This window comes from Pseudorhodoplanes sp., from assembly GCF_050250235.1.
Taxonomy (GTDB): Bacteria; Pseudomonadota; Alphaproteobacteria; order Rhizobiales; family Xanthobacteraceae; genus Pseudorhodoplanes.
Genome location: NZ_JBFWPA010000011.1, coordinates 1 through 57131 on the forward strand (window position 1 = coordinate 1; position 57131 = coordinate 57131).

A 57131-nucleotide genomic window follows, 5' to 3' on the forward strand; every position below is an offset into this window, starting at 1 on the left:
GCTCATGGTGCCTCCAGGTTGGGTAGGTCAGGAATGAGATCCGCCGCCCAGAGCAGTCCGTGCTCCGCGAGCCAGGCAGGCAAGAAGCCTTCTTCGCCATGTTCTGAGAGAACACGATCGATGATGGCATGATCAGCCTTCGATGAAGCCGCACAGAGGGAGAGTGCGATCGGACCGAGTCCCAGCTCAAACAACCGGTTGCCGCGGCGAGACTGGCAGTAATAGTCGCGCTTGGGCGTTGCGCGGGCGACGATCTCGATCTGCCTGTCATTTAACCCAAACCGCCGGTAGATCGCGTTGATCTGCGGCTCGATCGCGCGTTCGTTCGGAAGAAAGATGCGCGTCGGGCAGCTTTCGACGATCGCAGGCGCGATCGTGCTGCCGTCGATATCGGACAGCGACTGCGTGGCAAACACGACGGAGGCATTCTTTTTGCGCAAGGTTTTGAGCCATTCGCGCAATTGCGCCGCGAAGCCGCCGTCGGCGAGCGCGAGCCAGCCTTCGTCGATGATGAGGAGTGTCGGGCGACCGTCGAGACGGCCTTCGATGCGATGGAACAGATAGGCGAGCACGGCGCCGGCGGCTCCAGTGCCGATAAGTCCTTCAGTCTCGAACGCTTGCACCGAGGACTCGCCCAGCCTCTCCTGCTCGGCATCGAGTAGGCGGCCGTAGGCACCCCCGATGCAGTACGGCCGCAATGCCTGCTTGAGCTTTGCGGACTGCAACAACACCGCAAGGCCCGTCAGCGTCCGCTCGCCGACCGGGGCGCTGGCGAGCGAGGTGAGCGCGGCCCAGAGATGCTCTTTCAGCTCCGGCGTCAGCGCGACCTGCTCGCGCGTCAGGATGTCGACGACCCAGTCCGCGGCCCATGCCCGTTCGGGCATGTGCTGGATACCGGCCAGCGGCTGCAGCGAAACGGACGTTTCGGCGCCGTCCGATAGCCCGCCGCCGAGATCATGCCAGTCGCCGCGCATGGCGAGCGCCGCGGCGCGGATCGATCCGCCGAAGTCGAAGGCGAAGACTTGCGAGCGCTGATAGCGCCGGAATTGCAACGCCATGATCGCGAGCAACACGGACTTGCCAGCGCCGGTCGGGCCCACCACCAGCGTATGCCCGACATCGCCGACGTGAAGCGAGAAGCGGAACGGTGTTGAGCCCTCGGTCCGGCCGAAGAAGAGCGGGGGCCCGGCGAAGTGCTCATCCAGTTCGGGCCCGGCCCAGACGGCCGAGAGTGGGATCATGTGCGCGAGGTTCAGCGTCGAGACCGGCGGCTGGCGCACATTGGCGTAGACGTGGCCGGGCAAGGAGCCGAGCCAGGCCTCGATCGCGTTGAGCCCTTCGGCGATGCAGGTGAAGTCGCGTCCCTGGATGATCTTCTCGACCAGCCGCAGCTTCTCTGTTGCGATGTTCGGATCTTCATCCCACACCGTCACGGCCGCGGTGACATAGGCCTGGCCGACGTCGTCGGCACCGAGCTCCTGCAACGCCATGTCGGCATCGGCGGCCTTGTTCGCGGCGTCGCTATCAACCAGAACGGACGCCTCGTTGGTCATGACCTCCTTGAGGATCGCGGCGATGCTCTTGCGCTTGGCGAACCACTGCCGCCGGATTTTGGTCAGCAGCCGGACGGCTTGCGTCTTGTCGAGCAGGATCGCCCGCGTCGACCAGCGATATCCGAAAGCGAGCCGGTTTAGCTCGTCGAGGATGCCGGGATGTGTCGTCGTCGGGAATCCGATGACTGTGAGGATGCGAAGGTGCGCTTTGCCCAGGCGCGGCTCAAGACCCCCGACAAGTGGCTGATCCGTTAACAAAGCATCGAGGTGCATCGGCGTCTCGGGGACGCGGACGCGCTGATGCTTCGTCGAGACGGTGGAATGGAGATAGGTCAGAGTCTCGATATCGTCGAGCCATTCAACCTCGGGCACGAAGCCCTCGAATAGCTGCAGCACGCGATCGGTGCGGTCCATGAAACCGCGGAGCAACTCATGGGCATCGACGCCCCTCTGCTCGCGGCCCTCATAGAGCCAGCTCTCCGCGCGCGAGGCGTCCTCGGCGGGCGGCATCCAGAGGAACGTGAGGCAGTAACGGCTTTCGAAATGGACGCCGGCGGCTTCGAATTGCTCGCGCCGTTCGAGATCGACCAGGGCGGACGCTGCTTCCGGAAAGATGCTATCCGGATAGGCGGTCGCAGGGCTGCGCTGCGCCTCGACGAACATCGCCCATCCGGATCCGAGCCTGCGCAAAACGCTGTTCAGGCGCGCGGTCGTGCCGATCAATTCAGCCGGCGTTGCGCTGTCGAGGTCGGGGCCGCGGAAGCGTGCTGTCCGCTGGAACGATCCGTCCTTGTTCAGAACAACGCCCGGCGCGACCAGCGCGGCCCATGGCAGATAGTCGGCAAGGCTTGCAGTGCGGTTGCGATATTCGGCGAGGTTCATCATCGGCTGAACCTCACGCCCGGAGATATGTGGGGTAGCGCAGATGCCGGCGCACCACGTCGACGAACTGGGTGTCGCGCCGCGTTGCCCAGACTGCCCCGAAATGGCCTACCGCCCAAAGAAGGATTCCGACGAGCCAGAGTCGCAGGCCGAGGCTAACGGCGGCCGCGAGCGTACCGTTGGCGATAGCGACCGCGCGCGGCACCCCGCCGAGCAGGATCGGGTCGGTCAGCGCGCGATGGACCGGCGCGTGGAAGCCCGCGAAAGAGTCGCCCGTCTGCATCAGAGTAGCGCCCCGCCGCCGAACGAGAAGAAGCTGAGGAAGAACGAGCTAGCGGCGAACGCGATCGACAATCCAAACACGATCTGGACCAGGCGCCGGAAGCCGCCTGCGGTATCGCCGAAAGCCAGCGTCAGACCGGTAACGATGATGATGATCACGGCGATGATTTTGGCGACCGGTCCTTCGATCGATTCCAGGATTCGCTGTAGCGGTGCTTCCCACGGCATCGAAGATCCGGCGGCATGCGCGGCCGATACCGAAAGCAAAGCGACCGCGATGGCGGCGATGAGAGTGGCGGCCCGCATGCGCAGGCACAGTGCAAGCGCGGTCATTGATGCTCTCCAATGATTGTGGAATCATCGCGCGGTTCGGCCGGAAGGACGAGATAGTCTCCTGTCGCGCGATCGAGGCCGGCGACGCACGAAAGTTCGGTGAGGCGGCGCTGCACTCCTCTTCCGCCTAGGACGGCGATGATGCCGATCGTCTCCGCGATCAGGGCGCGCGGCACGGTGATGACGGCTTCCTGGATGAGCTGCTCGAGACGACGCAACGCGCCGAGCGCAGTGCCGGCATGAATGGTGCCGATGCCGCCGGGATGGCCTGTCCCCCAGGCCTTCAGGAGATCGAGCGCTTCAGCACCGCGGACCTCGCCAATCGGGATGCGGTCAGGACGCAACCGGAGCGACGAGCGCACGAGATCAGAGAGCGTCGCAACGCCGTCTTTCGTGCGCAACGCCACGAGATTGCGGGCTTGGCATTGCAGTTCTCGCGTATCCTCGATCAGCACCACCCGATCGTCTGATTTGGCGACTTCCGCGAGCAGCGCATTGGTGAGCGTGGTCTTTCCGGTCGAGGTGCCGCCGGCGACCAGGATGTTGCGACGCTCGGCGACGGCCGTGCGCAGCACTTTTGCCTGCGCCCCGGTCATGATTCCGTTAGCCGCATAGTCGTCAAGCGTGAAGACGGCCACGGCGGGCTTGCGGATCGAGAACGCCGCCGCGGACACGACGGGCGGCAGAAGCCCTTCAAACCGCTCACCCGTTCCGGGCAATTCGGCAGAGACGCGGGGTGCGCCAGAATGAACTTCGGCGCCCACGTGATGTGCCACCAGCCGGATGATGCGTTCTCCATCCGCGGGCATGAGCGTCGCGCCGGTCTCGGAAAGGCCTTCGAATAGCCTGTCGATCCAAAGTCGCCCGTCGGGATTCAGCATCACCTCGACAACGGCCGGGTCTTCCAGAAATGCGGAGATGTCCGGCCCGAGCGCAGTGCGCAGCATGCGAGCGCCGCGCGAGACCGCTTCTGCCTTCGGAGTTGCGTTCCCCATGTTGGCCCCCGGTGATGCGCCGGCCTGCCGAGTCCGGCCGGACATTGGGGACGAATAGAAGAAGCAGGAATGCGAGCCGTGCAACAAGAGTCAGGCTGTCATCGTAGCGATGCGAAAAAATACAGAAGAAGTGCGATTTTCTTCCGGACGGCTTTTAACTTCAAGGGCAACAGTCAGAGCGAGCGGGGGGCTCACAGCAAGAACGAACTGCTTCAATGTGAGATCGTGGTTGCGCCGCCGGCGGATGGGTAGGCCGATCGTCCCTCGCGATTGGACGGGGTGCAGACTTTACGAGCGCCATTCCGTGCATATCTGGACACCTCGGCGCGCCCGCATGATCCGTTCCCATTTACGCGAGCACAATGTTCCAGATTGAGGTTCAAACCGGCGCGACGGCAAACAGCCTGCAACGATGGCGACGTGATGAAGCCACCACGCAAACAGGTTCGTCAGTATGCTTGTTGTCAATCCGCAGACGGATTTAAGTGACGCTCAGGGCTTCTATCCAGCGCAGCACGAGAGCCTGGATATGTCTTTCTCGAACGCCAGCGCCGCAAGCTTTAGCCCTTCGACGGTCGTCAGGTAAGGAAAGATAGTCTCAGAGAGATCGTCGATCGTAAGCCCCTGGCGGATCGCGAACGTGGCGGTTTGGATGCTGTCGCTGCCTTCCGGCGCAAGAATGTGCGCGCCGAGCAACTTCCGCGTCCTCTGATCGGCGACCAGCTTAATGAGACCCCGCGTATCCCGCGCCGCCAGCGCACGCGGCACGGCGTGGAGCGGCAGCACCGACACCCGCACGTCATGTCCCGCCGAATGTGCCGCGGCCTCGGTCAAACCAACGCTCGCCACCTGTGGATCGGTGAACACGACCGTAGGCATGGCGGCGTTGTCATAGCGCAGGCCATTGCCGTTAAGGGCATTCTTCGCGGCGAGTTTCGCGCCATAAGCCGCCATGTAAACGAACTGGTCGCGGCCGATCACGTCGCCTGCGGCATAGGTGCCGGCGCGCGTGGTCAGCATCCTGTCATCAACCTTGATGCCGCCGTTCGGAGCCTGCGCAATGCCGGTTTCCCAAAGGCCCAGCTCCTCGACATTGGGCGTGCGGCCCGTCGCGACCAAAAGCCGCTCGGCGGCCAGCGCCTGCTCGCGACCGTCCTTTTTCACGATGAGGCAGATCCCGGTATTCGTCCGTTCGACGCGCTGGTAGGCAACGCCGCATGCCAGCCGGATGCCTTCGTCGCGGAAATACCCAGACAGAGCTTCGGCAATTTCAGGCTCGGCGGCGGGCAAGAGCGTGCTACGGTAGACGATGGTGACGCTCACGCCCATGCGGGCGAACATCTGCGCGAGTTCCGCGCCTATATAGCCGCCGCCGATGACGAGCAGTGATTTCGGTAGCGCTTCTAGCGCAAGCGCGGAAGTGCTGGTCAGATGGTCCACATCCTCAATGCCGGGGATCGAGGGCGCGGACGGACGCGCGCCCGTCGTGATGATGAGACGTTCCGCTCTGATGAGATCGCCGTTGACGGCGACACCCCCATCGGCAATGCGCGCCTGTCCTTCGACGTAGGAGATGGTGTTATAGGCGGGCAACAGGTCCGCGTATTTCGACTGGCGCAGGCCTGCCACAAGCTCGTCCTTTTGGCGAATGGTCGCGGCCCAGTCTTCCGCGTTCGCCTTGGCGCGAATGCCTGCGAAACGGTGCGCCACCCCAGCCTGGTGCAAGGTTTCGGCGGCGCGAATCAGCGTCTTAGATGGCACACAGCCGATGTTGACGCAGGTGCCGCCGATGGTGCCGTGGCCGATCAGCGCGACCTGCGCGCCTTGCTCCGCCGCCGTGATCGCGGCCGAGAATCCCGCCGATCCAGCCCCGATGACGGCAAGATCAAAGCTTTTGTTTCCGGATTTCGGAACGCAATAGTCACTCATGTCGTTTGTCCTGCCGAGGATCGCGATAGGGCTGAATCGTCATCCAGCGACGATAGAATCCGGCGCCGAGGAGGCCAAGACAGACCAGCAGTGCCGGAAGCACAACGTAATCAGCCTTCGGAATCCACACGCCGCGAGTCCAAGCGCGCCGAGCGTGTTCGCGAGCAGCGGAGTTGCGCGGAAGACGGTGGCAAGAACCGCTCCTGCGGTGCCTGTCGCAATAAGGGCGCGATTGACTTCCATCAAACGCCTAGCTCTTCGGTGCGGACGGATATCCCGCGTTGGTGGTAGCGGTGGTCAGCGCTCCTATGCCGGTCTTTCCGTCGTCATAGGTCACGGTGGCCGTCTTGTCCTTGTAGGACACGGCGACCACGGCGACACCCGGCACCGCTTCGAGGCTGGCCTTCACCGTGTGAGGACAGGCTGCGCAATACATGTTCTTGACCGCGAGTGTGACTGTTCTCTCGGCGGCGAAGCCCGGGGATGACGCGAGCAGGCAGAAAGCAGCTAGAAGGAGTTTCTTCATGGCGGGGCTCCATTCACGAGGTGAGAAACAGCGGGGCGAAGACGTTGAAGCCGAGCGCCAAGACGACGAGCACGGTCGCCAAGACGAGCGAGGCTTTGGTCAAGGTATGCGGCAAAGGGCGGGCACACGCCGTGCCCTCGGCACAGGCACGCTTGGATGCGCGATGCACGAACCAGTAGCCCGTGCCCAACAGTGCCAGCGTTGCCGCGATAAAATACGGTTGATAGGGCGCGAGCTGCGTCAGGTTGCCGATCCATGCGCCGCTGACGCCGAGGCTGAACAGGACCAGCGGTAGAATGCAGCACGATGACGCCGCAAGCGCCCCAAGAACGCCGCCCACCGCCAACAGCGCCGGGCTGCGATCTGAATCCACTGGGACATTTTTTTCCTTGATCATCATGGGAGGAGGCTACATCCTGTAGTTACTACAGGTTCAAGGATATTTTCATGACTTCGATCACGGCTGCGCGAGCGGAGGTATTGACAATCGGTAGGCTGTCGGAACTGACCGGCGTCAATATTGAGACCATCCGATACTATGAAAAGATTGGGGTGCTGCCCGTGCCGGCGCGAGCCGACAACGGCCGGCGCGTCTACGGGCCGACGGAAACTCGCATCCTTGCGTTCGTGAGGCGGTCGCGCCAACTGGGATTTTCGCTCAATGAGGTGCGCGCGCTGCTGAGGCTCGGCGGCCCCGAAAAGGCATCATGCCGGGAAGTACGCGAGATTGCTGCCCTTCATCTCGACGATATCCGCGCTAAGATCAGCGATCTCCGCAAGCTGGAACGCTTGCTGGCGAAAACGGTGGTCCGATGTACCGGCACGACGGCACCTGACTGCCCCGTACTGGATATTCTGGATATTCAGCGCGTCAAATAACCGGGAATGCGCGGCGCTGCCGCTTGACGCGAAGGATCGTATTGCATCAGCGATCGATGCCGGAGGGCCGAGCCCCAGTCAGTTGGCTCGGCGGCCGAGAGCCGGTTTGGAAGACGCGCCTCAGGGGATCGCGAGCACGGATTGCTCTATAATCGGGACCGAATGAACGAGATTGTATGCGTGCCTGACATCGAACGCATCTTCGCGGACTTTCGTTAGCTATATGTGCGAGATTGGGTTTCGGTACCGACAGCTCGGTCTCGCGGCGCGAGCACGTGGACAACGCGCTGCGGAATAGGGCAGATGCGTGGCGCATAAGGTAACTTCGATCGCGCGGTGACGTCAGTTTGCCGGTCCGATGCCGGCTTCCTTGGCGAGCCTGACGGTGGCGGTCATATCTTCGCGGAAGAACTCTCCAAATTGCTCCACGCTCATTGTCAAGGGCTCCACGCCCATCTGAGACAACCGGGAGTTCACCGCCGGAAGAGTCAGTGCGCGCATAGTCGCGGCGTGGAGTTTGTCGATAATGGCGCGCGAGGTCTTGGCCGGTGCAAACAGCCCGGCCCAGAACTGGTAGGCGGCGCCCGGATAGCCGATTTCCACAACGGTCGGGATGTCCGGCAAAGTCGGAGCTCGCTTCGTAGAACTCACTGCCAGCGCAACGATCTTTCCCTCTTTTACCAGACCAATTGCCGGAGCAAGCGGCAGAAAGAAGAAATCGATGCGTCCAGCCATCACCTCGGTAAATGCCTCGCTTGGCCCGCGGAACGGAATATGCTGCACGTCAATTTTTGCAGCGCGGATGAAGCGCAGTCCCGCCAGATGAGATGTCGCTCCTACCCCGGCAGAAGCGAAATTCAGCGAGCCGGGTGCGGCTTTGGCGGCGGCGATAAGGTCGCCAGCTGTTCTGAATCCTTTCGATGTACCGACAACAAGAACAAGCGGCTGGATGCCGAACGGGACGATCGGCGTGAAGTCGTTGAGGGAATCGTACGACAAATTCTTATGCATGACGACTTGTGAGCTGAAGGTCGAAGCATGTAGAAGCATTGTGTAGCCATCGGGTTCGGCTTTTGCTACCGCTGCTACCCCAACCGTACCTCCGCCGCCCGGACGGTTTTCAATGACAAATGGCTGACCGATGTCTTTGGACACTTGATCGAGTACAATGCGTGCGACGGTGTCCGTCGCGTTGCCCGCGCTGAACACGCTGACGACAGAAATCGGTCGAGATGGCCATGACTGCGATAGCGAGGCCGCGGTGCTTGCAAGTAAGACTATAATGGCGGCGCACGACGCGCGGGTCATATGCATGTTTTACTCCCTTCGGCTTCTTTAGCCATCAGTCAGCTATGGATAGCCATCAGCGGAAGCGGCCACGCAGGGAGCGATGGCAGCAGGTTTTCTGCAGCAGGTCGAAATCAACTTGCGCAAGTCCAGCAAATGTCGCGCTTTGGGAAGCGATCTCAGGAGGGGCGCCATGATGTCCCTTTCGACGGCTGCGCCGAACTCATCCGCGAGTAACATTCCAAATTTCTTCGATCTGGGTTCCTGAGTTACGTATGACCTTCGCGACCGGACAAAAGCGATGCAGATCCGTCTTCACCTTCTCGATGCTATCTTCGCCCGCGTTCGTGGTCACATTGATGACCAGGCGGATTTTGGGGAAGGGAACTTCAATCTCCTCCAGCAACTGGGTTCCACGACGGTCAAAAATGGTTTCTGCGTCGATGAACATCTTTTCGAACTCGACACCATGCTTGTGAGCGCATTTGTGGCCGATCACATTCGTGCACGCTACAAGGGCAGCAACCAGCGTTTCGGTTGGCGTTGGCCCCATGTTAGTCCCGTCGCGTTCCTTTGGCTCATCGATGACGGTCCTGACATCGCGGACGATCACCTCGGTCCGCGAATGTGTGGGGCAGTCCGCATGAAGGCGTTGAGTCACAGTGGTCTTTTCCTTTACGGTAGCCATGTGGTTTCATTCCTTGCAGTTAAGAAAATCAGTGATTTTCTACGGGCGCTGGTTGTCGTGCCTCTTAAAAACCGAGCTGGATGTCCGGAAGTCGATTCACCATTCCGCTCTCGCACACCAACTGCCCAAGCGGAATTCGGCAGGGCGCGCCGAATCACAGAAGCTCGAATGTCTTGCCAGCGTACGAAAGCTTGATGGTGATTGCGCCTTCGTTGATCAGCCACGGACGCACGATAAATTTGCGCGCCCCATTGGCATGCATAGGATCGGCGGCAGCGATGGTGCGAGCCTCTGCAAGCGATCCCGCCCGGATAACGACCATGCCATCACCGTCCCACGACGTCTCGTCCTCGCTCCAGTGCGGTCCAGCGGCGAACATGATCCCGCGCTGCTGCAGCGACTCCTGGAACGCGAGATGTGCCTCAATGTTCTGCATGACCGGCCCCATGCCCGCCACGGGAGTCGTAAACACCACGTAGAGCTGCTTCGCGAGGAAGCCCTTGTTTTTGGAGAGCGCGATTATGTTGGCGGCAGGCACGCTTTGGTTACTCATGCAAATTGCTCCGATGAGGACTCATTCCGCGTTTCGTCACGGCTGCGGGAGAGGAAATTGCAGGGTTCCCGATTTGAATTCGGCCGGATAAAGGATGACTTGAGTGCCGGCCTTTTCGAATTGCGGCAGGTCGTTTCCGGTGATGTTTTGGTATTGCGCCTGCATGACTCGTGAGTGGAGCCATTCGCCATCGGAGCCAAAACGAACTTCGCCGACGATTGTTTGGTGAGGGGTTTTTCGAATGTATTCGCCGATTTTTCGCTGATCGAGCCCCCCGGTTGCAGTGATTGCGCTGGTCAGGATTTGCATGCCTGCGTAAGAAAACGGCGGCAAATAGTACCCGAGCGCGTCGACCCCGGCAGCGATGGCTTTCGGTTTGTACCGGGCAAGAAAGTCCTTTACGCCAGGAAACTCAGTGGTTGGCTCGGGCACGAAAGTCTCAAAATTGACAAAGCCGTTGAGAAGCGGGCCGAGCTGCTGCTTCACTGATGCGTATTGAGGGCCCACCATGCCGCCACCGATAAGCATCGGCTTGAAGCCGATTTCACGGACTCCACGTACGATGCCGACCGTGTTTGGTGGGAAACATGAGACGTAAACGATGTCCGGCTTCGTGGCCTGGATGGCGCGCAAGATGGGAGAGAAGTCAACCTGATTGGGAGGGAAGCTCTGATCGTAAACGTTCTTCAGACCGAATTTCTTGGCCCAGTGTCTCGCGCCGTGCGCAGCTGTTTGCGTAAACTCCGAATCCGCAGCCGAAATAGCGACTGAGCGCGGCTTTGGATCCATGCCTGCTGCGACTTCGAAGAACCCTTGCGCAAAGGTCACGCTGGCGTTGGGACCAAAGGGAAATATCTGGAAATAGTTATTGTAGTTGAAAGTCTTGTTCACCTCGATTCCTGCCAACGACATAAAGACCATGTTGCGCCCCATGATCAGCGGCATCGCTGGGCCGATGATGTTGGTGCCGTAGCCGGAGATGACGAGATCGACCTTGTCGATGTCGAAGAGTTTCGTGTAGATGCCGGGAACAAGCGATGGTGTGCTCTGATCGTCGTAGAAGATCAATTGGATTGGGCGACCAAGCAAGCCGCCCTTCGCGTTTTGGTCCTCCGCCCACATCTGGGTTGCCAGCAGCGCCGCCTTGCCGTTGCCTGCATAGGCCCCTGTCAGCCCCATGCTGAATCCGATCTTGATCGGCTCGGCGGCGCCTGCCTTCCGTAGCAGACCGCTTGCGATCGGCGCGGCAAGCGCGAAGGTCATCAACGAACGGCGGCTCCAGCGAACGTCCCTCATGTTTCCTCCCTCGGCACTATCGGCCTGCGTTATTGTGTTTTGATTTGGCCACGCTCGCCTGCAGGCGCGGCCTTGCTATTCGGGCGGCACATCCGAAACATGATTGATGTAATTGCTGAGCGTCTTCATCGAGACGCCGACAATCACATCCAGCAGCTGCGATCGCGAGTAGCCCTTGTTGAAAAAACTCTGAATTTCGTCGTCCGAAGCCCAGCCCCGCCGGTCAACGATCTGAGCGGTAAGCCGGCGTAGCGCATCGAGCTTGTCGTCCTTGAGCGGCGTTCCGTCCTGGAGTGCTTGGATCATCTCATCCGGCACGCCGGCCATCTTCGCGCCTCGGCTATGGGCGGTGACGCAGTAGTCGCACTTGTTTTGCACGCTTGCGGTTAGAATTACGATCTGTTGCTCAACGGGGCTCAAGCCGCTTTCGCCAAAAATCTTGCCTAGCGACAGGTAAGCCAGGATTGCGGCAGGGGACTCGGCTGCAACAGCGAAGAAGTTCGGTACGCGGCCGTAGCGCTGCTTGACCTGCGTTAGAGAGTCCCGCGCCGCATCGGGGGCTGTATCGGGAGTATGAAGCTTGAAGTCATGCTTGGTCACGGCGCTGCCTCCTGCCGCTACCCCATGTCGTTTGGGGGGCAATTGCGGCATTTCAAAAAGTCCCTATCTACTACTCTGACGCATCTTGGTATGGATAGTCAAAGATTAATTTGAGGGGCTATTCCCCGCGGTCCTTCGGGCATCTTTCAAAATTCGCCACTTTGATCGAGCTGACGACCGTTGCAGGTGCTCGGGCCGACCGCGGCTAGTTAGGCTGGATTAGATGTGGCGATGGCAGCACTAGGCCGACGCGGAGCTCGCCGTTGCCATAGAACGCGCTAGGTTCCACGAACCGGCCGGCTGCTTCGCTCGTAAACCTCGTGTCCACCAGCACCGTCAGATGCCGTCGGGCGAGCGGCTGATTGGAGGAAGCATCACGAAACGCTCGTTCGAATTTCGATATAGGTCGAATCGGCATGCGAAAACTGATTCGACGGTCGCGCGACGACCTGCTGATCGGATGACATGCGCCGATGAACTCTGAGTCCTGGAAGAAAAGTGTGCTTGTCGAATCGAATACCGATATATTGGTAGATATAGTCAAAAATGATAATAATAATAGGATTGATTGTACGGGCAATCCGGCCTAACATAATTACATAATCGTGTGATCGGGGAAGTTTAGGCTTTAAGGCTTTTCAAACCAGGACGATTTCTTGGATGGTTGGCATCAAGCAGTTCAACGAGGAATTGATTGTGGAGCGCGCCATGGTCGTGTTCTGGCGCATCGGGTTCGGGGCCACCTCAATCGACGACCTCGAGAAAGCAACGAAACTGAGGCGCGGCAGCCTGTACAACGCCTTCGGTGACAAGGAAGGATTGTTTGTCGCAGCGCTCAAGCGCTATCAGGAAACGGTGGGGCAGGATCGCATCAAGTGCCTAGCGAATGAGGACCCTTATCAGGCAATTGGCGGGTTTCTCAACGTGCTGGTCGATCAAATGAGTGACCCAAAGCGGCCGCGAGGTTGTCTTTACACCAACACGTCGCTGGAATGTCCAAGCGTCCCCGATGCCGTAGAGCGAATTGTTGCAGAGAGTACCAGCGCCATCGAACGCGCGCTGTATGCAGTTCTTGAGCGGGCGAAGGGGCAAAGAATTCTTGACCCGAAAGCGGACACGCGGGCGCTGGCGCGATTTTATCTCAGTGTGGCGAAGGGCATGGGCGTCGTGCACAAAGTATTTGGCGACACTGCGATGCTGCGCGAGACGGTAAAATTCGCAATGGATGCGTGGCCCGCGCCTCGAAAGGGGTTGCCGCATGCTCGCCGCGGTTGAGCCGCTGCCTGGCGGTCCTGATGGTGCGCTTTCGTTTTAATCGAATAGGAGAATGGGATGGCACGCATTGCGCCGATCGACAGCGCTGTTACGCCCGAGCTTCAAGCTGCATTCGAGGGCTATAAAAAAATCCTCGGCTTTGTGCCAAATAGCGTGCTGATAATGCAGCGGCGGCCACAGATGGTTTTTGCACTTGGCCAACTGATCGGTGCCGCGTGGGCGCCGGACAGCACCGTCGATGCCGGCTTCAAGCGGCTGGTCGCCTATATGGCAAGTCACGCGGCGGGCTGCCAGTATTGCGTTGCGCATCAGGTGAGCGGCGCCCTGCATCTCAATGTCAGCGAAGCCAAGCTTGCCGCGATCTGGGAGTATGAGAATAGCCCGCTCTATTCCGAAAAGGAGAGGGTGGCGCTCGAATACGCGCGCGCCGCCGGAACCGTGCCGAACGCGGTGTCGGACGAGTTGTTTGATCGCCTGAAGTCACATTGGAGCGAAGAACAGATCGTGGAATTGACTGGCGTCATCGCCGTATTCGGATTTCTGAACCGGTTCAACGACTCCTTGGCGACACCGCTTGAACCCGAGGCGATCGGAGATGCGAATCGAGTTCTCGGAAGGGCGCATTGGAGTCCGGGTAAGCACGCTACTTGAAGTTAGCTGTTCGCGGAGACGCTTCTTGCGGCAATGCGCTACCAGTGGTCGCCTAACCGAGCGGGCTGCTGCGCCGAGCCAGTTCGGCCTCGAGTTCGGCGATCCGCGAAGTGAGCGGCGCAGTCACTGTGCTCACCTCATCATGCGTGAGGCGCTGCGCGATATGCTGCGGACAATTCCAATCGAAAGCTTCAATTTCGATCAGGAAGCCACGTTCAATGCGGGCTCGATAATCTGGCATTTCCAGCTGGGAGAGGGTCGCGTGACTATCGAGACCAACGACCTTTGCACGGCCAAAGAGCTTCAGCCGCTTCTTTGTTGCGTAGTCCATGAAGAATAGCGACACCCGGTCGTCGGTCATGAGATTCCCGACGCTGACATATTGCCGGTTACCACTGAAGTCTGCGAATCCGATCGTTGTCTCGCTGAGAATGCGGACGAAGCCGGTCGGGCCGCCGCGGTGCTGGACGTAGGGCCAGCCAGTTTCGCTGACTGTTGCGATGTAAAATGAGTCACGGGCTCCGATAAATCCGCTTTCCGTATCGCTCAGCTGGCGGTTCCTGGTCTCCGGACCAACCTCAAAACGAGCATAGGATGCCCGGCTGCCCATTTGTTCCTGAACACTCTTTACTGTCGGTGTGAAGGCGATGTCTGCAAAACCATATATCATGACACTTTCCTGCGTAGACATGCGGACCGCTGGCCCGCAGGACAGGTCCGCACTTGGTTATGAGTGGAGTGGAACCGCGTCGAAACCGATGCCCGTTTGTTCATGGACCGGCGCGCCGGCGTCGCGCCAGTCCATGATTGTCCGATCCGAAGACCGGTCGACAACCGCTCATCGCGGAGCACTGAGTGAACCGCAAGCTCCGACTCAAATTGGGGGGGCGGGTCAGGCAGCCTTGTTAAATTCAATCTTCGGGAAATCGATCTCGACCTGGGTCGCCTTTCCGATCAAGTTGGTGAGAATGTTCATCGCGACATGGGTGATGATCTCGATGATCTCACCGTCCGAGTGACCGGCCGCGCGTACGGCATCGAACTCGGCCTTGCTCACTTGACCGGTATGCTCGACGAGCGCGCGCGCGAAGGTGAGCGCGGCCTCCGCCTTCGCATCCGACGAATGGCCCATGCGGTTCGCCAGCATTTCCTGATTATCGAGACCGACCTTGCGGCCGATGGCCGTATGCGCCGAGACGCAGTACTGGCAGGCATTCTGTTCCGCAACGGACAGCGCGATACGCTCCCGTGTTTTCAAGTCCAGATATCCAGTGCTTGCGATCTCATGAATCCCGAGGAACGCTTTCAGCGCCGCCGGGGAATTGGCGAGCGCGCGGATAAAGTTGGGAACCATGCCGAGGCCAGACTGGACTGCATCCAGCATTTGCTTTGCCTCGCCGGTGGCGGTTTGGGGATCGATAACGGCAACACGAGCCATGGGGGTCTCCTTGTCCGGTTGATGGCGCTACTACGCGCCGCACCGCCGGAACATGCCCGCTTCCGGTCATTGAAAGAATACGCGATATGTGAAATTCATTATTCCGCTTGAGGGAATAGCGATGGATCGCTTTCACGAACTCGAAGTTTTGGTCGCGGTGGCCGATGCAGGCAGCTTCGCTAAAGCAGGAACACGCCTGCGTCTGTCGCCTCCCGCGGTCACGAGGGCAATTTCCGCCTTGGAAGATCGTCTGGGTGCCCGCGTTTTCAACCGCTCCACCAGAAGCCTCACCATCACGGATGTAGGCCAACACTTCCTGGAGAACGCACGGCGAATCTTGACTGATCTGGAAACGGCCGAGCGGGAGGCGATTGGCGAAATTGCAGCGCCGCAAGGGCATCTCACGATCACCGCATCAGTCACATTTGGGCGGACAGCTTTGGCTCCAGTTGTTTGCAGCTTTCTCGATCAGCATCCGCGTGTTACGGCGTCTGTGTTGCTCGTCGACCGGGTCGTAAGCCTGGTTGAGGAAGGCGTCGACGTCGCTGTGCGGATCGGGTCTTTGCCGGATTCGAATCTCATCGCGAAACGGATCGGCTCGGTGCGTCGCGTCCTCGTTGCGAGCCCTGACTATCTCGCCCGGCGAGGAACGCCCGCGGCACCCGCGGATCTGAGATCTCACCAAATCATTGCGTTTACGGGCCTCATGCCCAGCCGCGAATGGCGTTTCAGTAAGGACCATGGCTCGAAGGGGATTGTGGTAAGTCCCACATTCGAAATCAACGACGCGTTTGCCGCAATCGGGGCTGCGGAGATGGGTCATGGAATTACAATGGCTCTTTCTTACATGGTCCACGACAAGGTCCGAGAAAACAAATTGGTCCCGATTCTCAACGAAAGCGCGCCGCCGTCATGGCCGGTTCATCTCGTCTATCCGCAGACCCGGATCGTCGCGCCAAAGGTCCGAGCGTTCATGGACTTTGCGGCGCCGAGACTCAAGGCGGCGCTCGATCAGCTTCTCTTGACGAGCACCGGAGAGCCGACGGCCTAAGCTGGACCTAGAATCGCGTGGTGATGGAGGTGAGCCAGGCTGGCGAAGCGTCCACCAAAATCGTCTCGAGGCGCTTGTCGAGGCCGGCAAGGATTAGCACCCCGGTCGCGACCAGAATCGCGCCCATGATCACCTTGCCGCTATTGCCGGCTGCCAGCATCCGGCCGCGACAGCGTGCCAGCGCCTCGCGCGACATCATCCCGATCAGGAGCAGCGGAAGCGCCGCGCCGATCCCGAACGCGAACATTGTGAGCGCGACGAGACCGAGATTCTCCGCGCGGGCGGCGAGGAGCGACGCGGCCCCCAGCGTCGGGCCGACGCAAGGGCTCCATACGGCGCCGAGCAGCAATCCCACCGTGAATTGCTTGCCGAGGCCGCGGCCGGGAATTTCGCCTGCCTGTGTCTGCATCCAGCTGCCAACCGGCCCGGCCGCCGCTGCCAGCTGCATCTGCAGACGCGGGATCAGCAGCGCGCCGCCGACCGCGATCAGCAGCAATGCGGCCACCATCCGGAACAGATCCAGGTCGAGGCCGATCGAAAAGCCGATGGTCGCGACGAACAGGCCGATTGTCACAAATGACACTGCCAACCCTGCCGCCAGCGCCGCCGGCCCGAACCGGTGTTCGCCGGTTGCCGCTCCGATCACGATCGGGATCAGCGGCAACACGCAGGGCGAGAGGACCGACAGCAATCCCGCCAGCAATGCGAGGCCGATGCCGGTCATCCGCGCTAGATTCCCTTCGCCAGCAGAGCCTCGATCGAGGCCGGGTTGGTATCACCGGTCGAGCGGCCGGCTTCCTGCTTGCCCTTGAACACGACCAAGGTGCTCTGGCGCTGCACGTTGAAGCGCTTCAGCACGTCCTTCTGCGAGTCGTAATCGACGTTGAACGCGACCACGCCCTTGAAGCGCGGATCACCCATCAGCTTGGACAGGATCGGCGCCTGCGCCTTGCAGGTTGGGCACCATGAGGCCGATACGTCGATCAGGATCGGCTTGCCACCGGCCTGCGCGGCCTCGAATGCGGCAGCGGTAAACGGCTTCTTGTCGGCCGCGTAAGCGAAGGAGGCGAGTGACAGGGTCAGGCAGAGACCCAGGGCAGCCAGAAGATGACGTTTGCTCAGCATGATATTGTCCCACTGATGAAAGATGCCGTCCCATGACGGGTGCGATGCCGGATGTTCATGCCGGGTGCACGCCGCCTGTGAGGACTTCGTTCAAAACCGGCGACACGTTACAGCCGGCAGCGACGGGGGCGATGGAAATGCCGGTCCCGTACCGGACGATAAGTCATTGATCGAATTGACGAAGCATGTCCGTTCTGGGCGCATCGCGATCCGGCCTCGATCACGAACATGTCAGGTCACGGCTCATCGTGGACCAGAACGACCTGTCCATTGTCCAGTCCGGCCAGCACGGCGGGGCGGCCCTGCAGCCGGACCATCGCCAGATCGGTCACGACGCGGGCCGGCAGAGCCACACGGGCGATGTCACGGACCGACGGCGCAAAGGCGATCAGCCGCAGCGAGCGGCGGTCAAAGCTCGGGATCGCCAGATCGGGCCTGCCATCGCCGTCGAAATCGGCGGTGGCGCTGAGCGCCAGCGCACGCGAGCCAATGACGTGATTGCAGACATCGGACACCTCGGCGGTTTTCTTGAGCCCGCCGTCGACGAACGACCAGAGTTCGAGGCGCCCCACCACATGCGGCTGACGCACCGCCGCGATATCGGTCGTGCCGTCGCCGTCAAAATCGGCGATCCCGGCAGGGTTGCGCCACGCATTCGCGCGCCCGATCGGCGTGCTTTCCGCAATGATCGAAGCCGACACCGGATCGATAACAGCAATGGCCGCGCCGCGGTCGAGATAGGCCTTGACCAGTACGATACGCTCTCGGCCGCCAATCTGGGCAACGCGTGGCGCAATGTCCTCGAACACGGCGTCCGCGCCGAGCCGCAGCACCGCATTCGAACCGTCCCGCCGCAGGATGCTGAGGCTTCCCGCCTCGATCGCATCGCCCAGCACGCCATGTCCGTAACGTGTTGTCGGTTCGCTCAACCAGGTCTCGCGGATGACGTCGCGGCCGCTCGCGACGCGGGCGTCCGGCAGCGCGCCCGCGGGAGCTGCGCGTGGCGCAGGTGGAGTGCCCGGCACCAGACGGCGTGCGCCTGGGTCGAACCGAGACCATGTTTTCCCCGTGGCGACGAATGCATCGTCGCCAATCTGCTGGACTGCGCTAACGCCAGTTGCGGGGATAATGGTGGCGCGCCAGCTTGCATGCACGGGTCCCGCCGCCGCGAGCCAGACGCCGCAGAGCGTCGCTACCAGAACTCGATGGTACAAAGTGGCACGCATGTCAGCGCAGGTGCTTGCCGGCGTCCCAGCCCTGTGCGGTGAGATGGGTCTCGCCGAAATGCAGTGGCGCGTCTTCGAGCGGCGTTGCGAACGTGTCGTTCCAGCGATTGAGAAACCCGAACATCGCGATCACGGCGACGATTTCCACCACCTGCTCGTCGCTCCAGTGTTTGCGCAATTCCAGGAACATCTCGTCAGTGACGGCATTCGGCACGCAGCCTGCGGCAACGGCGACATCGAGCGCCGCGCGTTCGGCCGGCGTGAAGAGCGGGCTGGTCTGATAACTCCAGACCTGGTCGAGCTTGTCCTGCTCGACGCCGAGCTTGGCGGCACCCTCCGCCGTATGCGCCATACAATACCGGCAGCCGGCCGAGCGGCTCGCGACATGCGAAATCAGCCGCTTCAGCTTCAGGTCGACCTTGCTGTCCGGGGTCCAGATTGCCGCGGACATCTGGGTGAAGGCGCGCGTCAGATATGGATCGCGCTGCATGATCAGCATGGAATTCGGCACGAAGCCCATGCGCTTTTGGGTAGCGTCGAACTGGGCTTTCAGTTCCGGCGTGGTTTCGGGCGGCAGCGGTGCCAGGCGCGGCGGCGGCAATGTTCTCTGGTCCATGGTGTCATCCTTTCCAGGCAATACATTTCGAAGCGGACCGAATTCATCCGCGGTTCGCACCAATTTCGCGGTCTGACATTAATACTCGACCCGATCGGGATCGGTCGAGCGGGGATGCTTCCTGCGCTGCTCGTGCGCCGCGCCGCCATGCTTGCCCAATTCCCACCCGATTGTCTTGAGGTTTGACTCTGCCCAATCGACCGATTCCTGGTCGGTCACGGTCGCAATGGAGTTGTTCCAGCGATTATACCAGCCGGCAAGGCTGATGGCCGCGAGCATCTCGACAATCTGGCGGTCGGAATAATGTTTGCGCAAGTCCGCAAAATGCAGAGGCCCGACCGCGTTCGGCACCAGGGATGCGTCTCGCGCCAACCGCAATGCCGCCTTTTCCGCTGCACTGAATTCCGTCGACTGTTCGAAGGCCCAGATGTCGCGGATGCGATCCTCGTCGACGCCCATCATATGAAGCGTGTAAGCGCCATGCGCCTGGCAATGCTGACAACCGCCGGCGATGCTCGCCATCGTGAAAAGTTCGCTGCGGATCTGTCTGTCCAGATTGTTCTTGGAGACCATCACCCGTTCGACCAGACTCTGGAAGGTCTCCATCAATTCGGGCCAGCAGAAAATCTCCAGATTCTGTCTGTTCTGGTACGTCTCATCTGACATGTCGATATTCTCCGTCCGCATCATGGTTGCGAATTCGCAGTCCGCCCCGTTTAAAGGTCGACTTCGATCTCGCTGCCGGGCTGCGCGCCCCGCGAGCAGCACAGGATCATCTTCTGTTCACGTTCCTTCTTGCTCAGGACGTGATCGCGATGCTCGATTTCACCGGACAGCACCTTTACGGCGCAAACGCCGCAGATCCCATCGGAGCATTTTGTGTCCACGACAATGCCGATCTCGGCGAGTACGTCGGTCGCCCGTTTGTCAGCGGGGATTTCGATCCGCTTGCCGCTGCGCGCCAGTTTCAGCGTGAACGGCTCGTTCACATAATCCGGCGGTTCGGGAACGGTAAAATATTCGCGATGCAGCGCATCTTCCGGCCATCCCTTGGCAGCCGCGATCGCGAATAGTCCGTCCATGTAGCGCGGCGATCCGCATGTATAGAGATGAAATCCGTCCTGATAGCGCGGCAGCAAGGTATCGAAATCGGCGCGCGCCCCTTCGTCCTTCATGTGCAGCCGCACGCGATTGTGCCACGGCACCTGCGACAGGTCCGACATGAACGCGGCCGACGGACGGCTGCGGGCGCTGTAATGCAGTTCGAAATCACGGCCCAGCTCATGCAGCCGGTGCGCCATGGTGAGCATCGGCGTGATGCCGATGCCGCCTGCAAACAGAAACGACTTCGTCGCGCCTTCTTCCAGAGGGAAGTGGTTGCGCGGCGCGGAGATGAAAACGCGGCGCCCCTCGCGGAACGCGCGCAGCATCAGCATCGAGCCGCCGCGGCCTTGCGGCTCGCGCTGAACGCCGAGCACATATTTGGAATTGTCGGCGGGATTGCCGGCCAGGCTGTATTGCCGCAAATATTCCGGCGCGATCACAACGTCCACATGCGCGCCGGCGTTGAATTTCGGCAATTCGCCGCCATTGGCTGAAACGAATTCGAAGCGCGCGATATCCTCGGCCATGTCCTCGCGGCGCTTCAGGATCACCGGGAAGACCGGCGGCGGTCCGTCAGGCATCTTGAATTGCGGCACGAGGCCTGCGGTTTCACCGCGCGCGAGCCGGGCCTTGTGCTCGTCTGGTGACAACATCGCACGATAGCGCTCGATGCCCGCCTCGCGATTGACCGGGAACGGTACTGGGAACGGCGGCGGCATCACGTCGGCGGGGTAGACCGCGAGTGTCTGATCCTCGTATTTGAGATCGAGTTCGCGGTTGAGGCCGCGCGCATGTGTCGCCTTCGCGCGCTTGTGCTGCCCGGTGGCGCGATCGAGATCGATATCCCACCACCATTTCTTGACCGGATTGATGCCGCCGCGACCCAGGCGATCGTCAAGCCATGCAATCCAGCGTGCCGCGCCCGGAAAGCGCATCGCCACCCAGCGAAACGCCGCTTCGGAAAACAACCCTTCCAGATTCCACGGGCAGGTTTTCATGCAGCGGCCGCACATCGCGCCGCCCTGGTTTGTGATCCGGTAGCGCGCGCATTTTTCCGCATCCGATTTCCAGATCTCATAGCCATTATACATCAGCTTCGGCCCGGCGGTGATCGCACCCGACGGGCATTCGCGCGCACATTTGTTGCAGTTGTTGCAGAAGGTCTGAAGCCCGAAATCGAGCGGCTTGTCGTAGCTGAACGGCATGTCGGTGGTGACGATGCCCGATTTGAGCCGCGGTCCGAGATAGGGATTGAGGATCACCTCGCCGATGCGCGAGACCTCGCCCAGTCCGGACAGCAGCAGCAGCGGCGGCTGCAGCACGTCGCCATCCAGCACGGTATGCACGCGCGCCGAATAGCCGAGCCTGCGAATCTGCTCGGCGATCACGCCACCCAGAAGCGAGAAGCGCAGATAGGCGCGCATGCTTTGGGCAACGGAAATCCAGTCGTCGCCGCTAGCGCCCTCGAAGGTCTCATGCCCCTGGTCGTAGAGCATCGACACCGCATTCTTGTGATAGGGCTTCATCACGTTGCCGGCAGCGTCGTGGCTGTAATACGCCCATTCTGGACAGCGCGAGAGCCCAACCGCGTCCGTTGCCATGTAATAGGAGGCCGCCTTCACATTCGCGGCGTTGCGCCGAGGATCGGCGACCGAAGCTGACACCGGCCCGCGCGCCTCACCGAATTGCAGCAGCAGCAGCGCGCCGAGCGCACGCCGCGCGCAGGCGCCGATGGCGGATTTCTGCACATAGAAGCCGCCCTTGGCGTTGTTCTGCATCTCCTTGCCCATGTCGCCGAATACGGCACGGGCAAAGAAATCGGCGCGCTTGGGGAAGCGCGGCACGCGCGGTTCGTCGATGAAGGTCGTGGTCTTGTCGCGCCGCTTCAGCTTTTCGAACGGATAGGCGCCGAGATGGAACGGGCGCCGGCTATAGGGCACGTTGTTGAAGGCGTTCTTGGTGGTCCCCTTGCCGAGCCACCAGGCGGGTCCGTGGCTGCGAAGCCGGTCAAGGACACGCGGCGCGGCGAGCGGCAGGTCCGGTGCGAGGGCGAGCGTCGTGGTCACGGCGGCGAGGCCGAAGCGGCGCCCGACATAGGGATTTTCGATTGCGCGACCATCTGAGGTGACATGCGCAAGCCCCGCCGCGACCGCGAGCTTGTTCAGATCGACATCGCTGCTGGTTACCGTATGCGCACGCGCCTCATAGCCGAGCAGGCGGATATAGCTCGACAGGAGGATCGCTGTATTGGCCGCGAGCAGGCCGGCGCGCTGGGCCTGGCTGTCCATGAACCAGTCGCTGCCGGGCTCGGAAGGCGTCGGATCGCGAGTATATTCGACCAGGAAGACCAGCGCGTGGGTATGATGCGGGACCGGCCCAAGCGTCTTGCGCGCGGCGTCCAGCACGTCCGCATAGATCACATCGATGCCCGCTGCGAAGCTTTTGGGCTGACCTTTCTCTAGCTCGGCCACCAGGATCGGCAGGCTCGGATTGCGGATCGGCGTATCGAGTAGGGCTGTGGCCGGCAAAGCGGCGACGCCGACCATGGTGGCGTCGTAGTAATAGCCGGCCGCCTTCAGATGATCGGAGCGCTCCTGCGGGTCGTCCGGAATTTCCGCAGGTAGCGGCGTGACCGCGCCGTCCCGCACCACGTCGAACATGCCGACATAGCGTGTCATCGCGTTGACGAGCGATTCCGGATTGTGCGGGTCGTCGAACGAGACGGGCGCCATCTTCGGAACCGCGGCAAGGTCGGGCGGCGCAGGCGTCCGGCGCAGCCGTTCCAACGGATAGTGACCGAGATGAACCGGGCGGTTCTTGTACGAGAACAGCTTCATTGTTGCGGTTTGAATCCTGATGCTTTGACCGCCGGCGCCCAGCGGGCGCTGTCCGCATCGCGGAAGGCGGCGAGGTCTTCGGGGCTCGACGTTCTCGGGACCATATTCAAACCCAGGACCTTCGCCTTGGTTGCTGGGTCCGCAAGGCCATCGACAATGATCTTATTGAGCCGCTTGACGGTCTCGGCCGGCGTCTTGGCTGGTGCATAGACCGCATACCACCCCTGGCCTTCGGCGTTGATGCCGGCCTCCTTCATGGTCGGAACGTCAGGCAGGAGCGGCGACCGCTCGTTGCCCGATGTCGCGATCACGCGCGCCTTGCCGCCGCGATGCAGTTCAAGCGCATCGCCGAGGGGAACCACGGCGATCGGAATCTGCCCGCCGAGCAGGTCGGTCATGACCGCTCCCGATCCGCGATAGCTGACATGCTTGAGGTCCAGCCCGGTGCCGGTTGCGACCATGACCGCGAAGAAATGGCCAAGGCCTCCAGCACCTGGCGAACCGTAATTGGCCTGCGAAGGATTGGCCTTCGCCCAGGCGATCAGTTCCTTGACCGTCTTGATGTCGTTCTTCGACGAAACCGCGAGCGCGACGTCGAAGGTGGCGATCAAGGATACCGGCGTGAGATCGCGGACTGGATCGTATTCGAGGGTTGGGTAGGAGTGTGGATAGATCGACACCGGCGGGTTTGGCACAAAAAGCAGTGTCGTGCCGTCCGGCTCGGCCGTCACGACCGACTTGACGCCGATTTTCCCGGCCGCACCTGTGCGGTTTTCGACGATCACCGGCGCTGACAAACCGGCATTCAGCTTCTCGGCCACGATCCGGGCCATGGTGTCGCCGCCGCTTCCGGCGGCGAACGGATAAATCAGGCGAACCGCGTTTTGGTTCTGCGCGCGTGCGCCGGGTACGGCTGTCGCTCCCAGCAACACCGCCGCGCCCTTTAAAATCGATCGACGGTTCCAACGTCCGACCTGCATGGCATCCTCCCAGATATGTCGCTCCGCCTTTACGGCGGTTGGCAAGATAGTGACTTCACAAAGCGAACGAGGGGAAGCAGAATAGACCATCGGTCCGCACAGTGGACCAAAAAGCGGAACCGTTCTCATCTTCCGGAGCCGCCCATGGCTGGCAATCAACCGCAGACCGTGCATGCGCTGGAACGCGGACTTTCCGTGCTGTCGGCGGTCAATGAATTTTCGCCGGCCAGCCTTTCAATCCTGGTTGACGCCACGGGCTTGCCGAAGGCGACGATCGTGCGGCTGCTGCACACGCTCAGAGCGGCGGGTTATGTCGAGCGGGCGGAGAACAAGGGCTACCGGCTTTTGCCGAGGGTCCGCGATCTGTTCAGTTCACTCGACCGCGAGAGCGCGCCCACGCAAATTATCCGCCGTATGCTCAACGATTTTGCGACTATTGTGAAATGGCCGGCGGAGTTCATGGTCCGGGAGGGGGCGACCATGGTCATCGAGGTGTCCAACCGCGACAGCGCGCCGATCAATTTGCGGCGGTTCGAGCATGTGCGGTTTCCGCTATTGCACTCCGCTTCAGGCATCGCGCTGCTTGCCTGGTCGAAGCCGCGGCAGCGCGAGGACATCATCCGCTCCGCCCTGTTGCAGGAGAAGTCCTCGGAGCGAGCCGATGTTGCGAAGACGACGCGGCGCAAGATTTCCGAAGCGCTCGCGCGCGGTTATGGCATGCAAGATTACAACACGCCGATCGAGGGCACCCGTGCGATTTCCGTTCCGGTCTTTGCCGGCGACATGGCGGTTGCTGCCATGGCGCTGATATTCCTGCGCGATGCGCTTCCCCAAAGCCAGGTCGACACGGTCCTGGTTCCGAAACTGAAGGAGATCGCCAATAGTATCGGCCTGCAATATACCGCGCTCTTGCGCGGCCGATAGGGTAAGTGCGGATCAACAAGTAACGCGGCGGCCGTTCGGCAATGTCCAAGCCCAAAGAAGTCGCGCTGATTGGTGCCGGTTATGCCCATGTCATCGCCCTGCGCCGCTTTGGCTATCAGCTCATCCCGGCGGAAGTCAGATGCAACTCGTAGCAGCGCGCTATCCGTAGCCCGCCTCGCTTCCGCGGCTCCGAATTCGCAAACGTCAGCGATCGAGCGAAACACGAGCCGGCTCATCGTTGCGAAAGTCGCGTTTACAACGCTACCACAACTCACAACTTGTCTATATTGCCCTGCTCCATTTACTGAGCTAGCTTATAAGGCAACATCTCTCATCTCAGGAGAAGAAGGTCCATGATTATTAACGCTCCGAACAGTCCCGTCACTCTCGAAGAGTACGGCGCCATGAATATGGAACAGAGGCGCAAAGTTTGGCTCGATATCTCCGATATTACCGAGGCAGAGTTCGAAGCTCACATGGCCCATGAGAAGGCGCGAGAGGCGATCGTGCCGAAGGTTGGCAGCGAAGCGCCGGACTTCGTCGCCGATGTGCTGGATCGCGACCGCAAGCGAACGGGCGAGCAAGTGCGGTTATCGGACCTCCAGGGTGCGCCCGTTGGCATCATTTTTGGATCCTATACCTGACCGCCATTTCGTAAAAAGGCCGTGCGCCTTAACGAACTGTATGCGAAGTATAAAGATCAGGTCCGGTTCTATCTTGTGTATATTCGGGAAGCGCATCCGCATGACGGCTGGCGCGTACCAAATAACCTGATCGAAAACATCAATTATTACGAACCGACCACCGACGAAGAACGCACCGAGGTTGCCTCGGCTTGCCAAATCGGCCTCGACATTAAAATGCCGATGCTGATCGACCGCATCGATAACGATGTGGACAATAAGTATGTCGGGCTGCCAATGCGAATGTTCCTTGTCGATGCCAATGGCAAGATTGCATTCGCTGGCAAAAAGGGCCCATTCGGTTGGGACGATGAAGCCTTTGAGCAGGCACTTATAAAATTGATCTCCTGAAATACCGAGTGGGTAGAGGAGCCGTCATGTGGCGGCTCCTTTTTCTGTGCGGCCGCGTCCTTTGTTCTTTGGTTCAAGCATCAATAGCGGCGCTTTTCAGATCAAGCGAAACATGTTCCACTGAGGCGCCGGGGCTGCTGATAAAGCCGATCACAGCAGCATGAGCGTATCCGGCGCTACGAAGGGCGGCGACGCAAGCTCTGGCATCGGCGGCAGGCACTGACGCCAGCAATCCTCCGGCGGTTTGCGGATCGAAAAGCAGCGGATAAAGCGCATGGCCGCGTGCCCCATCGGGGTCGCGGATTGCGGAGCTCGATAGGGCATTCTGCGCGTGCACCGACGACAGAATGCCGCCCGCGCTCGTCTCGCGAGCGCCCTCCAGAACCGGGATGCTGTTGAGCGCGAGCGTGGCGTCGACATCCGAGGCGCGCACCATCTCGACAAGATGTCCCAGGAGGCCAAAGCCAGTGACGTCGGTTGCAGCGTGGACATCATGGCGGCGCAGAATCTCGGCCGCAGTTCGGTTTGACTCGATCATGTGGGATATCGTCGCCATGACCCAGCGCGCCTTGGCCCTGCCGCGCATGCCGGCGGCCAGAAGCGTGCCGGTTCCGAGGGGCTTGGTTAGGATCAGGGCGTCGCCGGGCCGCATGCCGCTCTTCCGTAGTATGCCGTCGCGCGCGACAAGTCCGTTGATCGCAAAGCCAAGCGCGAGTTCGACGCCTTCGCTGGTGTGGCCACCCACCAGCGCACAGCCGGCAGCGCGCAATGTCTCGTTCGCACCGATCATCATCGCGGCAAGGTCGGCTTCGACCTTCGCCTCGCGTCCGAACGGAATGGTCGCGATCGCCATCGCCGATTGCGCCTCGCCGCCCATCGCATAGATGTCACCGAGCGCGTGATTGGCGGCGATCCTTCCAAGCGTGTACGGATCGTCGATGAAAGCGCGGAAATAGTCGACGGTCTGTACCGAAAGCTTGTCGCCGCCGGTATCGACAATCGCGGCGTCGTCCGCCGTATCCAGTCCGACCATCACATCCGGCCGCGGCTCCGGCACGATGCCGCGGAGTGCACGTGATAATACCGCGGCACCGACTTTCGCGCCGCAACCACCGCAGCGTATCAGATCCAAGGAGTTAGATTGCTGGCCGGGCAGGGGCGAGTCCGCTACCTCAGGCAATTTCATTTCAGGCAGTTCGTTGAATTTGCGGATGAACCGGCGGTCGATCCAATCCTTCCAGCGCCACACCCATTTGCCCTGAAATGAGAAGCCGTTGCGGGTGCCGATGGCGTAGGCATCACCGGTCGAGACCAGATAGAGCGCGTTGCCCTGCGGCTGGTAGTCATGCAGCTTCTGGCCCAACAGCGTGCGGCGGATATTGTCGGCGAGCACCGGGCCGGCACGCACCGCGTAGACCCCTGACTTCGGCAAGGTACGTGGTGCGAAAGCGATCATATCTCCGGCGGCGAACACAGTATCGTGTCCGCGGGCGCGCAACGATGCGTCGACCACCAGGAAGCCGCGCTCGTCGAGCGGCAGTCCGGTCTGCTGCAGCCAGCGCGGCGCGGCCGCCTGTGTCGTCCACAGAATCTCATCGGCCTCGATCGGGGGAAGATCAGCAAGGAGCAGACGGCCCGCTTCGACGGCTGTGACCGGCGCGTCGACGATCGCAATGTCACGTTCCGAAAAAACCGCCCGAAAGCGGGCGCGAAAACCCGCAGGAAAAGTCGTCAGGATTCCGTCGGCGCCCGCGATCAACGTAAATGATAGCCCATCGGTCGAGTATCCGGCACGCATCGTCTCCTGCCGCAGCCGGCGCTCGAGCGAAAGGATCAACTCGACGCCGCCGGCCCCGGCGCCGACGACGGCAACGCGCGTGTGGCCCTTGCGATCGAGCATGCGTGCCAGCAAGCCCTCGAACCGGTCAAGAAAGCCATCGATCGGCTTGACCGGGATTGCATACTCGGCCGCGCCGGGGATCGCCTGTGTATTCGGGGTCGAGCCGACATCGAGCGAGAGCAGGTCGTATGCGACCGGCGGGCGATGCCTGCAGATCACATGGCGTGCGGCAGGATCGAGTCCGACGACCTCGTCCTGATAGAGGCGCGCCGCGGCGAACTGCGTCAACGGCGCGGTGTCGATGTGGGCTTCGTCGAAGTCGTAGTCGCCGGCGATCAGGCCCGGCAGCATTCCTGAATAGGGTGTGTGCACCTCGCGGGTGATCAGCGTCAGCCGCACGCCTGGGATTGGGCGCATGCCGAAGGCGCGAAGCACTGTTACATGAGCGTGGCCAGCGCCTACCAGCACGATATCTTTGACAACAGGCGTTATGCCGTGCATGCCCGCAGCATCTCTTGGTTATTGCTCGTCACTTCCTGTCGGCGGAACCGCGATCGTTCAACGTCCAATTGTAATCGTGAAATCGAGTCGCAAAGTTGGTCGGTAGCTTATTCGTCCGATAGCGGTTGACAAACGCGACAAGGCTCGAGTCGTGCGCGAGAAAATCTTCCGTGTAAAACTTGAAGATCGCGGAGAGCCATACTTCCTGCTTTTCAGGCTCGGCGCGGACATTCCGGCTCTCGTTGACGAATGTCCGCGTTGCCGCGTCGAGCTGCCTCTCGAGCTTGTCAGCGGTGAAGGCCATCCGCGGCAGGCGCGGACAGTCGACCACCATGCAATTAAGCGCAAAGTGAATGCGGGGATCGCCGATCGGCCTGATGACGTCGTTCTCGAACTTGTAAAGCGAGAGCGACTTTCCGCCAATCTTGAAGGTTCGTAACCAGAAAAATGTAATTTTGTTTAACCCTCCAAGACTTGTTGGAATCCCCGCGTCCACCACGCCGTACATCGCCAATGCGTTATACGCATTGATATAGTAGGCCAGCTTCGCCTGTCGACTTCGAAACTTGGCCGGCTGGCTGGTCGGATCGTTCGCAGCTATGAAGGCGACGACCTGATCGAGTTCGGCACGGTTGCGGGCAAGAGCGGCGAAATGGATTCGGCCTGCGTCGTCAACGTACTCGTTCAGCACCCTGGTCCAGAGTTCCTCCCATTCGCTCACATCGGCAGGCTGTATCTCGACAGCGGGAGCAACAGTCATGGAAAGGATCAGCGACAGCAGGCCAAAGGCCATTGCTTCGAAGCGTTGTACGAGTGACATCATGTTCCTCAAGCCGCTTCACAGAGAGTCCCAACACCTTTCAGTGGCGATTATGTCTGCGGATAGATCGTCACTTGGCAGGAGTGGCGGAGACCGGCGACGTGTCGCCATTGTGGGAGACGGTGCCTGTTAGGGGATTCCATAATGGACCATCTAGTCCACGGCCTATGCGAAGTGGTGCTAGGATAAATTCATCGCGCTTTGCGTTGTGAAGGCACATCGAGATCGGACCAGTCTGCGTTGCGGCCATGAAGCAACAGGCGTCGATACGTTGTTTTTCCAACGAACAGGCGTTCATAAAATTGTGCATGAAGAAGGACAGCTTATGCACACGCCCCCGCCCGGCAATGAGATCAACTTTTGCGCGCCACAGCTTCCGGCCAGTCCATGCGACACAAGCTGGCCATAGGCGTGGGCGCTTCAAGAGCCCAATCAAGAAGCTGAGCACCGAATTGACCTTGCTTCGGCGATCAAAACTGCGAAGCGCCGTTCCTTCAAGCACTGCCTGAAACAGCCGGACGTCATCCAGCGCATCGTAAGCGCGGCCATTGCTGACAAACGCCATTGCGTATCGATTGCACCTGGCGTGCCCTATATGGGCTGTATCGAACGAGAGCGGGGTTTGAGCACCCTGTTCAATCCGCTTCTGGACCGATTTCAACGTGATTGCTTCATGGCGGAGGCCGAGAGTCCCGCGTCCGGTGTCGGCTTGAAGCTGAAATGATGCCAGGCGGACCGCGTCGCTGTTTTTTACGAAAAAGGCGACTACGTCCGGGATTTGCTCGAAATTGTCGTCGGTCACCGTGGTGTTGAACATTACTGCGATCGGCAAGCCGCGCGCTCGCTCGATATAATCCTGCCGGATCGCATTGAGCGCCGCTTCGCTATCGAAACCTCGTCGCTGTTGCGTCATGTCGACGTGGAATGCCACATCTACCAAACCGGCAGCGGCAAGTTGTATTAGCAATTCGCGTTTGGCGCGAATGCCGTTGGTGAAGAGCGCAGGGTGCATGCCTTTGGCGGCGATACGCCGGACGACTTCAATCAACTCGTCTTTCTTACGGAGGGTAGGGTCACCTCCGGTGACCTGTACCCCGGTGCCGGGTCCATAGTAATCGAAAATCATGTCGATCCGGCGGAATAACTCCGCGAGCGGGATGTCCTTGACCGCCTCGGAGTGTTCCGACAAGTAGCAAGCGGTGCAGTCGAGATTGCAGCGCTGGGTGATTTCCAGCGCAACACAACCGATCGGCCAGCGGCGTCCCATGAACTGGCTGGCGTCCCATTGACCGGTCGCGTGCATCACACCGCGCGCTGAGACGATCGCGTCACGCGCCGACACTGCCGTCGGCTGCGCGAGGCGTAGCTCATCGCGCGTCAACAACTCGTTGTCATCGCCGGACGCGACACGGGAAGAGGACAGTTCAAATGAAGTGTTCAGGCCAATGTACCTCGTATCGGATATTGCTGAAGGTTTTTCGGCAGTTACTGGCTCTTTGCTTGAAGTTCGTTCGCCGCTTCAGGCCGCTGCGCTCCGTAGATGCCGCCGAGCACGGCACCGAAGATGATATGCAGCACGAATGTCATGACGGGCGCCATTATCCCGAGTGCCATCCCGAACAAACCCATTCCGGCCATTGGCATCACAGCGATCATCATCAGGAGCCATGCACCGACTCCAAATACAATCCCTTTGAGCCAATGACTGCTGCCCGGAAGATTCGGATCGAGCAGACCGAACAGGCCACCCCAGAATCCGGTGCCGATCACGAAATGGGCGATCCAGCCTGCGAGAGGTGAAGATGCCCCCATCATCTTTGTCAGCATGGCAATGACATCAAGTTCAGGCATCACTCCTATCAAGGCCTTCATGACCATTATGACCGACAGAACCGCTGTGGCGAGAAATCCGGCAATCTTGCCTTTCAAGATGTTCGAGTCAGTCATTTCAGCCTCCGTTCGCGCCGCCTTTGGGTTCAGAAAGAAAGCGCTTCGGCCGACATCGTCCAAGCAATTGAAATATTTGATCATTTTCAAAAAAACGGCAAGCAATCACGACCGCTTGACGTGCCTCCGGCAAACGGATCAGGAGTATTTCACCCGAATTCGCTTCAGTTGCCGAAAAAGTTACGACGTCGAAAAGATAGCGCTGCTCCGGCTTCTATCGCTGCTCTAGATGTCTTGGTCGTCAAGTGGTTGGTTCACGCGCCGCTATCGCTATCGCCGAGGGTCGAGTTCCGTTGGGTGCTTTGCCGGCCCCCGCGACGAGGATGTCGTGCAGGACATCGAAGACACGAACGCCGACTTCTCTTCGCTTTTGCGCAAGCCATGGAGCGGCGCGCAATGTCGTGGCGGCATCCAGAAATCCCTGCTTCCAGCGGGCTTTCATCGTAGACCGACTGAATTCGTAGTCTTTTGATTGTCCTTGAGCATCGAGCGGACGATAAATCAGCTGTACGATATCCATTTCTGTGACACAGCCGAACGCGAACAGGCGCTTGGCTTGTTCCGTTCCCGCGATTTCATCTGGCAGTAACTTGTACAGTTCGTTGATTGCATGACGCACGTCGTGCTTCTGCTGAAACGCATCCGTGCTGACGCGTGTTCGGCTTGAATAGCGGATGTCCTTTTCGCGCTCGCTGACGTCTTCAAGATTGTTCGGAAGGTGGCCGTGGCTGTGAAATACGTCAACTTGAAAGCACAACCTGCTGCGGCGCGGATAATAGTCCAGCGCATATTGAAGCGGCGTATTCGAGACCAGGCCGCCGTCCCAGTAATGCTCGCCATCGATTTCGATCGACGGAAATCCGGGTGGGAGTGCCGCACTCGCCATCACATGCTCTGGCCGGATCTTGATTTTCTCGCTGTCGAAGTAGGCAAGTGTGCCAGTCCGGACATTGACCGCACCAACGCTGAAGCGAATGTCTTTGGCATGGTTGATGCGGTCAAAATCGATCTGCCGTTCCAACGTACCCCTGAGCGCATGGGTTGAGTAATAGCTGGTGGGTTTCTGCAAGGAAAGCCAATCCGGAAACGCTCGGGGAGCAAAGAAGCCGGGTTGGCCGAAGGTCAGGGCAGCGAGCGCTCCCGCCCTTTGTTGCCACATGGCGAGCGGTCCGCTCAATTCAGAGGGCCAGAATGCCGTGGGCGCGGTGATGTCCTCCCAGAAGCGGCGCAGACGCTCGACGCGCATTTCCGGCGCATTTCCGGCGATGATTGCTGCATTGATTGCACCGATTGAAATTCCAGCCACCCAATCAGGCATGTATTCTGAGGACGCCAGCGCCTCGTATACGCCGGCCTGGTAGCTTCCGAGCGCGCCACCACCCTGCAGAACAAGAGCCACCTGCTTGTCGTAAGAGGACGGCCGAGCCGGCGAATGAGTGTTGGCCATATGATCGTCTCCGAGTATGTCATGAAGCTTTGCAAGGCGTTCTGATCTCAGGTCGGTGTGCTCGTGTGGTTTCGCAGAGGTCGATAGCGATGCCGCCGACGTCCGCTTGTAGGGAGCGGAAGAAGTGGGTCCGCTCGGGCGGTCGAGTGCATGGCTTGCTCAGCTATTTGGATTGCAGTGCTGTGATGCCGTCCCAGGCCGACGGGGGCGGAGCCCTTTCGAATATTTCGCAACGTGCCGACAAGACCTCCGAAGGCCAGTCCTCCCCTCGTTCGCTTACGACGCGCCGGAACAGAGTGTGTGCGTAAGCCCACTCGCGCCTCCGATAGTGACACAAGGCGGTTTCATATATTTCGATCCAGGCAGGCTTGTTGCCTTGGCCGAGCGCAATCAGTTCGAAGATGGCAGTTGCCTGATCGCGACCGAAGACGACGATTCGGTCGAGTTCTCGCATGATCACTCGGTTCGCGACCCGACGGGCGGTCTCTTCGCCGACAATGATAGAGGTGCGATAAAGCTTGTTGGCTGCTTCGAGGCGGCTGGCCAGATTTACAGTGTCCCCCAATACCGTGTAATTCAGTCGCGACTGAGTTCCGATATTGCCGACAACAGCTACGCCAGTGTTGATACCTATACGCACTCCAATCGGTTGGCCGGGACCGCCGCTGCTCTGAAGACGGTTGAGCTTGTGCTCTATCTCTAACGCTGCCTTGCAGGCATGGAAGGCATGATCGTCTTCGTCGCGAGGCGCGCCCCAGAACGCCATCACCGAATCGCCGACAAACTTGTCAATTGTCCCCTTCTGATCCTCAACCGCCGTGGTGGCGGCATCCAGAAATGCTCCGATAACCGGAATTACGTCGTTCCCCAATTTCTCGGAGAGGTGCGTAAATCCCGGCATGTCCGCGAACATGACCGTAACAGGCCTCACCGCGCCCCCGGGCTTGGCTTCCACGCCAGCCGCAATTAGTTGCGCGACAAGATCCTTGGGAACGTATTTGGCGAATGCCGACAACCCGACCACCATGCGTCCCAGCCCTAACGTCAGCTGGTTCAGTTCATTGATCCTGGACAAAGCCCGCTCGGGTCTCTCAAATGCAAGGCGCTCGACCTTGCCAAAATCCGCTACCAGCGACTGAAGCGGTTGCGCCAGTCGGCGCGCGAGCATGACCGCGCCGGCGGCTACAATTAAAGTTACGATAGCGAGTAGAGCGATCAGGCGGGTTTCGGTTCTCTTTATGTCTGCAAGGAACTCTCCTTCTGGAATAACGACGGCAACCACCCATCCCTTAAATCCAAGCGGAATGAGTCGAGTATTGTAGAACTCACCGTTTAGCTCTTGTCGCACGCGATCGGCTTGTAGCGCGGACGCCGGAGTCTTGCCCATCTGTGCCGCCAGTCCAAGCACCAGCGCAACAAGCGGATGGGACTGGAACCCGGACTGTCGCGTTTCGTCGGCAGCCGGGTCTGGCCACGCAAGGAGGCGACCGTCCGAAGCGATTATGAAGGCCGCTCCGGCACGGCCAACCTCAAGACTTGCAAGAAATCGGGAGATCCGACTGAGTTCGATTGAAACGGCGAGAACGCCATGTCGCTTCTGATAGATTTCGATCGGGCCTGCAAATGAGATTGCGTCCTTGGTATAGTCAGCGACCTCGCTAACAATGAACCAAGCCGGCCCCTCTGACTCGAAGGAAGCGCGATACCAACGCTGCTCTGTGACGCGATAGTCTGTCGGAACACGCACGCGTCGTTCGAATTCGATATCGCCAGTAATAACACGATATGTATCAACGCGTCGTTTCGATACGTGGTTTTCGAGCTCAATTTCCATCATCTCAATTGAACCTGCTCCGAGTTTGTGGGAGGCAAAGAAAGTCCCGTCGGGCCAGCCAAAGGCGATCCATGAGAGCGTCGGTTGGGCTTGTAATTGAGATAAAAAGACAAACTCACGTTTGTCGGCCTCGTTCGGCTCGATAACATTCTGAAGAAATATTGTTCTGATCGCGCCATATGCGCTCTCTGCATTCAGGATCAGCGCTCCCAGCTCCCGCTTCACGGCGTCGGAGATCTGTTGCTCCACATTCTCCAAGAGCCTTTGGTTTCCGACATCCGCGGTCCGCTTCCAGAGCAGGTGGGTGACGACCACGCCAGGAACAATACAGGCAAAAGCAAATGCGATCAGGACATCGCGAATGCTGATCTGCATGGCTCGATCAAGTTAAAAGAGTGAAGGACCGGGCCAACAGCCTATCAATTATCCGGCGTGTGTCCCTCCGAACCAATAGAGAGCGCTGTTGGTTTACGTCTCTCACTTCATGAAGCCAATGAATTATGAGCATGTCTGGACCTCAACGAATCGTGACCGTTCGGCCAATCGCGGCGAGTCGAACATGGGTTCGTCTGAGGGACGGAATTTGTTACAGCGAATATGATGTGCTTATCGATCCGAAAGCGCAGCTGAGATTCAACCGCTTGCCGGGGCAGGTCGCCCTCCGCTAAGCATCCATGCGTATTGTGAATGTCGCTGGTGTCGATCGATTACCGCGCGGTCGGATCTCGGGTGCGACTGCCGCAGGTTCAAGCCGGGTTCGGTCGCTCAGAAAATTATACAGAAGCTCATGGCAGAGCGAGAGCGTGATGTCGTGTGGAGTATGGCTGAGAGCGCCCCTGACGGGCTTTATCGTCGGGAGAAAAGGGGCGAGCAACTAAGATCGACAAAGATAAACTCGGCGACGATAGAGGATCGTCGCCGAGCGATGCGTCATTTTGCCAATTCGAATTTGCCGTTCTTGATTTCCAGCATCACGACGCTCTGCGGTTCGAGGCCGTAGTGATCTTGGGGAGAGTAGGTGTAGATACCGGTGACGCCGATATGGCCTTTGGTTTTCTCGATCGCGGCCCGGATCGCCTTCGCGTCGGTGCCGGCGCTTTTGATGGCTGCAGCCAGTATCATCACTGAATCGTAGCCGTTGCCCGCGAATGAGGCCGGCGCATTGCCGAATTTCTTCTGGAACGCTTCGTTAAACTTGATCACGACCGGTTTCTGCGGATCGCTGTCGGGCAGGCTTTCGGCAACATAGGTTTTGGAAGACGGGAACTTGATGCCGTCGGCGGCGGGCCCGGCAAGTTTGACGATGTTCGGGTCGCTCAGTCCGTGCGACGCGTAGACCGGAACCTTAAGTCCGAGCTGCGCAATATTCTTGAACACGATGGCCTGTACCGGACCGGTGGCCCACATGACAAGCGCCTGGATGTCCTGATCGCGAATTTTCGTAACCTGAGGTGTCATATCCTGGTCGTTGTTCGCAAAGGTCTGCTGGGTCACGATCTTGATGCCGGCCTCAGGCGCCATGCGCTCCCACTGCTCACGAGCGCTCAGCCCGAAAGCGGTATCGGCGTTCATCAGCGCGATCTTGGTGATGCCCTTCTTCTTCAAGTCCTCAATGATGCGACCGATCACCAGGACGTCCGTCATCGGCACAAGGAACGCCCACTGCTTCTTCTCGACAGGCTGGACGATCTTTCGCGACGCTCCGTTCGAGACCAGCGGTACTTCGGCGCGTTGAACCGTGTCCAGAATCGAGAAGCTTGCGCCGCTGTTCATCGCGCCGATCAGCGCGAGCACCTTGTCACGCTCGATCAGACGCTTGGCCGCGATCAGCGCCTTTGTCTCGTCGCTTTCGGTGTTCACGTGCACCATCTCGAGCGTCCTGCCGTTGATGCCGCCCGCCTTGTTGATCTCCTCAAGAGCGAGCTGCGCTCCCAGAAGGCCCTGGTTGCCGAGGCCGGCCAGAAAGCCTGAGGTTTCGAACATGGCGCCGATCTTGATCGGATCGGCAGCCTGAGCATGCGGCGGCAGAAGGGCCAGGGCGGCGGCAAGCATTAAGGGCTTAAGTCTCATGTTCTCCTCCAAGGGTTGTGTAACAATCAATCCACGAGCGTCGAGACTGCAGCTTCCGGCGTTGCGGCGTTTAATCGTCCCCTTCCGGAATCCCCGAGATACGCGGAAACAATATCGGAGTTGGCGAGCAAATCGCGTGCCGGACCATTTGTGACGATGTTGCCGAGTTCGACAACATAACCGCGGTCCGCGATCTCGAGAGCCGCCCGGGCGTTCTGTTCGATGAGCAGAATCGAGAGGCCACGGGCACGCAACTCAAGTAGACGCTCGAAAATCTCGTCAATCACGCGCGGCGCGAGGCCGAGCGACGGCTCGTCCAGCATCAGAAGGCGGGGCGAACTCATCAATGCGCGGCCAATGGCTAGCATTTGTCCCTCGCCACCGCTCAAGGTCTCGGCGAGCTGATGGCGCCGTTCGCGCAATCGCGGGAAAAGGGCGAATACTTCGTCCATCACTCCAAGCAGCGCTTTGGACTTGTGGTAACTGAGACGCTCAATGCCTCGGCCGCGCGTGTATCGGCCGAGCGAGAGGTTATCCTCGACGCTCAGTGAGCCAAAGATTTCGCGGCCTTCAGGCGCGAGGCTGATTCCGGCCCGCACGATCGCGGTTGAAGACAGCCCGGACAATGACTGGTCTGCGAGCGTTATCGAGCCGCGCTGAATGCTGACGACCCCGGCGATCGCTTTGAGCAATGTGCTTTTCCCGGCGCCGTTGGGTCCGACGACTGCTACCATTTCACCCTGTCCGACGGTGAGCGACGCATCATTCAGTGCGCGCAGACCGCCATATGAAACCGAAACCTCGGCAACGCTCAGGAGCGGTTCGGATGACTGAGGGGCCCGAGGTCCTGCACCTGGTTCGGACCGGGAAGAGCGGTGCGCGCCGAGATAGGCCTCGATGACCGCCGGTTCCTCGCGTACCTCCTCAGGCGTCCCGTCTGCGATAAGCCGACCCTGATCGAGGACAATAACGCGCCTCGCCAAACGTCCGACGAGCGACATGTCATGCTCGACGAAAATGATTGTCTTGCCGCCGTCCGAAAGCTTGCGGATGACGTCGAGCAGCTTGTCCTTCTCGACCGCGTTAAGCCCGGCGCCGGGTTCGTCAAGCAAAAGCCAATCCTGACCGGTGGCCAGCGCGCGCGCGATCGAAACCAGACGCCGCTCGCCCGCGGGCAGCGCATTGGCGGGAACGTCAGCGCGATGCCGCAAGCCTACCGTATCGAGGCACTCGTCCGCGCGACGCTGCAGTTCCGACAGCCTGCGGCCGGCAGCGGGTAAACCGAGCAGCGCTTCCATCAAACCGGAGCCAGCGCTTCGTGCGCCACCGGCGATGACATTGTCGCGTACGCTCATCGAACCGAACAGATGGAGTTGCTGAAATGTTCGCGCAATTCCGCGATTGGTGACGGCGTGCGCGGGGGAAGCGGTGATTCTCTCGTCGTTGAAATGGACCTCGCCGGCGGTAGGTATTTGTTCTCCCGCCAGCATATCGAGCAAGGTGCTCTTACCGGCGCCGTTCGGTCCGATCAGCGCCACAAGCTCGCCAGACTGAACCGTGAATGTAACGTTGTTAACCGCAGTCAACGCGCCAAATCGTTTGGTGATGTCGAGAACCGCAAGCATCAGGCCGGCGCCTTGCTGCGTGTTGCGGAAACGCGGCGCCACGCGGCGCGCGCCATCTCGAACAGGCCGAACAAAAGGCCTTGCGGGAACTTGATGCTGATCACCACCAGCAGCAGCCCGTAAACAACTACGTCAAGATAGCCTAGGTCCTGCAACGGTTCTGTAATGACAGTAATGAAAACAACCGCAAACAGCACGCTCCAGACCCCGGAAAAGCCACCGATCGCAACCATGAGCAAAAGCTTCACGGAAAACGAGACGTTGAACGGCGCCGGTGAAATGAAGCCGATATAATGCGCGTACAAACTGCCGCCGACCGAAGACAGGACCGCGCTCAGCACAAGAATATTTCGTTTCACGCTGGCGACGTTGATTCCGACCGAGGAAGCGGCGCGCTCATGGTCGGCGACGCTGCGCATCATGTAACCGTAGGGCGCGCGCACGAGATTCGACGACATCGCGATGGCGGCGAGGCAGGCGGCGGCGGCGACGGGCAGAAACGCGATGTCCTTTGTCAACTCGTAGCCGAACAACGAAAGTGGTGGAATTCCGATAAAGCCAACCGAGCCGCCAGTGAACGTTCGCAGCTCCACGAATGCCACATAGGCGATGATGCCGAATCCGAGCGTGGCTATCGCGAGATGATGTCCCTTCAGCCGGAAGATGATCCATCCCAGCAACCAACCCACCAAACCCACCAGACATGCTGCGATGGACATCGTGATCCACGGCGACAGCACGAGATCGCGGCTCAGGATTCCAGACAGATAGGCGCCCAGCCCATAGAACGCCGCATGCCCAAGCGAGATCTGTCCCGTATAGCCGAGCAGAAGCGCGAGCCCGAGGGCGGGAAGCGCATGCAGGAGCACGATGATTGTGAGGTTCATCAGATAGACGCTGCCGGACGCTGCAATGCAGCCGATCGCGACGACGAAAACCAGATAACTGTAGGCTGGACGCATCGTCTAGCGCCCCGTCCGCTCGAGGTCGCCGAGCAGTCCCTGCGGGCGGAGCCGCAGAAACAGCAGCAGCAGCACAAAGGCGATCGCATTCTTGTAACCGGAGCTCAGATAGCCCGACGCGAATGCTTCCGAGGCGCCCAACACAAGGCCGCCGACCATGGCGCCGCCGGGCCTTCCGAGGCCGCCGACGATACAGGCGACAAATCCCTTGATACCAAGAGCGATGCCGGTGTCGTACTGGACGAGCGAGATCGGCGCGACCAGCAGTCCCGCTATTGCTCCAAGAGCGCCGCTGATTACGAACGCGATCACGCTCATCGATTGGGTCTCAATTCCAACCAAACGCGCTGCTGACGGATTGACGGCGCAGGCGCGGAACGCCTTTCCCAGATAGGTCGAGTTGAAGAAGTAGGTCAGCGCCATCATCAGCGCGCAAGCGCTGCCGAGAACCCACAGCGACTGCGACGGGATCGTCACGCCGCCGAGATCGAGCGCGGCGGCCGACGAGAAGGACGGAATTGTACGCGCGTCAGTGCCCCAGATTGCAACAACAACGCCCTGCAACACGATGCCGACACCGATCGTGATGATGATCGCGAACAGGACATTTCCGCCTGCGGGTCGGATTGCATAACGCTCGATCGCGGCCGCGATCAGGGCGACCGCGCAAATCGAGGCTACTGCGGCAAGCGGAAGCGGCATTCCGCCTTCAATCAGCAGACTGGCCAGAAAAGCGCCGAGCATCGCGAATTCGCCTTGAGCAAAATTGACGATGCCGGTGACGTTGTAGATCACCGTGTATCCGATACCGACGATACCGTAGATGCTGCCGATCACGAGCCCCGCGAGCAGGAATTGCAAAAACTCGGTCATGCTACCGTGCGCTCGTGTCGTAAGAGACGTTGCGGGTGACCTGGAATTCGCACCATGACGTCCTCTTGTTACTCGTCAAGTCAGCAACGTGCCTCGCTACGGATCATCTCCGATTAATTCTCGAACAATTTCAAGCAAGTTACGTGCCATAGCCCTCAGGCGGAGGTCTCTAAACGCAGATCCTTTGGGCGACGTTGTGCGCATTGCGGCGCAGTCAAATCGCATCGGCTCAGAGCCGTCGCGCAGGACCCAGAAGCTGCTGGCCAATTTTCTCCGGCATCTGTTCGACCAGCGAGATCTTGAAGTCTTCCACAACGACACCCGAACCGTCGGCTACCTTCACGACCGCATTGAACGAAGCGACGGCACCGGCCGTGTCAACCAGTGCTTCTTCGCCGAGTGTCGAGCCAATTGCATTACGCGCACGCGCGAGACGATCCGGATCGGCGCCTAGAACGGCTTCGACGAATTCGGAAAACAGGGCCGCGTGAGGCACACCGCTCTCGACTGAATTGTCGACGACGGATTCCAGGTCGATGTTGTGGCCTTCATGATTGCCGCTCGCACGGAGCAGCGAGGCATGACTGGCGGTTCAATAATAGCAGCCGTTTATGGCGGATGCCTTGGCGGCAATGAATTCCAGTTGCGTATGGGTGATTGCCCGGTATTCATGATCGAAATCACGGATCGCATCCTGCGGCAGATACAGCGCGATATCCAGGTCGAAGAAGCCGATCACCGTCTCCGGCACGAGACTTAGTGCGCGTTGAATGTGGACCGACCCGTAAGTCGTAAAGGGATCCACATCGTCGGGCGTCAAATCCTCCGGGGCGAGCGTCGGCACCCAGGCAATCTCTATCTTCGCATTCTTGGGCCGTCGGCGGGACGGCTCGCCTGGCCGAGCGGTTGGCAACGGCCGCAGCGGTTCGTCGATGGCATGGGTGAATGTGTCGAGACCCGCGACCGTCGCCACCAATCCAACGATCTCGACATATTCCGCATCTGTCAGACCCTGCTCATAACACTTATTCAGCCAGCTTTGAGTGAGCCGGCCCGCATCGGTCCGAACGCGATGGATAACGTCAACGACAACGTCAGGCAGCTCGCTGACCGTGTCGTGTGTCCCAGCAACCGTATAAGGCGACAACGCGGACTTTCGGCGCTGGCATAATCCGCAATGCATCGCGTTACGCGTCTCGGCGACCATCCGCAACCGCTGTTCTCCGGTCCACCACGTGCCCGGACTGGCCAGATGGACCCAGGCCCGTTCGATCGCGTCGGCCAGATCTTTCCGGATCGATAATGAGCGATAGTCGTAGGATCGCGCAGAGGTCATGATATTGTTTCCCGATTGGGAGAGGCCGAGCACAGAATGAGGATGGCGTTTTCGGACCTGCCTTGCAAGTCCGGAGCGTTTGAAATTTCATCGGATGACCAGTAGCTTAGGTTTGAAGCGTGGATCCATCGTGAGAGGCCAAGCGCGATGGTAGCGGATCTTTCGAATCCGTTGAGATGCCTGCCGTCGGTCGACGAGGTCCTGAAAGAGGGGATCCCGGCGGACGCGTTCGAGCGGCATGGTCGCACTGAAGTGTTGAGCGCCGTGCGCTTGGCTATCGCTCAATTGAGAGCGTCGCTGGAAAGCCATCCCCTGCCTCCAGACGACGCTGCGTTGCTTGCAGCAAAGCGCGCGCTTGGCCTGCTCGCAGACCGGAGCAATCCTTCGCCGCGGCCGGTTATCAATCTCACGGGAACGGTCATTCATACCAACCTCGGCCGGGCGGTGATGCCGCCGGAAGCGATCGAGGCCATGGCGGTAGCGGCTCGCGATGCGTCCAATCTCGAATTCGATCTGCAAAGCGGACAGCGTGCCGACCGCGACGATCACGTCGAACCGTTGCTGCGTTCGCTGACCGGGGCCGAAGCCGCTACCGTTGTGAACAACAACGCGGCCGCCGTCATGCTGGTTCTCAATACGCTGGCGGCGCGCAAGGAAGTTCCGGTGTCGCGCGGTCAGTTGATCGAAATCGGCGGATCATTCCGGCTGCCGGATATCATGGCGCGGGCCGGAGTGAAATTGCGCGAGGTCGGGACCACGAACAAGACCCGCATCGAGGATTATCGCGACGCGATCGGTCCGCGCACCGCGTTGCTGATGGAAGTGCATACCAGCAATTACGAAATCCAGGGTTTCACCGCATCGGTGGCGACCCGGCCACTGTCGTCGCTCGCCAAAGCATCGGGCATTCCTCTGCTTGTCGATCTCGGCAGCGGCAGTCTTGTCGACCTGACACGATTCGGATTACAGCGCGAACCGACTGTGCAGGACGTGCTGGCGAATGGCGCCGACCTCGCGGTTTTCAGCGGGGACAAACTGCTCGGCGGCCCGCAAGCGGGGATTATCGTCGGCCGCGCCGACCTTGTGGCGCGTATCAAACGCAATCCGATGAAGCGCGCGCTGCGAGTCGACAAGATCACGATCGCAGCCCTAGCCGCCGTTTTGAAACTTTACGGCGATCCGGACAGGCTTGCCATGCGGTTGCCGGTGCTTCGCCTGCTGTCCCGCCATGCTTCGGACATCGCGGCCCAAGCGTCGCGGTTGCTTCCACAGGTGCGCACATGTCTTGAAGGGATCGCTTCGGTCGAAATCGCGGATTGCGACAGTCAGGTCGGCAGTGGAGCCTCGCCGACCGCGACGATACCGAGTGCGGGTCTCATCCTGCGGCCGCTTCGGGGAGGCGATCGCGCCTTGCGTTTGTTTGCGCGAACGCTTCGCGAGTTGCCCGTACCCGTGATCGGACGGTTGCATCAGGGCGGCGTTCTCCTCGATCTGCGATGTCTCGACGAGGACCATGCACTGATCAGGCAGCTTGAACACCTGGGCCCCGGAGACACGCCGTCACTCCAATGATCGTGGCCACCGCCGGACATATCGATCACGGCAAGACCGGACTGGTGACCGCCTTGACCGGCGTCGATACCGACCGCCTGCCGGAAGAAAAGCGCCGCGGCATGACGATCGATCTCGGCTTCGCCTATTGGCGCGGCGATGACGATGTCCTGCTGGGCTTCGTGGACGTTCCGGGGCACGACCGGTTCGTTCATACGATGGTCGCCGGCGTCGGCGCCGTTGATTTCGCGCTGCTGATTGTAGCAGCCGACGACGGCCTCATGCCGCAAACCAGGGAACATCTCTCGATCCTGTCGCTGCTCGGGATCCGGCGCGGCGCGATCGTGGTGAGCAAGGCCGACAAGTCCGAATCCGGCCGCGCGACAGACGTCGCAAACGCGGTCCGGGCGATCGCCACCGACAATGTATGGAGATCGGCGCCGCATTTTGCGGTGTCGAGTTTGACCGGTGAGGGCATCGCGTCGCTTCTGAGGCACCTCGCGGATCAGGCGAAACAAATCCAGGACCGCCGGCCCACGCTGGGGTTCCGAATGACGGCGGATCGCGTCTTCAAGATCGACGGAGCAGGGCTGGTGGTGAGCGGCGCGGTCATTGCCGGACAGGTCGGTCGTGGTGACCATGTTGTTGTCAGCCCCGCGGGGATGTCGGCGCGCGTGCGCCAAATTCATGCGAACAACCGCGAATCCGATGTCGCAACCGCCGGGGATCGTTGTGCGCTCAATCTGGTACTTGAGAGGAGCGGGACGATCCGCCGCGGCGACTGGATTGCTGCGCCCGATACCACTGCGCCGACCTGCCGGTTTGATGCCCATCTCCATATCCTGGAAAGTGCTGCCAAGCAGTTCCGGAGCGGCGTAAGAATTCATCTTCATGTCGGAACCGCCGACGTGACGGCGCGGGTCGATGTGTTGAGCCGCACCAGTCTGGCTCCGGGTGAAAGCGGAATGGTTCAGATCATCACCGAAAAGCCGGTTGATGTTCTTTGCACGGATCGTTTCATCATCCGCGACCGGTCCGCGACAATGACGCTGGGTGGGGGCTCGGTGATCGACCCTTGGCCTGCGGTGCGCGGCCGCGCGCGGCCGCAACGGATCGCAATCCTGGACGCGATGGCTGATCCGTCGCCGCACCTGGCCTTTTCCAGACTCCTGACGGCTTCAGAGCAGGGCATCGATTGGGATGATTTCAGGCGCGCCTGGAACCTCACAGACGGCACGGCAAACGAGATTCTGGCTCACGAACGCGTTGTCGAACTCAAGACAGCGAAGGCGCGTATCATGCTCGCGCCTGACAAATGGGATGCGTTGTCACGCCGAATCGCCGAGGTGATGAGCCAATGGCACGCCGAGCGCCCGGACGAGATCGGACCTTCGCAGCGAGATCTGGCGGCGCGGCTGGCCACACATTCGCATCCTGCGCTGATGGATGCCGTGATCGAGACGCTCGTGCAAGACGGCGCGATCGTCCGTTCGAGAGCCCGGCTGCGTAATCCCGGCCATCAGCCGGTCCTGCTTCCGGCGGACCGCAAGATGTGGGAGCGTGTCAGCGCACTTTACAGCGACGCGCAGACGAGACCACCCACAATTCATGAGGTGGCGTCGCAGTTGCTGATCGCGAAGCCCGCGCTCGAAAAGTTTCTGGAGCGGATGGCGCAGCGCGGTTATCTCGTCCGCGTCAGCGATGCGCGCTACTTTGCGCCAGGCCAGTTGCAGAAGCTTGGAGAGCTTGCGAATGAACTCGTGCGCGAAGCGCCCGACGGCGCTTTCGCCGCCGGCCTCTATCGCGACCGCTGCAATCTGGGTCGCAATCTGACAATCGAAGTGCTGGAATATTTCGATCGTGTCGGCTTCACCCATTTGGCCGACGGCAAGCGCCGGGTCAGGCGGAAGCCAGCATTTATCGGCGCGTGAAGGTTGCGACCCCGGCCAGGTGAGCTATGGTCCGAGGTGGAAGAGTTTCGTCCCCGGTGGGGCGCCCGGACTTCAAATCCGGAGAAGGTGCGCCAAGCGCGCCTTTGGGTTCGACTCCTACCTCTTCCGCCAGTTCTCCGTTGCACGCACCGCGGTAACCAGGCCAACGACATGACGCTAACTGTTGAACGGCCAGGCGTCACACGTCGCATCATGCCGAGAGCCGATAGACGCGGACGAAGTCCTATGGGCGACGCAAGGGGCCGTTCCCGTGATTGTCCGAGACCTCCTGCTTCTCCGCAGAAGCAGGCACTATATCTGCTGTCGGTAGGCCGAAAGTATGCGATCGGAACGCGCAATGGCCTCACGGTGAGCGGCCGCTTGGTCTGGTGGTGGAAGGACTGGCTGGACCGGCGGTTTATGTCGCGGTTCAGAAAGTTGCCTGCGCGCCGGTCTCGTATGATGAGTAAGGGTGATGATTAGCGTCATCGTTCCGACCTTCAACGCGGCTCGCACGCTTGGCAGCACATTGGAAAGCCTGGCTCCCTGTCGTCCCGAGCTTCTCAAGGAGCTCATCGTTGCAGACGGCGGGTCCAGCGACGAAACGGTCGATATTGCAAACAAGGCGGGCTGCGTTGTCGTGCCGGCCAATAAGGGCCGGGGGTTACAGCTTCGGGCCGGAACGCGTGCTGCTACTCAGCAATGGTTGCTCTTCCTGCATGCCGACACGCGCCTGGGTGATCACTGGGCTCGTGCCGTGTCGTCTTTTCTGCAGGAGCCGAAATCTGAATCGATTGCTGGCGTTTTCTCGTTCCGGCTCGACGATGATGGGCCAAGAGCGCGCATTCTTGAGCAGTTGGTCGCAATTCGCGTGAGGGTGCTTGCGCTTCCCTACGGAGATCAGGGTCTGTTGATGTCACGCGCGCTCTACGATGAGATCGGAGGGTTCGCGGACATTCCGCTGATGGAAGATGTCGACATCGTGCGGCGGATCGGCCGACGCCGCCTGAGAGTGCTCCCGGCTTCAGTTGTCACCAGCGCCGAGAATTATCGTCGTGACGGATATATCCTGCGCAGCGTACGAAATCTGTTCTGTCTTGGACTTTACTTTGTGGGGGTGCCGCCTTCTCGGATTGTGAAGATCTATGGCTAGGCCGCGCCTGAAACCCCTTGTGATCGTGATGGTGCGGGCGCCGCTGCCCGGCAAGACCAAGATTCGGCTCACCAAGCAGATCGGGTCAACCGAGGCGTTGCGCTTCTACCGTGCGACGACCGCCACGGTTTTGCGAAGGCTCGCGAGAGATCCCAGATGGCAATTGGTCTTGGCGGTGACGCCGGACCATCATGTTCGCTCGCGGTTCTGGCCGGCGGATGTGGTGAGGCTCCCTCAGGGGGTTGGCGGGTTAGGCCGGCGGATGCGCCTGTTTCTGTCGGTGCCGCGAGGTCGTCCCACCGTGCTGATCGGGTCTGATATCCCGAATGTAAGGCCCGCGCATATTGCGGGCGCATTGCGAAAGACCACGGCATCGAATCTGGTGCTCGGCCCGGCAGGCGACGGCGGGTTCTGGCTGATCGCAACACAGGCGCGGCCGCTCCGGCGTGCTCTCTTCGACAATGTCCGCTGGTCGAGCGAGTTTGCACTGGCAGACACCATCCGGAACTGGGGCGGCGCGGTCGCCCTAGCGACCCGCCTGTCCGATGTCGACACGCTGGAGGACTACCTGCAATGGCGCAGGGATGTACGATAGCCGGAAAGCATTAGGCGTCGGCCTCCGCGAACCGGGACTTGTCACTCTCCAACGGTGCATTGTTGCCCGTGGCACTCGCTGCGGCCCCGGGACTGCAGGATGATTTGCCGAGAACACAGAACTTGGCGCAATGCTGATGGTTGAGCCAGACAGCTCTTGCGGCGTCTCGCAAGGTTTCGCCCAACTCGAATTGCGGATCATAGGCAATCAGCGTGCAGGCGAGGACCGCGGGCCGGTCTGCTCCCTTTCGCTTCACGACCATGCGCGACTGCGAGCACATGAGGTCTTGAGGCGATGAGCCCAGAATATCCCAGCACTTCTCTGTAATTTCGGGCACGTCGACGCGCGGTTCCATCTCGGGGAAGAGAACAAGCCGCTCGAGGCTGTTCGCGTCGATATCAATGCCATGCTCCGCGAAAAGCCGCGCATATCCTTCGCGCTGGCTTTCGAGCGGCTCGCACCACATCGTTCGACCGGCAACGGAGACGTTGAATCCGGACTCGGCAAGCCAAATCAGGCCACGGAGGGTCGGCGTGAAGCTGTCAGCGCCGCGTTCCTCCTCGTGACGCTCAGGCGTGAAGTGATCCAACGAAACGCGCAACCTGAGCCGTTTGCCATAGCGCGCCTTGACCTCGAGAAGCCGGGGCTTCGAGCGTTGCATCGGCCGCATCGCATTCGTCAGCACAAGAACGTCATGGCCGCGCGAGAGCACATCGTCGAGCATTGTGAAAAAGCCTGGATTCATAAAAGGCTCGCCGCCGGTGAATCCGATTTCCAGTCGTCCCATTCCGCTTCGATCGATCTCGTCAAGGAACGTCGAAACCTCGTCGGGCGAGAGGTACGACAACTGATCCTTGCGAGGCCCGGAATCGATGTAGCAGTTCCGGCAGGCAATGTTGCAGAGCGTTCCGGTATTGAACCAGAGGGTCTTCAATCCCGCGAACTCGACAAAAGCACGGGCTTCCCCTGCTGCGGTGACCTCCGGCAGGCGGAACTTTCGCGGATCGAGTGCCGGTACCGCTGAACTCTTCTGCTTCGGCCACAGTGTGTCAGCGATCGGCGCCTTTGACCGCCGGCGGCGGCTGTGCAGATCGGTGGGTGCCCTCCAAACCACAGTCGCCTCCTGCAGCGCTTGGCCGCGAGCGCGGATCTCCTGGACGGGTAGAACATCGCAGTTCGGCCACAAGCCGCTCGAAAGCGCGGAAGCATAGCCTTCGGGCAGTCCGGCGCGCCTCATTTTGTGGGCTGCGGTCGCGTGATCGTAGCTGATGGATCGATGCTCGATCGTCAGTCCGCCGGCGATGGGGCTGATGATGCTGTACCAGACCCGTGGCGTGCCGTCGTTGGCCGGCATGCCGATAGCGCCCGCATTGTGCCAGAGATGGCCGGAGATCGACTGTGTGAAGGGCAACCCGCAATGCCCGCCGACCACGCCGTCGACATCAGCCTCCTCGATCGCCTTCAGCTTAAGCGCGTCTCCGGTCGAAGCGAAGACGAAGCGATTGATTTTGCCACTACTGCCGTGAACCACGGCGAGGCGAATGCCGTCGAAATCAAGGATTAGGCGCTCCGGGAGGCTTGCCATCCACTGACCGTCGTCAGCATTCAACTGACCGGCTGCGTGCCGGAACCAGGCATCCGAAAGTCGCGAACATTCGCTTCCCTCAGGGAAACCGCATCCGCAATCCGCCGCGGCGGCTCCGAGACTTTCCTCGCAATTCCCTTTCACGACATGCCGGACCGCGCCTCTGATCAGTGCAACGGTGTCCGACGCGTCTGCCGCATAGGCAACGACATCTCCGGTGCAGACCATCCGGTCCGGGGTGAAGCCGAGGCGGCTCGCCTCGTCGATCAAGGCCGTCGTTGCCTCGAAATTGCTGTACGGGCCGCCGAACAGAAGGATCGGCTCTGAGACTCGGATGGCTTCTATATTCTGCAGCTGTGAATGTCCTATTTTGTACGGCCGACGAAAAGTGTAGCCGCTCATTTCGTGGCGGCAACAGCAATGCGCGCAAATATCGCGTCCAACTCGCTTGCAAGCGACTTCAGCGCGTCTTTCCCTTGATCCAGATAGGGGGCAAACACGGTGCTTGGCGTCTTGTAGGACAACGTTGCGGTCCCGTCCGGGTTCTCCGTCACGTAGAAGCGAATCGGCGCTTCAATCCCGGCGGGAACGCTGGCCGCCAGCATGCGCCTGGCGAAGTCATTGCGATAGACGCCGACAACGCGATTGCCGGGGATCGTAAAGCCTGCGGCCTTGGCGGCGTCGGAGGCGCTCGCGGCGGTGACGAGCCCCATCTTTTCGGCTTTGACGGCAGCATCAAGACGCTCGACCAGCGCCGAGAACGACAACTTGGTATCGATGACCGACCAGCCAGGGTGCGGAGCAACGGTTCCCGCGTTGCCGGTGGCCGACATGAATAGTAAAGCGATAGCAGCGAAAGCGAAGCGGTTCATGACCTGACTCCTGCGTTTGGACGGGGGACGGATGAGCATGAAATTCAACTGAACATAGTGCCGAGTGTCTTCGAGTGTGAGACCTCAAATGAGGCGCCGCGCCGGTCTAGTTCCCGATCGAGAGCTTCGATGTGCTCAAACAGGGAAATGTCGAGCTGAGATGTGACCTCCAGGCGCGTATCCTCGAACGCGTCTTCGTTTGGATGCGTCGATTGCCATTGCTTCACCCGCAGGTCGCGGTCGATCAGCAGCTTCTCGATTTGAGGTCTGAACAGTCTGATCATGGCGGTCAGCCACCGGTCTGCCGGAAAGTCATCGGGGCGCTGAACTGCGAAGCGATCAAGCTTGGCGATGATCTGGTCGGCTTTGCGCCACACCTCGCCTGTGACCCACCGATTGGTCGTAAACAGCCGCACAGGAAAGCCCGTCGGGGTCATCGAGATACCGACGAGATGCGTCAGACGAGGCTTTGAAGCGACCGAGTTGCGCCTGCGCTTCTCTCTGACGTCTATGAAGGTGTGGAAATGGCCGAAATCTTTCTCAGCACGTCCATCGGGAGCGTGCGCATGAAAATAATACTGACATCCCGAGTGCTCGTCGTACACATCCCCAGAGGGATAGTGATCCCACTCGACGAAGGCGTCGGAGCCACGCAAAACATCCAATACCAGGTTTTTCGACGGCTCACCAAGTTCGTCGATACAGCGGACGATTGTGATGCCTGCCTCGGCCATGTTCGCTAACCTCGTATCCGAAAGTCGCGACAGACAATCCTGAGAGATCATGCATTGGCCTCGCGGCTACGTGCCCTTGGGCCAGCGATCCGCGCGATCGCCAGCCCAAGGACGATGATAACAGATTAAGAGCGTTACTTCTTTTTCGGGGCGCACGGATTCGCCGCGCAAGGATTTTTCGCCTTCTTGGCGGCAGGTGCGCAGGGATTGCCGGCCTTCTGAGCCTTCGGGGCGCAGGGCTTGCAACCGCGTCGAGCGGCCGGTGCGCAAGGGTTCGCCTGTGCGAAGGCGGGAACCGGCGCGGTTGCCATAAGCCCGCCGATCGCAGTGATTGCGCCGAGTGTTTGCAGAGATTTCTTGAGTGCAGACATGTAAGTCCCTCCTTGGACCGATCAGTTCAACGGCTCTCGGAAGATCAGTCCCAACGCGGATTGCGGCCACTTGCCATCGGCCGATAAGCCCAAGGGCAACCATGTCATTGACGAACAAGCCCGAAAAAATCGGATCGCTCGCACTCCGCGGGGCTGTCACCAGCCGTCCTGACGTGTTCGGGAGGCGCATCAAAAAGGTTACGCGGCCGCATTGCGAGGCGCTCTCGCGTTTCCTGGATCTCACTTCAATTGCTGTCGAGGCAGGCCAATATTCGGAGGGCGGGGCCGCTCAGCCAGTCGATGCTTCCAGAGCCATACCCGACCACAAGACCCGAGCGGGAGACGAGGTATGTGATCGGCATGCCATAGAGAGCAAAAATGGCATTGTTCGGGTTCTCACGATTGGCGTACGCCACGAACTCGTGCGGATCGAGAAAGATCGGGAGCTCTCGCAAGTCGATGGACTTCTTGAAGCGCTCGACGGCCCTACGTCCGCCCTTGTCATGCGAGACTGCGACGACACGAAGGTCGGGAATGCTACGCGAACGGAGCAGGCGCTCCAGGACCGGCAGTTCGGTACGGCAAGGTGCGCACCAGGTCGCCCAGAAATTGACGAGGGCCGGCTTCCCACGCAACGTTCCGAGGTCGAGCACGCCGCCTTCAAGCCGAAACAGCCTGACAGCAGGAAGTGCCCGCGCAGGACGGATCATTACGATCGGCAGCCCGCTTTCAAGCGTAGCAGCCGACAGGCAGTCGGAAGAAGCGGATGCCTGCCGCCGGTCAGAAGGCATGAGCAGCGCTGCAGTCGCACAAAGCACGCTCCGCCGAGTCAGACGGACTTGATGCTTGCTCGAGCACGATTCGAATTGCCAAAGAGCCATTGTCGCGTATTGCCCGGACTTAGTGGTCAATCAAGCGTGGCGACCGATCAAACATCGCATTCGCTACGCTCAATCGGTCACGGTAGCCTGGATAGTTCGCAATCGGGTCTCGAAATATGACGTCGCTCTGCAGCGTCACCGACATCGGCTCTTGGAAGCGTCCGATGATCAAATCCGTTTGCCAATGTCGGCTTGACCACCTCGAAATAGGGCGAAATATCGAAGTCCCGCGGGGCGTACAGGGACGAGTGCCGGATGTGGGTGATGTCCCGTCTGGCGGACTCGCCCTCGACGCGATCGACATTCGGCAGGATCGGATAGCGCACGGCCTCAAACGCCTGGGCGATCAGAACCGAGCAGATGATGCGAGTCGGCTCACCGGAGCCCAGTGCGATCATGCGACGTCTCCAGCAAGACGGCATCGGTAGCGGGAACAGGTAGCGCGCGAGATCGATAATGTTTTGCAGATCATAGTCGAAACCGATCCTCTCCGACGCATAATTGCAGACCTTGCTCCGGTCTTCCGGCGATAGACCGATCGGCCGGCATATACGTGTATGGTAATGAAAATATTTGGATAGCGGCGCCGCTACGACCCCCTCGCCAAGATTCGCCTCGACGAGAGTTAGCGGTTCTCCGTCCTGCGTTTCGCGGTCCCCGATCCGTCCGACATACAACGCAGCATGAGACCAGGTCGACTGGGTCAGATACTTGATCACACCCGAGATCCTTGTATTTCCCTCTATCAGCAGTACATCACCCTGGCGTATGGCGGAACGCAGGGCATCTGGGGTGCTCGGAGTGAAAGGCTCAAATCCTTTGATCGGCGTGTCCAGATAGTCGGCTATCCGGCGGCCAACGTACTCGAGCACGGGCGACATTCCGAGTACTCCTCGAAAGCTCTGCGGCGAAAGGGAGAGAATTGTCTTGCCTTTCACCCGTGATTGATTTCGTTAGCGAGCCGCGTGAAGTTACAGTGAAGCTCCTCTGTCGAGGGCGGGCCGATCGCTCGAAAAGTACGAGATGGCGCAAGAACGACACGATAGCGAGAAACTTGCCGATCTTATGAGGGCCGGCCAGGACGGGGACAAGCGCGCGTATGCGCAGCTTCTCGCGGAAATTGCGCCCATCGTTCGGCGTTTTGTCCGCAGGCAGCGGTCCTTTCTCGATAGGGAGGACGTGGAGGACATTGTCCAGGATGTGCTGATTTCGGTCCACTCCGTCCGGCAGACTTACGATTCCGAGCGACCGTTTCTTCCCTGGCTCATCGCGATCGCCCGAAACCGCATGATCGATAGCGGCCGGCGCTATGTGCGCCGTGCGGCTCACGAAGTACGGGTGGAGGCGCCGCCTGTAACCTTTTCCGATCCAGACGCGAATCTCGGGCAGGCAGAGTACGGCGATCCGGAAGAGCTGAGACGCGCGATCGGTCGGCTCCCGGCCGGGCAGCGGGAGGCGCTTGAACTGCTGAAATTGAAGGAGATGTCGCTGAAGGAGGCGTCGGCGGTCAGCGGGTCCAGCGTCGCGGCACTGAAGGTCTCGGTGCATCGTGCGGTGCTGTCGTTGCGCAAAACGCTTAAGAAGGAATGAAATAATGGAGACCGATCGGCTTATTGAACGACTGGTAGAGGCGTCGGGTTCGATCCGCCCACTTGCTCGCCCCTGGCGACGCACGGCGATTTGGCTCGCGGTGGCCATTCCTTATGTGGCGCTGGTGGTCCTAGTGATGGCACCTCGAAGCGATCTTGTTGAGAAATTCGTCGATGCGCGCTTTATGATCGAGTTGCTTGCTGCGCTCGCGACCGGGATCAGCGCGGCATATGCCGCCTTCGCGACCACCATTCCCGGCTATGACCGGAGGCTGGTGCTGCTTCCGTTATTGCCGCTGTCGATTTGGGTTGCGAGCCTGGGGGAGGGGTGCCTGTCGAGCTTCGCGCAGACCGGCTCTTTTGGCCCCGGCTTCAGGATCGACCTCTTCTGTTTCCCCGCGATCGTTCTCGTCGGGATGATTCCGGCGGTCGCCATCGTGATCATGCTGCGGCGAGGAGCGCCTCTGGTCCCCTATCTGACCGCGGCTCTTGGCGGATTGGCGGCTGCGGGGATTGGCAGCTTCGGTCTGAGGCTATTTCATGCGCAGGACGCCAGTCTCATGATTTTGGTCTGGCAATTTGGGACCGTCATGGTGCTGACCTGCCTTGCGGGTGCAGTCGGCCGCCGCCTCTTCGATTGGCAAACCGTTCTTCGGGGGACACGACGGATTGCAGGTCGATCCTAAACTGCAGTCGGTGCGCCTTATGGGGCGAGCACGTTTTCAGTAACTCTAAAACCTGAGGCTTCCTTGATGCGGTCAATTGTCGCGCGACACGTGGGATCGCATTCTCGTGGACCGAGTATTCTGCTGCGGGCGCTTCTTTGCGCTGCGATTACCGTCACCTCGCACATGGCAGTCGCGGCCGAAAAGGTGAGATTTGCGGTAGGCCCGTTCCAGCCGACTCCAGGCGATACCCGAAGAGCCTATGAGCCCTTCTTCGCTCACTTGGCAAAGAGCGCCGGCGTCGAATACGAACTGGTCGTGACGACCGACTGGGCCGGGATCGCAACTGCGCTGGCAAACGGCCAAGCCGATGTCGCCTGGATGGGGCCATGGGGATATGTCCTCGCGCATCGCAATGGCGGCGCACAGGCGGTCGCCACCGTTAAGTATGACGAGAAACCATTCTACCATGCAATCATCGTTGGGCGGCCCGGCTTGAAAATGTCCGATTGGCCGGCAGCCGCCAAGGGCCTGAGCATTTCCTTTGCGGACCGCGGCTCGACATCCGGCTGGCTGATACCGACCTTCTGGTTCATGAGCAAAGGGATCGACCCAAAAAAGTTCTTCAAATACAGGGAAGGAGCATCACACCCTGCAAATGAAATTGCGGTGGCCAACGGCCAGGTCGACTTGGCGACCGATTATGACCGCAACCTCAACAGTATGATCGAGCGCGGTTTGATATCGAAAGATGCCGTCGATATCGTTTGGAAATCCGATCCACTACCGAACGATGCGCTGGTCGTCCGCAAAGGTTTCGACCCCGTTTTAATGGACAAGATCAGATCGTCAGCTCTCGCTTTGACGACGGATCAGGCAAAATCGATTATGCCGCCCCACTACACAGGCTGGATCTCCGCGACCCACGAATCGTACAAGATGATCGACGATGCGGGGATCGCGGTCGGGGTCATCAAGAGATAGCTCACTTAAAACCCGTTCGCATCGCGTGTACCATCAATCGTATTCCGAGCGTTGGCGTCCGATTCGCTTCGTGATCATCCTTGCGGGCGTGCTGGCATTCTATGCGTTCTGCTTCCATTTCGCCGACATCGACCTACATCGCCTTTGGCTGGGTTTGCCCCGTCTCGGAGCGTGGAGCGCGCGGGCGTGGCCGCCCGATTTTTCGGACTTTCAGGCCCTGCTGGCGCGCGCCGCGGAGACGATCGCGATGGCGACGCTTGGTACGACGCTCGGTGCGTTGATTGCGGTTCCGCTGTGCATCGCAGGAGCGCGTAATATAGCAACCTGGTCGATTGTATATCTGCCAACGCGATTTCTTCTGAATGCGTTGCGCGGCATCGACAGCTTCGTGTTCGCATTGCTGTTCGTCGCCGCGGTCGGACTGGGGCCTTTTGCCGGCGTTCTCGGCGTCGGCTTCCATACGGCTGGATCGATAGCAAAGTTGTGGGCCGAGACCATAGAGGCCGCTGAGAGTGGGCCTCTGGACGCTACGCGCATGACGGGTGCCAGCGAGTTGAAAGTCGTATCGTTCGCGCTCGTGCCCGATATTCTTCCGGCATCGGTGTCGATCGGGCTCTACATGTGGGAGTTCAATATCCGCGCATCGACTGTGCTCGGGATTGTCGGCGCGGGCGGACTTGGGCAGGAACTCAAAAGCAGCATCGATCTTCTGGACTTCCCGCGCGTATTCGCAATCCTCATCGTCATACTCGCCATGGTGACGTGTATCGATCAGGCCAGCGCAATCATTCGCAGGCGCATCACGTGACATTGCGGCGCGGCATTCATGTGAAAGATATTCACTTCGGATACGGTCAGACACACGTGCTCAGGGGCTTCACGTTGTCCGTAGAACCTGGCGAGTTTGTTGCCCTGGTCGGCCCGAGCGGCGCTGGAAAAACCAGTCTTCTTCGCTGCATTGCGCGTCTTGTCGAGGCCGATAAAGGCGAGATCTATGCGGCCGGCCACGCCATGCATGTACTGAGCGGCGCTTCGCTTCGTGCGGCTCGACGCGATATCGCTTTTGTTTTCCAGCAGTTCAATTTGGTGCGCCGCAGGACGGCGTTTGCGAACGCCGTCTCCGGCGCGCTTTTTGACATGCCGCTTTGGCGTGTAGTGTCGGGAGCCTATTCGCAGAGCGATCACAAAGTAGCCTTGTGGGCGCTGGAGCGGGTTGGACTACTGCGATTTGCTTCACAGAGGGCGGACCGCTTATCCGGCGGACAGCAGCAGCGGGTTGCGATTGCGCGGGCTCTTGTCCAAAGGTCTCAAGTCATACTCGCTGACGAGCCGGTTGCCAGCCTCGATCCCGTGGCCTCCAATGGGATTCTGCAGCTCCTTCGTGAGATCGCCCGCGAGCAGGGCGTTTCCGTGCTTTGCAGTTTGCATCAGCCCCAATTTGTGACCCGATTCGCAGACAAGTCGGTCGACTTGCCCCTGAAGCGCAATCGGTGAGTTTCACCTGCCACCGGTCAACGACGGACGCCGTCGGAGGCGGCCACCTTCACATCATCGTGAAAGCGTAACCGGATTGGCACCCGGAGCGAATGTTCCGGTGGCGCCACCATTGTGGCCTTCTTGTCGAGGAACGCGCATGTCGAAGAATCCTATATCGCTGCACCGCCGTACGCTGCTTCAATTGGCGCTGGGTGCGAGCGTCATCGTTTCATCCTTATCCGCCTTGCCGGCGGTTTCCCTCGCTTACGAAGAGGGCTCCAAGGCTGCGATCAACGTCGATGCCACAGGCGTTGCGCTGCGCGGCTACGATCCGGTCGCATATTTCACGGCAGGAAAACCGACGGCCGGCGACAAGCAATTTTCTGCCAAGCACGACGGGGCAACTTACTATTTTTCGAGTGCGGCCAACCGCAGCGAGTTCGAAAAGAACCCGGCGAAATATGCACCGGCCTTTGGCGGCTTCTGTGCGATGGGTGCGGCACTCGGGAAGAAGCTTGACGGCGATCCGGCATATTGGCGGGTTGTCGACGGCAAGCTCTACCTGAATGTCGGGGCGCCGGCCCAGAAGCGATGGCTGGAGGACATTCCTGGCAATCTCTCGAAGGCGAATGCCAACTGGCCGCAGATCCGGGACAAGGCTCCAAAGGAGCTTTAGTCGCCGCCGAGGGCTCTTCGGGCTCCGTGCGCGTTACGACCTCCAGCGCATGCGGAGCCCGAAAGAGCATCGGCAATTGCCCTTCGCTGCAGGACAAGGGATGTTTGACAACTTTGATGCGACCTTCCTGAAGCGATCGGGTTCTCTCGGATGACCACACTCAAAGGCGTTGGTGCCTGCGTTTTCGATGCCTATTAGCTCAAAGGTCAGGATGAGATTTACTTCGGTACACATGAGATCGGCGGGCTGTCTGTCAGCGAAGCCTCGACGAATGGGGGCCAATCCGAACCGTCGATCGAGGTCGGCGTCCACCGCGGACTTCGCCGCCAATGGTAACATTGCAAGGCAATGATCGATGAACACCGACGAACTCATTCGAACGCTGGCGGAGGACACCCGGCGTGTGACCGACGCGGGAGCGTGGCGCGTGGCCGGCGCGCTGATCGCCGGCGGGTTCGTCGCGCTGCTCGCGATCGACGCGCTGTTCGGACCGCCGCTGCGTGCGGTGGCGGCGACCGGGGTCATGGTGTTCGCGGTGAAGCTCGCCTACGCTGTTTCAATGACCGCGGTCGTGGCCAGTCTTTTGCTGGTCGCAGGGCGGCCCGGCCAGCGTTTCGGATTGCGCTACCTGTGGTTGCTCGCCCCGCCGCTGGAAGTGGCCGCCGCCGCGGCAATGGAGCTCGGGATTGCGTCACCCCATGCGCGTGCCGCCTTGGTGCTGGGCTCGACCTGGCAGACTAGCCTGATCA

53 protein-coding genes, 1 tRNA gene and 3 pseudogenes (1 of these 57 running past the window's edge) are annotated in these 57131 nt (G+C 60.2%); 19 read left to right on the forward strand and 38 right to left on the reverse strand.

From position 1 onward, the window contains the following. Window positions 1-2: 2 nt before the first annotated feature. From trbE to AB7F49_RS07370, 7 genes are all read right to left on the reverse strand, one after another. On the reverse strand, window positions 3-2438 hold the full coding sequence (gene trbE, locus AB7F49_RS07340) for a conjugal transfer protein TrbE (protein WP_428521183.1): 2436 nt from the start codon (window positions 2436-2438) through the stop codon (window positions 3-5). Between the two features lie 10 nt (window positions 2439-2448). Next, window positions 2449-2718 (reverse strand): VirB3 family type IV secretion system protein, encoded by a 270-nt coding sequence (locus AB7F49_RS07345; RefSeq protein WP_428521184.1) that lies wholly within the window; start codon window positions 2716-2718, stop codon window positions 2449-2451. Then, a complete protein-coding gene (locus AB7F49_RS07350; RefSeq protein ID WP_428521268.1) occupies window positions 2718-3023 on the reverse strand; it encodes a TrbC/VirB2 family protein in 306 nt (101 codons plus the stop codon). Before AB7F49_RS07350 ends, AB7F49_RS07345 begins: the two co-directional genes overlap by 1 nt. 23 nt (window positions 3024-3046) lie before the next feature. Next, complete coding sequence (gene trbB, locus AB7F49_RS07355) at window positions 3047-4045, reverse strand: P-type conjugative transfer ATPase TrbB (protein ID WP_428521185.1); 999 nt, start codon at window positions 4043-4045, stop codon at window positions 3047-3049. A 501-nt stretch (window positions 4046-4546) separates the two neighbouring features. Then, window positions 4547-5974, reverse strand: coding sequence for a mercury(II) reductase (merA, locus tag AB7F49_RS07360; RefSeq protein WP_428521186.1), 1428 nt, complete (start codon window positions 5972-5974; stop codon window positions 4547-4549). Between the two features lie 250 nt (window positions 5975-6224). Continuing rightward, on the reverse strand, window positions 6225-6500 hold the full coding sequence (gene merP / locus AB7F49_RS07365) for a mercury resistance system periplasmic binding protein MerP (RefSeq protein WP_428521187.1): 276 nt from the start codon (window positions 6498-6500) through the stop codon (window positions 6225-6227). Between the two features lie 13 nt (window positions 6501-6513). Continuing rightward, on the reverse strand, window positions 6514-6900 hold the full coding sequence (locus AB7F49_RS07370; protein WP_428521188.1) for a mercuric transporter MerT family protein: 387 nt from the start codon (window positions 6898-6900) through the stop codon (window positions 6514-6516). A gap of 47 nt (window positions 6901-6947) precedes the next feature. Here AB7F49_RS07370 and AB7F49_RS07375 point away from each other — a divergent pair, with 47 nt between their 5' ends. Beyond that, entirely contained in the window at window positions 6948-7379 is a 432-nt protein-coding gene (locus AB7F49_RS07375) for a MerR family transcriptional regulator (protein WP_428521189.1), read from the forward strand. A 342-nt stretch (window positions 7380-7721) separates the two neighbouring features. Here AB7F49_RS07375 and AB7F49_RS07380 read toward each other — a convergent pair whose 3' ends face one another. The 5 genes from AB7F49_RS07380 to AB7F49_RS07400 all read right to left on the reverse strand — a co-directional run bounded on the left by AB7F49_RS07380 (window position 7722) and on the right by AB7F49_RS07400 (window position 11803). After that, on the reverse strand, window positions 7722-8693 hold the full coding sequence (locus AB7F49_RS07380) for a Bug family tripartite tricarboxylate transporter substrate binding protein (RefSeq protein ID WP_428521190.1): 972 nt from the start codon (window positions 8691-8693) through the stop codon (window positions 7722-7724). Between the two features lie 196 nt (window positions 8694-8889). Continuing rightward, window positions 8890-9354 carry an OsmC family protein gene (locus AB7F49_RS07385; RefSeq protein WP_428521191.1) on the reverse strand — a complete coding sequence of 155 codons (465 nt, stop codon included), beginning with the start codon at window positions 9352-9354 and terminating at the stop codon, window positions 8890-8892. Between the two features lie 154 nt (window positions 9355-9508). After that, window positions 9509-9907 (reverse strand): YciI family protein, encoded by a 399-nt coding sequence (locus AB7F49_RS07390; protein ID WP_428521192.1) that lies wholly within the window; start codon window positions 9905-9907, stop codon window positions 9509-9511. 36 nt (window positions 9908-9943) lie between these two features. Then, window positions 9944-11203 (reverse strand): amino acid ABC transporter substrate-binding protein, encoded by a 1260-nt coding sequence (locus tag AB7F49_RS07395; protein WP_428521193.1) that lies wholly within the window; start codon window positions 11201-11203, stop codon window positions 9944-9946. Window positions 11204-11278: 75 nt separating this feature from the next. After that, window positions 11279-11803, reverse strand: coding sequence for a carboxymuconolactone decarboxylase family protein (locus AB7F49_RS07400; protein ID WP_428521194.1), 525 nt, complete (start codon window positions 11801-11803; stop codon window positions 11279-11281). A 660-nt stretch (window positions 11804-12463) separates the two neighbouring features. On the opposite strand from AB7F49_RS07400, the gene AB7F49_RS07405 reads away from it, so the two are divergent. After that, entirely contained in the window at window positions 12464-13078 is a 615-nt protein-coding gene (locus tag AB7F49_RS07405; protein WP_428521195.1) for a TetR/AcrR family transcriptional regulator, read from the forward strand. A gap of 57 nt (window positions 13079-13135) precedes the next feature. Beyond that, on the forward strand, window positions 13136-13729 hold the full coding sequence (locus tag AB7F49_RS07410) for a carboxymuconolactone decarboxylase family protein (protein WP_428521196.1): 594 nt from the start codon (window positions 13136-13138) through the stop codon (window positions 13727-13729). A gap of 52 nt (window positions 13730-13781) precedes the next feature. On the opposite strand, the gene AB7F49_RS07415 is transcribed toward AB7F49_RS07410, so the two are convergent. Together AB7F49_RS07415 and AB7F49_RS07420 are read right to left on the reverse strand one after the other, a co-directional pair. Then, a complete protein-coding gene (locus AB7F49_RS07415) occupies window positions 13782-14399 on the reverse strand; it encodes a pyridoxamine 5'-phosphate oxidase family protein (protein WP_428521197.1) in 618 nt (205 codons plus the stop codon). 222 nt (window positions 14400-14621) lie between these two features. After that, window positions 14622-15167: a carboxymuconolactone decarboxylase family protein gene (locus tag AB7F49_RS07420; RefSeq protein ID WP_428521198.1), complete on the reverse strand. Its 546-nt coding sequence runs from the start codon at window positions 15165-15167 to the stop codon at window positions 14622-14624. An 88-nt stretch (window positions 15168-15255) separates the two neighbouring features. On the opposite strand from AB7F49_RS07420, the gene AB7F49_RS07425 reads away from it, so the two are divergent. After that, window positions 15256-16218, forward strand: a complete 963-nt coding sequence (locus AB7F49_RS07425) for a LysR substrate-binding domain-containing protein (RefSeq protein WP_428521199.1) — start codon at window positions 15256-15258, stop codon at window positions 16216-16218. Between the two features lie 7 nt (window positions 16219-16225). Here AB7F49_RS07425 and AB7F49_RS07430 read toward each other — a convergent pair whose 3' ends face one another. The 8 genes and pseudogenes from AB7F49_RS07430 to AB7F49_RS07465 all read right to left on the reverse strand — a co-directional run bounded on the left by AB7F49_RS07430 (window position 16226) and on the right by AB7F49_RS07465 (window position 24106). Beyond that, window positions 16226-16942 carry a cytochrome c biogenesis CcdA family protein gene (locus AB7F49_RS07430; RefSeq protein ID WP_428521200.1) on the reverse strand — a complete coding sequence of 239 codons (717 nt, stop codon included), beginning with the start codon at window positions 16940-16942 and terminating at the stop codon, window positions 16226-16228. A 5-nt stretch (window positions 16943-16947) separates the two neighbouring features. Beyond that, window positions 16948-17343, reverse strand: coding sequence for a thioredoxin family protein (locus tag AB7F49_RS07435; protein WP_428521201.1), 396 nt, complete (start codon window positions 17341-17343; stop codon window positions 16948-16950). 236 nt (window positions 17344-17579) lie between these two features. After that, a complete protein-coding gene (locus AB7F49_RS07440; RefSeq protein WP_428521202.1) occupies window positions 17580-18569 on the reverse strand; it encodes an FG-GAP repeat domain-containing protein in 990 nt (329 codons plus the stop codon). A 1-nt stretch (window position 18570) separates the two neighbouring features. Continuing rightward, window positions 18571-19185, reverse strand: coding sequence for a carboxymuconolactone decarboxylase family protein (locus AB7F49_RS07445; protein ID WP_428521203.1), 615 nt, complete (start codon window positions 19183-19185; stop codon window positions 18571-18573). Window positions 19186-19263: 78 nt separating this feature from the next. Beyond that, window positions 19264-19851, reverse strand: coding sequence for a carboxymuconolactone decarboxylase family protein (locus AB7F49_RS07450; protein WP_428521204.1), 588 nt, complete (start codon window positions 19849-19851; stop codon window positions 19264-19266). Between the two features lie 50 nt (window positions 19852-19901). Beyond that, the gene (locus AB7F49_RS07455) at window positions 19902-20816 is read right to left on the reverse strand and encodes a PDR/VanB family oxidoreductase (RefSeq protein ID WP_428521269.1); all 915 of its coding nucleotides are present in this window, start codon (window positions 20814-20816) and stop codon (window positions 19902-19904) included. 462 nt (window positions 20817-21278) lie between these two features. Next, window positions 21279-23126: pseudogene (locus AB7F49_RS07460) on the reverse strand (NAD-binding oxidoreductase); the annotation flags it as partial. Next, window positions 23123-24106: a Bug family tripartite tricarboxylate transporter substrate binding protein gene (locus tag AB7F49_RS07465; RefSeq protein ID WP_428521205.1), complete on the reverse strand. Its 984-nt coding sequence runs from the start codon at window positions 24104-24106 to the stop codon at window positions 23123-23125. The pseudogene AB7F49_RS07460 and the gene AB7F49_RS07465, both read right to left, overlap by 4 nt. A gap of 144 nt (window positions 24107-24250) precedes the next feature. On the opposite strand from AB7F49_RS07465, the gene AB7F49_RS07470 reads away from it, so the two are divergent. From AB7F49_RS07470 to AB7F49_RS07480, 3 genes and pseudogenes are all read left to right on the forward strand, one after another. Further along, on the forward strand, window positions 24251-25030 hold the full coding sequence (locus AB7F49_RS07470; RefSeq protein WP_428521206.1) for an IclR family transcriptional regulator: 780 nt from the start codon (window positions 24251-24253) through the stop codon (window positions 25028-25030). Between the two features lie 353 nt (window positions 25031-25383). Then, window positions 25384-25674, forward strand: a complete 291-nt coding sequence (locus AB7F49_RS07475) for a hypothetical protein (protein ID WP_428521207.1) — start codon at window positions 25384-25386, stop codon at window positions 25672-25674. 12 nt (window positions 25675-25686) lie between these two features. After that, window positions 25687-26064 (forward strand): annotated as a pseudogene (locus AB7F49_RS07480) (deiodinase-like protein); the annotation flags it as partial. 73 nt (window positions 26065-26137) lie between these two features. Here the strand turns inward: AB7F49_RS07480 and selD are convergent. From selD to AB7F49_RS07535, 11 genes are all read right to left on the reverse strand, one after another. Beyond that, complete coding sequence (gene selD, locus AB7F49_RS07485) at window positions 26138-28405, reverse strand: selenide, water dikinase SelD (RefSeq protein ID WP_428521208.1); 2268 nt, start codon at window positions 28403-28405, stop codon at window positions 26138-26140. 28 nt (window positions 28406-28433) lie between these two features. Next, window positions 28434-29228 (reverse strand): DUF547 domain-containing protein, encoded by a 795-nt coding sequence (locus tag AB7F49_RS07490; protein ID WP_428521270.1) that lies wholly within the window; start codon window positions 29226-29228, stop codon window positions 28434-28436. A 67-nt stretch (window positions 29229-29295) separates the two neighbouring features. Further along, window positions 29296-30567 carry a radical SAM protein gene (locus tag AB7F49_RS07495; protein WP_428521209.1) on the reverse strand — a complete coding sequence of 424 codons (1272 nt, stop codon included), beginning with the start codon at window positions 30565-30567 and terminating at the stop codon, window positions 29296-29298. A 143-nt stretch (window positions 30568-30710) separates the two neighbouring features. Further along, window positions 30711-31172 (reverse strand): DUF6789 family protein, encoded by a 462-nt coding sequence (locus tag AB7F49_RS07500; protein ID WP_428521210.1) that lies wholly within the window; start codon window positions 31170-31172, stop codon window positions 30711-30713. Between the two features lie 241 nt (window positions 31173-31413). After that, window positions 31414-32619: a DUF3734 domain-containing protein gene (locus tag AB7F49_RS07505; RefSeq protein ID WP_428521211.1), complete on the reverse strand. Its 1206-nt coding sequence runs from the start codon at window positions 32617-32619 to the stop codon at window positions 31414-31416. A 163-nt stretch (window positions 32620-32782) separates the two neighbouring features. Beyond that, on the reverse strand, window positions 32783-34828 hold the full coding sequence (locus AB7F49_RS07510) for an adenylate/guanylate cyclase domain-containing protein (RefSeq protein WP_428521212.1): 2046 nt from the start codon (window positions 34826-34828) through the stop codon (window positions 32783-32785). 555 nt (window positions 34829-35383) lie between these two features. Beyond that, window positions 35384-36523, reverse strand: a complete 1140-nt coding sequence (locus AB7F49_RS07515) for an ABC transporter substrate-binding protein (protein ID WP_428521213.1) — start codon at window positions 36521-36523, stop codon at window positions 35384-35386. Between the two features lie 26 nt (window positions 36524-36549). Continuing rightward, entirely contained in the window at window positions 36550-38190 is a 1641-nt protein-coding gene (locus AB7F49_RS07520) for an ATP-binding cassette domain-containing protein (RefSeq protein WP_428521214.1), read from the reverse strand. Beyond that, entirely contained in the window at window positions 38148-39110 is a 963-nt protein-coding gene (locus AB7F49_RS07525; RefSeq protein ID WP_428521215.1) for a branched-chain amino acid ABC transporter permease, read from the reverse strand. Before AB7F49_RS07525 ends, AB7F49_RS07520 begins: the two co-directional genes overlap by 43 nt. A 3-nt stretch (window positions 39111-39113) precedes the next feature. Beyond that, the gene (locus tag AB7F49_RS07530; protein WP_428521216.1) at window positions 39114-39983 is read right to left on the reverse strand and encodes a branched-chain amino acid ABC transporter permease; all 870 of its coding nucleotides are present in this window, start codon (window positions 39981-39983) and stop codon (window positions 39114-39116) included. Between the two features lie 229 nt (window positions 39984-40212). Continuing rightward, window positions 40213-41319, reverse strand: a complete 1107-nt coding sequence (locus AB7F49_RS07535) for an alkylhydroperoxidase-related (seleno)protein (protein WP_428521217.1) — start codon at window positions 41317-41319, stop codon at window positions 40213-40215. A gap of 147 nt (window positions 41320-41466) precedes the next feature. Here AB7F49_RS07535 and selA point away from each other — a divergent pair, with 147 nt between their 5' ends. The 5 genes from selA to AB7F49_RS07560 all read left to right on the forward strand — a co-directional run bounded on the left by selA (window position 41467) and on the right by AB7F49_RS07560 (window position 46549). Further along, a complete protein-coding gene (gene selA / locus AB7F49_RS07540; RefSeq protein ID WP_428521218.1) occupies window positions 41467-42891 on the forward strand; it encodes an L-seryl-tRNA(Sec) selenium transferase in 1425 nt (474 codons plus the stop codon). Further along, window positions 42888-44801, forward strand: coding sequence for a selenocysteine-specific translation elongation factor (selB, locus tag AB7F49_RS07545; protein WP_428521219.1), 1914 nt, complete (start codon window positions 42888-42890; stop codon window positions 44799-44801). Before selA ends, selB begins: the two co-directional genes overlap by 4 nt. 38 nt (window positions 44802-44839) lie before the next feature. Beyond that, window positions 44840-44933, forward strand: a tRNA-Sec gene (locus AB7F49_RS07550). A 343-nt stretch (window positions 44934-45276) separates the two neighbouring features. Next, window positions 45277-45954 carry a TIGR04283 family arsenosugar biosynthesis glycosyltransferase gene (locus tag AB7F49_RS07555; protein WP_428521220.1) on the forward strand — a complete coding sequence of 226 codons (678 nt, stop codon included), beginning with the start codon at window positions 45277-45279 and terminating at the stop codon, window positions 45952-45954. Then, on the forward strand, window positions 45947-46549 hold the full coding sequence (locus AB7F49_RS07560) for a TIGR04282 family arsenosugar biosynthesis glycosyltransferase (RefSeq protein ID WP_428521221.1): 603 nt from the start codon (window positions 45947-45949) through the stop codon (window positions 46547-46549). Before AB7F49_RS07555 ends, AB7F49_RS07560 begins: the two co-directional genes overlap by 8 nt. 10 nt (window positions 46550-46559) lie before the next feature. Here AB7F49_RS07560 and AB7F49_RS07565 read toward each other — a convergent pair whose 3' ends face one another. From AB7F49_RS07565 to AB7F49_RS07585, 5 genes and pseudogenes are all read right to left on the reverse strand, one after another. After that, entirely contained in the window at window positions 46560-48404 is a 1845-nt protein-coding gene (locus AB7F49_RS07565; protein ID WP_428521222.1) for a radical SAM protein, read from the reverse strand. Window positions 48405-48532: 128 nt separating this feature from the next. Then, window positions 48533-49006, reverse strand: a complete 474-nt coding sequence (locus AB7F49_RS07570) for a DUF302 domain-containing protein (protein WP_428521223.1) — start codon at window positions 49004-49006, stop codon at window positions 48533-48535. Window positions 49007-49050: 44 nt separating this feature from the next. Then, window positions 49051-49740, reverse strand: a complete 690-nt coding sequence (locus AB7F49_RS07575) for a DUF6969 family protein (RefSeq protein ID WP_428521224.1) — start codon at window positions 49738-49740, stop codon at window positions 49051-49053. A 616-nt stretch (window positions 49741-50356) separates the two neighbouring features. Further along, the gene (locus AB7F49_RS07580; RefSeq protein WP_428521225.1) at window positions 50357-50902 is read right to left on the reverse strand and encodes a TlpA family protein disulfide reductase; all 546 of its coding nucleotides are present in this window, start codon (window positions 50900-50902) and stop codon (window positions 50357-50359) included. A gap of 233 nt (window positions 50903-51135) precedes the next feature. Continuing rightward, window positions 51136-51873: pseudogene (locus AB7F49_RS07585) on the reverse strand (YiiX/YebB-like N1pC/P60 family cysteine hydrolase); the annotation flags it as partial. Window positions 51874-52015: 142 nt separating this feature from the next. Here AB7F49_RS07585 and AB7F49_RS07590 point away from each other — a divergent pair. The 7 genes from AB7F49_RS07590 to AB7F49_RS07620 form a co-directional block, all read left to right on the forward strand. Further along, complete coding sequence (locus tag AB7F49_RS07590) at window positions 52016-52582, forward strand: sigma-70 family RNA polymerase sigma factor (protein WP_428521226.1); 567 nt, start codon at window positions 52016-52018, stop codon at window positions 52580-52582. Window positions 52583-52586: 4 nt separating this feature from the next. After that, window positions 52587-53267 (forward strand): NrsF family protein, encoded by a 681-nt coding sequence (locus tag AB7F49_RS07595; RefSeq protein WP_428521227.1) that lies wholly within the window; start codon window positions 52587-52589, stop codon window positions 53265-53267. 66 nt (window positions 53268-53333) lie between these two features. Continuing rightward, window positions 53334-54230 carry a phosphate/phosphite/phosphonate ABC transporter substrate-binding protein gene (locus AB7F49_RS07600; protein ID WP_428521228.1) on the forward strand — a complete coding sequence of 299 codons (897 nt, stop codon included), beginning with the start codon at window positions 53334-53336 and terminating at the stop codon, window positions 54228-54230. A gap of 70 nt (window positions 54231-54300) precedes the next feature. Then, window positions 54301-55038 carry a phosphonate ABC transporter, permease protein PhnE gene (phnE, locus tag AB7F49_RS07605; RefSeq protein ID WP_428521229.1) on the forward strand — a complete coding sequence of 246 codons (738 nt, stop codon included), beginning with the start codon at window positions 54301-54303 and terminating at the stop codon, window positions 55036-55038. Beyond that, on the forward strand, window positions 55035-55724 hold the full coding sequence (locus tag AB7F49_RS07610) for a phosphonate ABC transporter ATP-binding protein (RefSeq protein ID WP_428521230.1): 690 nt from the start codon (window positions 55035-55037) through the stop codon (window positions 55722-55724). The genes phnE and AB7F49_RS07610 overlap by 4 nt, the downstream gene beginning before the upstream one ends. Window positions 55725-55863: 139 nt before the next feature. Beyond that, window positions 55864-56382 (forward strand): YHS domain-containing (seleno)protein, encoded by a 519-nt coding sequence (locus AB7F49_RS07615; protein ID WP_428521231.1) that lies wholly within the window; start codon window positions 55864-55866, stop codon window positions 56380-56382. A 355-nt stretch (window positions 56383-56737) separates the two neighbouring features. Continuing rightward, window positions 56738-57131 carry the 5' portion of a DUF1109 domain-containing protein gene (locus AB7F49_RS07620; RefSeq protein WP_428521232.1) on the forward strand. It continues 245 nt past the right edge of the window, so the window shows 394 of its 639 coding nt (coding positions 1-394); its start codon is at window positions 56738-56740; its stop codon lies beyond the right edge, outside the window.

Bases quoted from the DNA above. Each gene is read 5' to 3' on its own strand.
- trbE (WP_428521183.1), bottom strand. From the start codon at position 2,438: ATGATGAACCTCGCCGAATATCGCAACCGCACTGCAAGCCTTGCCGAC.
- AB7F49_RS07345 (WP_428521184.1), bottom strand. From the start codon at position 2,718: ATGCAGACGGGCGACTCTTTCGCGGGCTTCCACGCGCCGGTCCATCGC.
- AB7F49_RS07350 (WP_428521268.1), bottom strand. From the start codon at position 3,023: ATGCGGGCCGCCACTCTCATCGCCGCCATCGCGGTCGCTTTGCTTTCG.
- trbB (WP_428521185.1), bottom strand. From the start codon at position 4,045: ATGGGGAACGCAACTCCGAAGGCAGAAGCGGTCTCGCGCGGCGCTCGC.
- merA (WP_428521186.1), bottom strand. From the start codon at position 5,974: ATGAGTGACTATTGCGTTCCGAAATCCGGAAACAAAAGCTTTGATCTT.
- merP (WP_428521187.1), bottom strand. From the start codon at position 6,500: ATGAAGAAACTCCTTCTAGCTGCTTTCTGCCTGCTCGCGTCATCCCCG.
- AB7F49_RS07370 (WP_428521188.1), bottom strand. From the start codon at position 6,900: ATGATGATCAAGGAAAAAAATGTCCCAGTGGATTCAGATCGCAGCCCG.
- AB7F49_RS07375 (WP_428521189.1), top strand. From the start codon at position 6,948: ATGACTTCGATCACGGCTGCGCGAGCGGAGGTATTGACAATCGGTAGG.
- AB7F49_RS07380 (WP_428521190.1), bottom strand. From the start codon at position 8,693: ATGCATATGACCCGCGCGTCGTGCGCCGCCATTATAGTCTTACTTGCA.
- AB7F49_RS07385 (WP_428521191.1), bottom strand. From the start codon at position 9,354: ATGGCTACCGTAAAGGAAAAGACCACTGTGACTCAACGCCTTCATGCG.
- AB7F49_RS07390 (WP_428521192.1), bottom strand. From the start codon at position 9,907: ATGAGTAACCAAAGCGTGCCTGCCGCCAACATAATCGCGCTCTCCAAA.
- AB7F49_RS07395 (WP_428521193.1), bottom strand. From the start codon at position 11,203: ATGAGGGACGTTCGCTGGAGCCGCCGTTCGTTGATGACCTTCGCGCTT.
- AB7F49_RS07405 (WP_428521195.1), top strand. From the start codon at position 12,464: ATGGTTGGCATCAAGCAGTTCAACGAGGAATTGATTGTGGAGCGCGCC.
- AB7F49_RS07410 (WP_428521196.1), top strand. From the start codon at position 13,136: ATGGCACGCATTGCGCCGATCGACAGCGCTGTTACGCCCGAGCTTCAA.
- AB7F49_RS07415 (WP_428521197.1), bottom strand. From the start codon at position 14,399: ATGATATATGGTTTTGCAGACATCGCCTTCACACCGACAGTAAAGAGT.
- AB7F49_RS07420 (WP_428521198.1), bottom strand. From the start codon at position 15,167: ATGGCTCGTGTTGCCGTTATCGATCCCCAAACCGCCACCGGCGAGGCA.
- AB7F49_RS07430 (WP_428521200.1), bottom strand. From the start codon at position 16,942: ATGACCGGCATCGGCCTCGCATTGCTGGCGGGATTGCTGTCGGTCCTC.
- AB7F49_RS07435 (WP_428521201.1), bottom strand. From the start codon at position 17,343: ATGCTGAGCAAACGTCATCTTCTGGCTGCCCTGGGTCTCTGCCTGACC.
- AB7F49_RS07440 (WP_428521202.1), bottom strand. From the start codon at position 18,569: ATGCGTGCCACTTTGTACCATCGAGTTCTGGTAGCGACGCTCTGCGGC.
- AB7F49_RS07445 (WP_428521203.1), bottom strand. From the start codon at position 19,185: ATGGACCAGAGAACATTGCCGCCGCCGCGCCTGGCACCGCTGCCGCCC.
- AB7F49_RS07450 (WP_428521204.1), bottom strand. From the start codon at position 19,851: ATGTCAGATGAGACGTACCAGAACAGACAGAATCTGGAGATTTTCTGC.
- AB7F49_RS07455 (WP_428521269.1), bottom strand. From the start codon at position 20,816: ATGGCCGAGGATATCGCGCGCTTCGAATTCGTTTCAGCCAATGGCGGC.
- AB7F49_RS07465 (WP_428521205.1), bottom strand. From the start codon at position 24,106: ATGCAGGTCGGACGTTGGAACCGTCGATCGATTTTAAAGGGCGCGGCG.
- AB7F49_RS07470 (WP_428521206.1), top strand. From the start codon at position 24,251: ATGGCTGGCAATCAACCGCAGACCGTGCATGCGCTGGAACGCGGACTT.
- AB7F49_RS07475 (WP_428521207.1), top strand. From the start codon at position 25,384: ATGATTATTAACGCTCCGAACAGTCCCGTCACTCTCGAAGAGTACGGC.
- selD (WP_428521208.1), bottom strand. From the start codon at position 28,405: ATGCACGGCATAACGCCTGTTGTCAAAGATATCGTGCTGGTAGGCGCT.
- AB7F49_RS07490 (WP_428521270.1), bottom strand. From the start codon at position 29,228: ATGATGTCACTCGTACAACGCTTCGAAGCAATGGCCTTTGGCCTGCTG.
- AB7F49_RS07500 (WP_428521210.1), bottom strand. From the start codon at position 31,172: ATGACTGACTCGAACATCTTGAAAGGCAAGATTGCCGGATTTCTCGCC.
- AB7F49_RS07505 (WP_428521211.1), bottom strand. From the start codon at position 32,619: ATGGCCAACACTCATTCGCCGGCTCGGCCGTCCTCTTACGACAAGCAG.
- AB7F49_RS07510 (WP_428521212.1), bottom strand. From the start codon at position 34,828: ATGCAGATCAGCATTCGCGATGTCCTGATCGCATTTGCTTTTGCCTGT.
- AB7F49_RS07515 (WP_428521213.1), bottom strand. From the start codon at position 36,523: ATGAGACTTAAGCCCTTAATGCTTGCCGCCGCCCTGGCCCTTCTGCCG.
- AB7F49_RS07525 (WP_428521215.1), bottom strand. From the start codon at position 39,110: ATGCGTCCAGCCTACAGTTATCTGGTTTTCGTCGTCGCGATCGGCTGC.
- AB7F49_RS07530 (WP_428521216.1), bottom strand. From the start codon at position 39,983: ATGACCGAGTTTTTGCAATTCCTGCTCGCGGGGCTCGTGATCGGCAGC.
- selA (WP_428521218.1), top strand. From the start codon at position 41,467: ATGGTAGCGGATCTTTCGAATCCGTTGAGATGCCTGCCGTCGGTCGAC.
- selB (WP_428521219.1), top strand. From the start codon at position 42,888: ATGATCGTGGCCACCGCCGGACATATCGATCACGGCAAGACCGGACTG.
- AB7F49_RS07555 (WP_428521220.1), top strand. From the start codon at position 45,277: ATGATTAGCGTCATCGTTCCGACCTTCAACGCGGCTCGCACGCTTGGC.
- AB7F49_RS07560 (WP_428521221.1), top strand. From the start codon at position 45,947: ATGGCTAGGCCGCGCCTGAAACCCCTTGTGATCGTGATGGTGCGGGCG.
- AB7F49_RS07570 (WP_428521223.1), bottom strand. From the start codon at position 49,006: ATGAACCGCTTCGCTTTCGCTGCTATCGCTTTACTATTCATGTCGGCC.
- AB7F49_RS07575 (WP_428521224.1), bottom strand. From the start codon at position 49,740: ATGGCCGAGGCAGGCATCACAATCGTCCGCTGTATCGACGAACTTGGT.
- AB7F49_RS07580 (WP_428521225.1), bottom strand. From the start codon at position 50,902: ATGCCTTCTGACCGGCGGCAGGCATCCGCTTCTTCCGACTGCCTGTCG.
- AB7F49_RS07590 (WP_428521226.1), top strand. From the start codon at position 52,016: ATGGCGCAAGAACGACACGATAGCGAGAAACTTGCCGATCTTATGAGG.
- AB7F49_RS07595 (WP_428521227.1), top strand. From the start codon at position 52,587: ATGGAGACCGATCGGCTTATTGAACGACTGGTAGAGGCGTCGGGTTCG.
- AB7F49_RS07600 (WP_428521228.1), top strand. From the start codon at position 53,334: ATGCGGTCAATTGTCGCGCGACACGTGGGATCGCATTCTCGTGGACCG.
- AB7F49_RS07615 (WP_428521231.1), top strand. From the start codon at position 55,864: ATGTCGAAGAATCCTATATCGCTGCACCGCCGTACGCTGCTTCAATTG.